Below are 57,671 nucleotides of genomic sequence, written 5' to 3'. Positions count from 1 at the left end.
CCCCTGGCCCAGGGCAGGATGCTGACGGGCTGGACAGGGGTGCCGGTCTTTTGCCACACCAGGTGCAGCAGGTCGATGGCAAAGCCGGTCGGGGCGCCATCCTCCCCGGTGAAGTTGTAGGGTTTGTACTCTTCGGTGAGGTAGTGCAGGCTGGCGAGCGCCGGGCTGGCCTGGGTCGCGGGAGTGCCCCAGACCATGGCCGCGAGGGCGGCGCAAGCGACCAGTCTGCGAAGGGGGACTGCAATGTCTATGTTCATCCTGACCGTCCTGCTGCCGAGTGCCCAGTTTCAAGTGTTGCCAAGTCACGGCGTTTCGCCACCCGGCGAATACGTTATCCGTCGGGGGTTGTCATCATTTCGCCACTCTCAACCGGATCGGCGCCCTCTTTTTATTACCAGGCCGGGCGGGTGTGACCCAGGGGGGTGAACGCCTCATCCCTCAGCCCCACCAGCAGGGTGCTGCCATCCTCTTGCAGACGAAACTCGCCGTAGCGGGCCGACTCATACTGATCTCCCGTGCCCTCTTCGAAGAAGAAGGCGTCAGGCCCGATAAACCACTGGCCGTCGCGCTGGCGCACCTTGAGCAGACGCTCCCCCGGGCCCGGGGCCTCGGGCTTGCCCCCTTCCACCCAGTGCACCACCTGATGTTCATCCAGGCGAACGACCAGGGTGTGGGGGCCGGCGGCGGCCTGGCGGCCCGCCAGCTGGCGGGCGAGGGCGTAGTTCAGGCGCATGTAGTCCCCCTGCATCAGGGAGCGGGGGTCGACCGGTGCCAGCTCGATCAGCACCACCTCCCCCTGGCTCATGGCGTGCTCGAAGCGCCAGACGGTGGCGTTGATGCCGGCGAGCAGGGCAAGACCGGTCAGCAAAAAGGCGAGGCGTCTCATGAGGGGCTCCCGTTGTGAAGGTGCTTGAGCCACTGACGGGTACCGAGCAGCAGGGCCCCCGAGGCGAGCAGCAGCCAGGACTTGGTCATCAGGGTCAGCCCCAGATCGTAGTAATAGAGGGAGCCAAAGCCGAGCAGCAGCAGGCCTGCCAGGGTCATCAGGGCCAGGCTGCCGGCGTAGAAGCCGAGCACCAGCACCAGGGCGCCAGCCCCCATGCCGGGAATGATGGCGCTGATCACCACCAGCGGCAGCCCGTAGCGCAGCGGCAGCCTGAGGCGAACCATGACCGCGAGCAGCAGGGCGGCGCTGAGCAGGGGATTGAGCCAGAGGGGCAGGCGGGAGCTGCCGAGCTCATTGAGCACGCTGGTGCCTCCCTCCCACAGGGGGTGGTGCAGCCGTCCCAGCACCAGCAGGGAGAGTGCCAGCCCCAGGGTGAGGGATTCATAGAGCAGATGGCGGGCGGGATCGCGCTCCGCCTGCAGCCAGCACAGGGCGACGGCGCCCATCACCAGCGGCAGAGCCAGCAGGTGCAGGCCGAGGCAGGCGAGGGCGAGGGTGAGCAGGATGGCGGCGGCGAAGCTGTGGAACAGCCTGATCAGCCAGTGCTCGAACAGGGCGGCCACCCCGAGGGAGAAGGCGGTCAGACCGAACCAGAGCCACGCGACGTTCAGATCCAGCCTGTCCAGCAGGCCGTAGAGCAGCCAGGCATCTGCCGCCAGCGCCAGCGCCAGCACGAACTGATCCCAGAGATCGCTGCGGGTCGCCATGCGGTTGAGACCGAGGGCGGCGGCCATCAGCACCATCCCCATGGCGAGGGCGTTGTTGGGGTCGCGGGTCAGCTGCTCGAAGGCCATGAAGAGGAAGAAGAGCAGGAAGAGGGCGGCTATCCAGCCCACCATACCGAGCAGAAAACGGCCCGACCAGTGGGGCTGTTCATCCCGGGGGGCATCCCCTTCCACAAGTTGGGCTGCACGCAGGCGTTCCCAGGGGGTGAGATCAGACATGCTGCCTCCGTTGTTGTTGCAGCCAGCGGCTGGCCATGACCGACAGGCCGATGGCGATGAGGGCCAGCAGCAAAAAGCCGTTCATGTCCGGCTCCATCCACTTGCCAAGGGCCGCGAGGATCACGGCGATAAGGCTCAGGCACCCCATGGCGAGCCCGGCGATGAACCTGTGGTGCCAGCGCAGGTAGGCGGCGCCGAGCCAGGCGAGCCAGGCAGGCCAGACCCAGGGAGAGGCGGCATCGAACAGGGCCAGCAGGGTGAGCAGGGTGATGCCGAGCCCCGCGGCCAGCCCCGCGAGCCAGGAGGGCATCAGGGCGTAGCGGGCGGGCACCAGGATGAGCAGACCCCAGAGGGCGGCGTTGAGCAGGGTCAGGCACCAGCCGAGGGCCTCCTCGTTGAAGGAGAAGAAGAGATCGAGAAGGCCGAGCCGCCAGTAGAGCACCAGGGCGAGCTGACCGAGCAGCCAGGCCAGGGTCCAGAGCAGCGGGCTTCTGCCAAGGGCCGCCAGCGGCAGCAGCATCAGGGCCCAGGTGGCGAAGAGCTGCCAGGGGTCGGCGCCGGTCTGGTAGGTCTGGCCCACCAGGGCGAGCAGGGCGCCGAGGTTGAGGGCCAGGGCCAGCAGCAGGGCCTGGCGCGGGGTGTCACTTATGGGTTTGCGCCAGAGCACCAGGAGCATGGCGAGCAACGGCAGCTCCAGCAGGGCGAGACGTGAGAGGCGCCCCAGGGCCTGCCAGTTGAAGGCGACGAAGAAGACGAGGCCGGCGCCAAGGCAGAGGCAGCCGAGCCAGAGCAGCAGCCTGTCGAACAGCCACTGCCAGCGGGCAGGGCCGGGGGGCAGCTCGCACAGGGCCAGGGCGGCAGGCAGCGAGGCCCGTGGCAGGCGGCCGCGCCTGACCCAGTCGAGCAGGGTCTGTCTTGAGGTGAGATGCATGGGGGCTCCTGAAGCCGTGATGCCTGAAAGATAAGGCATTATGGCACGGCGACGCGTCTCGGGGCAGGGGCGCCGTCGGCGCTGCGACACAGGTCGCGGCACGGGGCCATGTCTTTGCACTAAAAAGGCCCCCGCCGTGAGGAGGGGGCCTGAAGGACGTCCGGGGCGGCGGTGGCGATCAGTGCTCACGCTGATCCCCCGCCGGCTTCTATGGAGGTCAGGCGAAGATCAGGGTGGAGATGCCAAGCCCCGCAAAGAGGATGGCGCAGGCAATGCGGATCCCCTTGAGGGGGAGCTTGTCGGCCCCGAGCTTGCCGAGCAGCACCACGGGCACGTTGGCCAGCATCATGCCGAGGGTGGTACCGGTGATCACCTGGATCAGGGAGTCGTACTTGGCTGCCAGCAGCACGGTGGCTATCTGGGTCTTGTCACCGATCTCGGCGATGAAGAAGAGCACGAAGGTGGCCATGAAGGGGCCGTACTTGTCCAGGGAACTCTCTTCATCGTCCATCTTGTCCGGCACCAGGATCCAGGCGGCCATGGCGATGAAGGCGCCAGCGACCAGCCAGGTCATCACCTTGGGATCCATCCAGCGACTGATGAATTCCCCTATCCAGGCGGCCCCTGCGTGGTTGAGCAGGGTGGCAGCCAGCATGCCGGCGATGATGGGCCAGGGTTTGCGAAAACGACAGATGAGCAACAGGGCCAGCAGCTGTGTCTTGTCGCCGATCTCGGCGATGGCAACGCTGATGGTGGAGGTTAACAAGGCTTCCATAAAAATGACCGGGGGACGGAATTGTTATAAACCAGAGACAAGCCTGCGCCATCCGTCCCCGGTTTTGGCACTGGCCCGTCAAAGGTCTTGTCAAATCCGGCATTGCCCGGATCACCCTGACCATGGTGAGTTGGCACCAAGTATGTTGATCAGGATCGCGCACGGAACGGGTCCGTGGCGAGACTACTCCCCCTCGATGGGAGCGGGCATTCTAGGGAAAAACCCCCGGTGAGGCAAGGCGCGGGATGGGGAATTATCCCCCCACCAGCTTGACCTGAAAGCCGGCCTTCTCCAGTTCGGCCTTGATAAGGTCCCGTTTGTCCCCCTGGATCTCGATGATCCCCTCCTTGAGACCGCCGCCGGTACCGCACTTCTTCTTGAGCAGGGTGGCGAGGGCCTTCTGCTGGTCGACGGGAACGCCGTGGATGCTGATGACCCCGGCCCCCTTGCGTCCCTTGGTCTCGCGGCGGATGCGCACGACCCCGTCGGCGGGGAAGGGGGAGGCGTGCTGGGCGGGGGCGGATTCCTTGATCATGCCGCCGTCCGTGCTATAGACCAGGCGGCTGTTGTTGTCGTGACTCATGGCAATACTTTGTCGGTTAGCTAAGCGGAGTTTGATTTTACGCAAATAAATGTTGAGGGCACAGCTTATAATCCCCCCATTAAAAGCGAATTATTCTTGTTTAACTTCAGGAGCCCGTCATGGTACTCACAGAGCTGTCGCCGGGACAGAGCGCTCGCATCACGCACATGAACCACCTTGGCCGCGCCTTGCGGCGCAAGCTGATGGTGATGGGGCTGCTGCCCCAGACCGAGATCCTCTATCTGCGGGCCGCCCCCCTGGGGGACCCGCTCCAGATCCAGTGCCAGGGCATCTGCCTCTCCATGCAGCGGAGTCTGGCCCAGCAAATCGAGGTGGAGCCGGTATGAGCTACAACCTGGTCACAGTGGGCAATCCCAACAGCGGCAAGACCTCCCTGTTCAACGCCCTGACCGGCTCCCGCCAGCAGGTGGGGAACTGGAGCGGGGTCACCGTCGACAAGAAGATGGGGGCCTTTGCTGCCCGCGGGCAGGAATACACCCTGGTGGACCTGCCCGGCATCTATGCCCTGGCCAACCAGGAGGCGAGCCTGGACGAGCAGATCGCCAGTCGCTTCGTCCAGCGCCAGCAGCCGGATCTGCTGCTCAACGTCATCGATGCCGCCAACCTGGAGCGCTCCCTCTACCTCACCCTGCAACTGCGGGAGCTGGGGCTGCCCATGGTGGTGGTGCTCAACAAGATGGATCTGCTGCAAAAGCGGCGCATCACCATCGACGAGGCCTTGCTCGCCAAGGCGCTGGGGTGCCCCGTGGTGTCGCTCTCGGCCCACAATCGCCAGCAGGTAGCGGCCTTCAAAGAGGGGATCCACCAGTTTATCGGCCAGTCCCAGCCCGCCCTGATGCTCGACTACGGTCAGCCCCTCGAGGGGGACATCGCCGAGCTGGAGACCCTGCTTGCCCCCCATCATCTGCATCGCCGTGGCCGCGCCCTGCGCCTGCTGGAGGAAGACATCGCCATGCAGGAGACCCTGGCGGCGGGGCAGCAGGCGGCGGCCGACAACGTGGTGAGCCGCGCCCACCACGCCCAGGACATCGACCTGCAACTCGCTGATTTGCGCTACGGCCATATCCACCACTGGTGCCAGCAGGCGTGCCGTCATCAGGACAAGCTCACCGTCGCCCAGAGCGAACGGCTGGATAGGGTGCTGCTCAACCGCTGGGTGGGCATCCCCTTCTTCCTGCTGGTGATGTACCTGATGTTCATGTTCGCCATCAAGGTGGGCAGCGCCTTCATCGACTTTTTCGACATCCTCGGGGGGGCCCTGTTCGTGGACGGAGTGCACCACCTGCTGGGGCTGATGAGTGCCCCCGATTGGCTGGGAGCCGTGCTCGCGGACGGCGTGGGTGCCGGTTTGCAGACGGTGGCGACCTTCATCCCCGTGGTGGGCTGCCTCTTTCTCTTCCTCGCGGTGCTGGAGAGCTCCGGCTATCTGGCTCGTGCCGCCTTCGTGGTGGATGCCCTGATGCGTCGCCTCGGCCTGCCCGGCAAGGCCTTCGTCCCCATGCTGATGGGCTTTGGCTGCACCGTGCCCGCGGTGATGGCGACTCGCACCCTGGGGTCGGAGCGCGAGCGGCTGATGACCTCGGCCATGGCGCCCTTCATGTCCTGCGGCGCCCGTCTGCCGGTCTACGCCCTGTTCGCGGTGGCCTTCTTCCCCGAGTCGGGGCAGAACCTGGTGTTCGGTCTCTATCTGTTCGGCATCCTGGTGGCGGTGCTCACCGGCCTCTTCCTGCGCAGCACCCTGCTGCCGGGCAAGAGCGACTCCATGGTGATGGAGATGCCCGATTACGAGTGGCCCCGTCCGGTGGACGTGGGGCTGCGCACCTGGCAGAAACTCAAGGGCTTCATCTTCGGCGCGGGCAAGACCATCGTCCTGATGGTGGCGGTGCTGAGCGTGCTCAACTCCCTCGGCACCGACGGCAGCTTCGGCAACCAGGATCAGGAGAACTCGGTGCTGAGCAAGCTGAGCCAGTCCGTGACCCCGGTGCTGCATCCCATAGGCGTGCGGGACGACAACTGGCAGGCCACGGTGGGCATCCTCACCGGCATCTTTGCCAAGGAGGCGGTGGTCGCTACCCTCAACAGCCTCTACGCCGGCGGCGCCGGTGATGAGGAGGAGAGTGAATACTCCCTGCTGGGCAGCCTGAAAGCGGCGCTGGCCACCATTCCCGCCAACCTGGCGGACATCGACCCCGCCGATCCCATGGGGCTCAAGGTGGGGGATCTGGAGGACAAGCAGGCGGCCGCCGAGGCCCAGGAGGTGGACACCTCCACCTACGGCAACATGCAGACCCACTTCGACGGTGTGGCCGGGGCCTTTGCCTACCTGCTGTTCGTGCTGCTCTACATGCCCTGCGCCGCCGCCATGGGGGCTCTGGTGCGAGAGACCGGTCGTCAGTGGGCCCTGTTCACCGCCGCCTGGTGCAACTACGTCGCCTTCCTGTGCGCCACCCTCTTCTATCAACTGGCGACCTTCGCCGCCCACCCGGCGCAGAGCCTGGTCTGGAGCCTGAGCTATCTGTTCTCCCTGGTGCTGCTCTGGTGGCTGGGGCGTCGTCACGGCGACATCGTCGCCCGCAAGGTGGTGACCCTGTGAAGGGGCTCATGGTCAGGGGCGAGTGCGCCGAGAGGGAGGGTATTCTGTGATCCTGCGTGAACTGGGGGACTATCTGGCCCTTCACAAGAAGGTGAGCCGGCGGGCGCTGGCCCGCCACTTTCACACCTCCGAGGATGCGGTAGAGGCCATGCTCGGGGTCTGGATGCGCAAGGGGCGCGTCGCCAAGCGGGAGAGCCGCCTGTGTGGCGGCTCCTGCTGCGGCAAGCACGAAGAGGTGACGTTCGAGTGGTGCGAGCCCGGCCAGATAGGGCTGATCCAGAAGGGCTGATGCCTGCCCATATGCAAAAGGGAACCCGAGGGTTCCCTTTTTCGTGGCCGCCGGGCCCGTCTCAGAAGAGGTCGCCCTCGTCCTTGGTGGGCTCCAGGCTCCAGCCGCTCGCCGCCGCGCTGTTGCCAATCTGGCCCTTCTCCCGCCAGAGTTTGATCTTGAGGCGCAGGTTGTTCTGGGAGTCCGCGTTCTTCACCGCCTCCTCCTCGTCGATCACCCCCTCGACCACCAGATCGAACAGGGTGCTGTCGAAGGTCACCATGCCAAGGGCCCTGGATTTTTCCATGATCTCCTTGAGGCCGCCAAACTCGCCGCGCTTGATGAGATCGCGCACCGTGTGGGTTCCTAGCATTACCTCCACCGCCGCCCGGCGCCCGCCGTCCGTGGTCTTCACCAGCCGCTGGGAGACAAAGGCCTTGAGGTTGTTGCCAAGGTCGTTGAGCAGTTGGGGTCTGCGCTCTTCCGGGAAGAAGTTGATGATGCGATCCAGCGCCTGGTTGGCGTTGTTGGCGTGCAGGGTGGAGATGGCCAGATGCCCGGTTTCCGAGAAGGCGAGGGCATGCTCCATGGTCTCCCGATCGCGGATTTCACCGATGAGGATGACGTCCGGCGCCTGGCGCAGGGTGTTCTTCAGGGCCGCGTGGAAGCTGCGGGTATCCACCCCCACCTCCCGCTGGTTGATGATGCTCTTCTGGTGGCGATGGACGAACTCCACCGGATCCTCGATGGTGATGATGTGGCCGCCGCTGTTGCGGTTGCGATGATCGATGAGGGCCGCGAGCGATGTGGATTTGCCGGACCCCGTGCCGCCGACGAAGAGCACCAGACCCCGCTTCTCCATGATGGTGTCGAGGAGCACCGGAGGGAGTTTGAGATCCTCGAAGCGGGGGATCTCGGTCTTGATGTTGCGCGCCACCAGGGAGACTTCATTGCGCTGCTTGAAGATGTTGACCCGAAAACGGCCTATCTGGGGCAGGGAGATGGCGAGGTTCATCTCCAGCTCTTTCTCGAACTGCTGTTTCTGCTCGAGATCCATGATGTCGTAGGCGATGCGGGCCACCTCGCCCGGCCCCAGGGGCTCCTGGGTGAGGGGGCGCAAGGCGCCGTTGAACTTGGCGCAGGGGGGGGCGCCGGTGGAGAGATAGAGATCGGAACCGTCCTGTTTGGCCAGGATCTGCAGCATGTCTCTCAATTCCATGAGGGGCCTCGTCGCTCAAAGGGCTGGGGGATGATGAATGGCTTGAGTGTACAGCCTCAGGCGCCGGTCAGTTTTTCGCGGAACACAAAAAAGACCGCGCCCAGGATGCACAGACCCGCCCAGAGGTAGTCCCACTTCAGATCTTCTTTCAGATAGAAGATGGAGAAGGGAACGAACACGGTGAGGGTGATCACCTCCTGCAGGATCTTGAGCTGGCCGACGGAGAGCACGGTGTGGCCGATGCGGTTGGCGGGCACCTGCAACAGGTATTCGAACAGGGCTATCCCCCAGCTCACCAGGGCGGCGATGATCCAGGGTTTGTGATTCATGCTCTTGAGATGGGCGTACCAGGCAAACGTCATGAAGACGTTGCTGCAGATGAGCAGGCCGATACTGGTCATGATGGGGTTCATTAGGTTCTCCTTTTAAATCAATGCATTTTATCTCGACTCCATGGGTTTTCATAAGTGGTGCTTGAGGGTATTTTTAGCTCACAAGGATGTAACAAAAGAAGGCGAAAGCTGGATGGGCAAGACAAGCTGGGGTGCGCTTTGTCTGTTGTTTGCCTGCTGGGCGCAAGGTGCGCCGACCCTGACGGTGGCCACCGATGTCTGGCCGCCGTTTCGCATGCTGGCAGAGAACGACGACTTCCAGGGGCTGGATATCGACATTCTGCGCCAGTTGCAGGCACGCAGCGGCATTGTGCTCACCCTCAAACGGGTGCCCTGGGGACGGGCACTCAAACAGATGCAGACCGGTCAGGTGGATCTGATGATAGGGCTGGCTCACACCGAGGAGCGGGCCGCCTTCATCGACTACCTGCAGCCGTCCTATTACCAGTGCCGGCCTGCCTTCTATGGCAAGCCCGCCGCCGTGGCCGGCCTCAGGCGCTACGAGGATCTGCGGGGCCGCGAGATTGGCTATGTGCTCAACTCCGCCTACTTCCCCCCCTTCGATGGCGACGCCGGGCTCGACAAGCACGGGGTCCCCACCGAAGACCAGTTGCAGCGCATGGTGGAGCGGGGCCACCTGCCCCTGATGATAGGGACCGACTGCCAGGTGGATTACGCCCTGAGCCAGCACAACGACGCCGGCCTCGTCAAGGCGCCCTTCCAGCCCCCCAACCCGGTGGTGCTCTACCTCGGGATGAGCAAGCACTCACCCCACCACGAGCTGGGCCCCAAGCTGGCGCAGGCGTTGCAAGCCATGGTGGAGAGCGGCGAGATAGCGGCGCTGGCCAAGCCCTACCAGCCTTGACCTTGGGTGGTAACGCGCTGTTATCATGCAGCTTTCCTGCCTGCCCCCCGGCGGGCCTCGCTTCTTGGGGATCCCGTGTATCTCGCTCTCATCCGTCGCCAGCAGCGCTGGCAGCGCCGCTGGCTGCTCCTGCTGTCGCTGCTGACCCTGGCCCTGTTCCTGCTCTCCCTCGCCCTCGGGGAGTTCGTGCTGCTGCCCTGGCAGCCGCTGGGGGATCTGGAGCTGCGCATCCTGCTGGAGCTGCGCCTGCCGCGCGCCCTGCTGGCCCTGCTGGCGGGGGCCTCCCTTGCCTGCGGTGGTGCCGTGCTCCAGGTGATGCTGCACAACCCGGTGGCGGAACCCGGCCTGCTTGGCGTCTCGAGCGGCGCTGGGCTGGCCGCCATGGTGGCGATGGCGGTGGCCAAGGGGCTCGGGCTCTATCTGCCAGGTTGGGGGTTGTCGCTGGCGGCCTTTGGCGGCGCCCTGGTGGTGACCATGCTGCTCATCCGTCTCGCACGCCGGGCACGGCTCGGCCATGGGCGGCTGCTGCTGTTCGGGGTCGCCATCGGCATCCTTACCAATGCGGCCATGACCTGGCTGATGTATTTCGCCGACGACGGCTCCTTGCGGGAATTCATGTTCTGGATGATGGGCAGCCTCGCCTACGGCAGCCAGCAGCTTGCCTGGTGGTGGCTGGTGCTGCCCCTCACCCTCGGCTGGCTCTGCTGGCAGGGGCGGGCACTGCAACAACTGCTGCTGGGGGAGACCCAGGCCCGCCTTATGGGGTTGAACGTGGACAGCATGCGGGTACGCCTGGTGCTGGCGGTCTGCCTGCTGACCGGGGTGGCGGTCTCCCTGTGCGGCGTCATCGGTTTCGTCGGCCTGGTGGTGCCTCACCTGCTGCGCCTGTGCGGTGGCAGCGATCAGCGCTTCCTGCTGCCCGCCTCGGCGCTTGGGGGTGGCGCCCTGCTGCTCGGGGCCGATCTGGTGGCCCGCTCGGCGCTGCACGCCGGTGAGTTGCCCATCGGGGTCATCACCGCCTCGGTGGGCGCCCCGCTCTTTATCTATCTGCTGCTGAGGCAAGATGCCGATGTGTCCCGCTGATCCCGCCCCCTGGCGGCTGGAGGCCCGCGCCCTGGCCATCCCCCATCGCCTCGCTCCCCTGGATCTCACCTGGTCCGGCGGTCAGCTGGTGGCCCTGCTCGGCCCCAACGGCAGCGGCAAGTCCTCCCTGCTCGGGGCACTGGCGGGCCTGCTGCCCGCCGATGGCGCCGTCTTGCTGGGGGGAGAGGCCATCACGACCCTGAGCTGGCCCGAGCTTGCAACGCGGCGCGCCATGCTGCCCCAGCGCCAGCCCCAGCTGTTCCACATCCCGGTGTTCCAGGTGCTGAGCCTGGGGCTGGAGGAGGGGGGCCCCGATGCCCAGGCGCAGGCGGTGGCGGATGTGTGCGACGCCCTGGAACTGGCGCCTCTGCTGGCACGGGACTTCAGCCGATTGTCCGGGGGGGAGCAGCAGCGGGTGCTGATCGCCCGCACCCTGCTGCAACTGTGGCCAAGCCTCAATCCGACCGGGCGGGTGCTGCTGCTGGATGAACCCCTGGCGGGGCTGGATCTGCATCACCAGATGGCGCTGCTGCGGCTGCTCAAGCAACTGGCCGCGCAGGGATTGCTGGTGGTGGTGGCCATCCACGACATCAATCTGGCCATCGATTGGGCGGATCGCGTGCTCTGCCTGCAACAGGGCCGCGTGGTGGGGGAAGGGGACGTCGGGATCATCGACGAGGCGCTGCTGGAGCGGGTGTTCCAGATCCGCACCGATCGCATCGAGGCGGCCGGCCGCATCTGGTTTATGCCGAGTCTTTGAGGCGGTCTTCCCCCTCATCCCCAGCCCTTCTCCCATTCTTTTGAAACAAGTGGGAGAAGGGAGCCGTTCCGTCGACTACGGATACAGCATTGAAAACCTGCAGAGGCTGAGTGAAGCCAAGGGGGCGAGTGAATCACTGTGGAAATGAAAAGAGCCAGGCATCCGTGATGCCTGGCTCTTTGAATTGGTAGAGAGAGCGTTGAGCGGTTGCTCAGGCTTTCTGCTTGTCCAGCCGCACCTGGGCGGCTTCTGCCAGCATGGCCAGCAGGGTTTCGGTGTCACTCCACGACAGACAGGCATCGGTGATGCTCTGGCCGAAGGTGGCGGCACAGCCGTTCTCCACGTCCTGACGCCCTTCCACCAGGAAGCTCTCGGCCATGATGCCGGCGATGCCGGTGCGGCCGCGGCGCAGCTGATCGCAGATATCCTGGGCCACCAGCAGTTGGCGGCGATGATCCTTCATGCTGTTGCCGTGGCTGAAGTCCACCACCAGGCGCTCCGGCAGGCCCACCTGGGCCAGAGCCTCGCACGCCTCGTCGATGCTGGCGGTGTCGTAGTTGGGCCTGTGGCCGCCGCGCAGGATCACGTGGCCGTAGGGGTTGCCGGCGGTGCGGTAGATGGTCATCTTGCCGTCCTTGTCCGGGGAGTAGAAGATGTGGCTGTGACGGGCGGCGCGCACCGCATCGATGGCGATGCGGGTGTTGCCGTCGGTGCCGTTCTTGAACCCCACCGGGCAGGAGAGGGCGGAGGCCATCTCCCGGTGAACCTGGGACTCGGTGGTGCGCGCCCCGATGGCGCCCCAGGTGATGAGATCGCTGATGTACTGGCCGGTCACCATGTCGAGGAACTCGGTGGCGGTGGGCATGCCGGTCTCGTTGATGTCCACCAGCAGCTTGCGGGCCAGTTTCAGCCCTTCATTGACGTCGAAACTGCCGTCCAGGCGCGGATCATTGATGAGCCCCTTCCAGCCGACGATGGTGCGCGGCTTCTCGAAGTAGGTGCGCATCACGATGCACAGGCTCTCTTTGTACTCTTCACGCAGGGTGTTCAGACGCAGGGCGTATTCGTGGGCGGCGGCGGGATCGTGGATGGAGCAGGGGCCGACGATGACTAGCAGGCGCTGATCCTCACCGGACAGAATGGCTTCCACTTGGCGGCGGGCATCCAGCAGGTTCTGGGCGATGGTGTCGGTTAACGGGAAGGCGTGCGCCAGCTCGCTGGGGGTGATCAGGGCCTCCAGGCGACGGGTGCGCAATTCATCGGTGTGAATGGACATACGACTCAATTCTCGAGTGGATAAGGTGGGCGGGATGCCAAAATGCAAGGGAATAAAATAAAGCAAAAGTCACCCGATGGAAACCTTGGGCGGCTCTGATAGGATGTGAACCCAAAAGCCATTTCAAATGAGGTAGTTATCGTGGCAAAGCCAGGCGCGACCGGGATCACCCGCATCATCAACGCAACCGGTTACAGCATGAAAGGTCTCAAATCGGCCTGGATCAACGAGGCCGCCTTCCGTCAGGAGCTGCTGCTCATCCTGCTGCTGATGCCGCTGGCATTCTGGATAGGTGACTCCCTCAACGAGATCCTGCTGCTCGTCTGCATCAGCTGGCTGGTGGTGATCATCGAGGTGCTCAACTCCGCCGTGGAGGCGGTGGTGGATCGCATCGGCTCCGAGCATCACGAACTCTCGGGCCGCGCCAAGGATCTGGGCTCCGCCGCCGTCTTCATCGCTCTGGCCCTCAATGCCCTGGTGTGGGGCGCCCTGGTGGGCCGCAACCTGCTGGGCTGGTGGTAGGTTACGAGAGCAACCTTTCTCCTGACATAAAAAAGCCCGTCATCACGACGGGCTTTTTGCTGCGCAGATAAGGGCTTATCAGTGCAGGATCCGGGCACGGATGGTGCCATTGATTTCTTTGAGACGGGCCAAGGCCTTCTCGCTGTGCTCGGTTTCGACGTCGATGACCACGTAACCGATCTCGCTGCTGGTCTGCAGGTACTGACCGGCGATGTTGATCCCCTCGTCGGCGAAGATCTGGTTGATCTGGTTCATCACGCCGGGCTGGTTGCGGTGAATGTGCAGCAGGCGGCTGGAGCCCTTGTGGCCGGGCAGGGAGACTTCCGGGAAGTTGACCGCGGAGAGGGTGGAGCCGTTGTCGGAGTATTTGACCAGCTTGTTGGCCACTTCCAGACCGATGTTCTCCTGGGCTTCCTGGGTGGAGCCGCCGATGTGGGGGGTCAGGATCACGTTGTCCAGGCCGCGCAGCGGGGTGAGGAACTCCTCGTCGTTGGACTTGGGCTCCACCGGGAAGACGTCGATGGCGGCGCCGGAGAGGTGGCCGCTCTTGATGACGTCGGCCAGGGCGTCGATGTCCACCACGGTGCCGCGGGAGGCGTTGATGAAGATGGCGCCCGGTTTCATCATGCGAAGTTGCTCTGCACCGATGAGATCCTTGGTGGAGGCGGTTTCCGGTACGTGCAGGCTGATGACGTCAGACATGTTGAGCAGTTCCACCAGGTTCGGCACCTGGATGGCGTTGCCAAGGGAGAGCTTGTTCTCGATGTCGTAGTAATAGACCTTCATGCCGATCATCTCGGCGATGATGCCAAGCTGGGTGCCGATGTGGCCGTAGCCGATGATGCCGAGCTTCTTGCCGCGGGCTTCGACGCTGCGGTTGGCCAGCTTCTCCCAAACGCCGCGATGGCACTTGGCGTTCTTCTCGGGAATGCCGCGCAGCAGCAGCAGGATCTCCCCCAGTACCAGTTCGGCCACGGAGCGGGTGTTGGAGAAGGGGGCGTTGAAGACGGGGATGCCGCGCACGTGGGCGGCGTCGAGGGAGACCTGGTTGGTGCCGATGCAGAAGCAGCCGATGGCCACCAGCTTGGTGGCGGCATCCAGCACCTTGTCGGTGATCTGGGTGCGTGAACGCAGGCCCACGAAATGCACGTCACGAATGCGCTCGATCAACTCCTCTTCCGACAGGGACGTCTTCAGATATTCCACATTGGTGTAGCCGGCTGCCCGAAAGGTCTCCACCGTGTTGGGATGGACTCCCTCCAGCAGCAGTACCTTGATCTTATCCTTGTCCAGCGAAAACTTGGCTGTCATGACGTTCCCTCTATTGTTTTGAAAAATGCGTTCAGGCTTGCAGTGTGAAGAAAACCGTAAAGTAGCAAAAACGTTTGGGAGAGGGAATATTTGTGACGAAAGTCAAATTCTTTGAAGTTATCAACGATTGTTGCAGATGTGCTGCTACAACCCATTGAGGGATAACCAGAAACGGCGCCATGAGGCGCCGTTGTCCATTTGGGGCAGTCAGATTGACTGACCCGGGCGGGGGCTTGCCCGGAGGGAGAGGTCCGGGGAGCGGGCCTTAGTTGGTGATCACACCCTCGGGGGTGCCGATCAGCACAACGTCGGCGCCACGGTGGGCGAACAGGCCGTTGGTGACCACGCCCACGATGCTGTTGAGGCGGGTTTCCAGAGCCTTGGCATCGGTGATGACCATGCCCTTGACGTCCAGGATGATGTTGCCGTTGTCGGTCACCACCCCTTCACGCCACACCGGGTTGCCGCCAAGGGCGCGGATCTCGCGGGCCACGTATTCGCGGGCCATGGGGATCACTTCCACCGGCAGGGGGAAGGTGCCCAGCACGTCGACGGTCTTGGTGTTGTCGATGATGCAGATGAACTGGTCGGCCACGGCGGCGACGATCTTCTCGCGGGTCAGGGCGGCGCCGCCCCCCTTGATCATGTCGCGGCTGGCGTTGATCTCGTCGGCACCATCCACGTAGACGGAGAGGGCATCGATGTCGTTGAGGTCAAACACCGGGATGCCGAGACCCTTGAGGCGTTCGGTGGAGGCGATGGAGCTCGACACCGCGCCCTTGATCTGGTCTTTCATGGTCGCCAGTGCGTCGATGAAGTGATTGACGGTAGAGCCGGTGCCCACCCCGACGATGGTGCCGGGTACCACGTATTTGAGCGCAGCCCAACCGGCCGCCTTCTTCATTTCATCTTGAGTCATGATGGATCCTTATGGAAAAAGCGGGCGCATTATATCCAAGCATCCCCCCCAGAGCGACCATGGTGCTCACGTTCCGGCGCAAAAATCCCCAAGATGTAAATCGTTTGCCTGTTTATTGAACCGAAGGGGGCGCCCCCGCCTGATCAGGCAAAGTGCCAGCTGCGGCTGGGGGTGATGATCTGGGGGAGCGGCACGTCCCACTGCTCCCGGGGGACGGCATCCACCTGCTGGCAGTCGTGGGCGAGCCCCAGGGGTCTTGGGCCGAGCTGGTGCTCGTGCCAGCAGGCGAGGGTGCGATCGTAGTAGCCGCCCCCCATGCCGAGGCGGTTGCCAGCCTCATCGAAGGCCACCAGCGGGGTGCAGATGATGTCCAGCATGCTGTGGGGCAGCACCTGCTGCACGTCGAGCTCGGGCTCGGCGATGCCGTAGCGGTTGCGGGTCATGGGGGTGGTGGCGGTGTAGCGCAAGAAGAGCAGGTGACCCGGGGTGAAGGGGTGTAGCACCGGCAGGTAGACCTCCTTTTGCAGGGCCCACAGCCAGTGGATGGCGGGCAGGGGATCGAGCTCCCCGTCGTTGGCCAGATAGAGGGCGATGCGCCTGGCCGCGAGGATGCCGGGGTGTTCCTGGAAGCGTTCGACCAGCTGTTGGGCCGCCGCCTGCTGCTCGGCCTGGCTCAGGCTTTTTCTGCGCTGGCGAATGAGCTGGCGCAGGTTCTGGCGTTCGGGTTGGGTATCCGGCATGGGGACTCCTGGGCAAAGGTGGGCTGGCGCTACCTTAGCAAGGGGCCGACGGGATGAAAAGCCGATGGCGGGGCCGCCAGCCGGGCGGCCCCTGAGGTCGGGTGTCAGGAACGGTGGGGGGCGGGAGCCACTGCGCCCATCTGGTGCTTGAGGAAGACGGCCACGATGGCGGCCAGTGCCAGCGCCATGGGGTAGAAGCTCATGCTCACGACCAGGATCGGCGAGAGGGCGAAGATGGAACCCAGCAGCAGCGCCTGGGCGCCCCAGGGGATCAGCCCCTGTACCACGCAGGAGAAGATGTCCAGCATGGAGGCGGCGCGGCGCGGGGTGACACCGTGATGATCCGCCAGATCCCTGGCCACCTTGCTCGCGACTATGATGGCGACAGTGTTGTTGGCGGTGCACAGGTTGGTGAGGCTCACCACGCCGGCGATGCCGAGCTCGGCCGCCTTTTCGTTCTGCTCGCCATCGTGGTGGCGGGTGAAGCGGGCAATCAGGGCGGCGATGCGCTCACTTATCCATGCGAGCCCCCCTTGGCGTTCCATCAGGGCACCCAGACCGCCGATGAGCATGGAGAGCAGGAAGATCTCCTGCATGCTGGTAAAGCCCTGATAGATGTCCTTGCTGAACTGGCCGAGAGAGTAGCTGCCAAGCAGCCCCACGCCACCGGCCGCCAGGATGCCGAGCCCCAGTACCATGAAGACGTTCATGCCAGAGAGGGCAAGCACCAGGATCAGCAGATAGGGGGCGACCTTGAGCAAGTCCGCCCCGGCGGTGGGGGCCGGCGCTTCACCGGTGGAGCCCAGCACCAGATAGAGCAGGATCACCAGCACGGCGGCGGGGGCGGCAATCTTGATGTTCTCGCGAAACTTGTCCTTCATCTCGCAGCCCTGGCTGCGGGTGGCGGCGATGGTGGTGTCTGAGATGATGGAGAGGTTGTCCCCGAACATGGCGCCGGAGAGGATGGTCCCCGCCATCAGCATCGGATCGATGCCGGCGGCCTGGGCGACGCCCAGCGCCACCGGTGCCACGGCGCCGATGGTGCCCATGGAGGTACCCATGGCGGTGGCAATGAAGGCAGAGATGAGGAAGAGCCCCGGCAGCAGGCACCAGCCCGGAATGAGGGAGAGGCCGAGGGCGACCGTGGCATCCACCCCGCCGGTGGCCTTGGCCACGGTGGCGAAGGCGCCCGCCAGCAAATAGATGAGGCACATGGCCATGATGTTGCTCTCGCCCACCCCCTTGAAGAAGGTCTCGAGGTTCTTGTTGAACCCCTCGCGTCCCATCAGCAGGGCCAGCATGACGGCGGGCAGGGCGGCAACGGGGGCGGGGAGCTGGTAGAAGGCGAACTCGACCCCCTGCAGGGTCAGCCAGGTACCGGTACCGATGAAGAGGGCAAGAAAGACCAGAAGGGGCAGCAGGGCTCTGGCACGGGGTTGGGTCTGGATCATGTGTTCCTCGAAACTTGAACAATGACCTCCTGTCGTTGCCTGTGGCGCCTCCAGGGCGGGCACAGGGCGGGCATCCTGCCACCATGGGGGGCCAACAGTAGTGAGTCGGCCCGCCCGGGTCAAGATAGCCGTCCAGATGGATAGGGCTTTTTGCTTCGTGATTCTGACTTGTCTGGTTATTCCGTTATTTATTCTGTTTTTAATGAATTTATCGTTTAAATGTCGGGGTGGTTTGGCGGGCCAGATCGGGCTTTTCAAAGGGGGCGCGGGCTGGTAAAACGGTCTCTTTCCATAATAAAGAGATGAGAGGGTGGAGATGGACAATCCGATCCGTGTGGCCGTGATGGGCTGTAATGGTCGTATGGGCAAGGTGCTGCTGGAGGCTATCGCCAACGCCGAGGGCGTGGTGGTGGGAGCGGCGCTGGAACGACCGGGCTCTGCCGTGATCGGTCTGGATGCGGGTGAACTCAACGGCCTGGGGCGCCTTGGCGTCATCATCAGCGACAGTCTGGAGAAGGTGAAGGACGAATTCGATCTCATCATCGACTTCACCCGCCCCGAGGTGACCCTGGCGAACCTCGCCTTTGCACTGGCGCATGGCAAGCAGATGGTGATCGGCACCACCGGCTTTGACGAGGCGGGCAAGGCGGCCCTGCACGAGGCGGGCAAGCAGATCGGCATCGTCTTCGCCTCCAACTACTCGGTCGGGGTCAACCTGGTGTTCAAGCTGCTGGAGCAGGCGGCCAGGGTGATGGGGGAGTACACCGACATCGAGATCATCGAGGGGCACCACAGACACAAGGTGGATGCTCCGTCCGGCACTGCGCTCTCCATGGGAGAAGTGGTGGCGAAAACCCTGGGCCGGGATCTCAAAGAGTGCGCCGTCTATGGCCGTGAGGGGATCACCGGTGAACGGGATCGCAACACCATCGGCTTTGCCACCATCCGCGCCGGAGATCTGGTGGGGGAGCACACCGTCATGTTCGCCGACATCGGCGAGCGGGTCGAGATCAGCCACAAGGCTTCCAGCCGTCTGACCTTCGCCAACGGTGCAGTGCGGGCGGGCAAGTGGCTCGGCCAGCAAGGGGCCGGTCTCTATGACATGCAGGATGTGCTCGGTCTGAAATAAACCGTCTTCAGGGGGAGTGCAGACTCCCGTACTGGTTGCCAAACCCCGGTCCGCCGGGGTTTTTTGTCACTTTTTTGTAGAAATGAGCCTTAATCATCACTTTTTGAGTGAACCTCGCTAAATCCTGCCATTCTTACAAGCCTGCCACCCTCTTACGACAAAAATGTCATCAAGGGGTAACGGGTTTGGGTCTCAATATTCCCCTGCGGGGGGGCATTTCGCCTTGATGTGAAATAGACTAAAAATGCAATCCAAGAAAAACGTTTTCTATTCTTGGCGTTCACTTTTCTGGCTTCAAATGGTGTTTTTGCTGTTGTGTTGTTTATTTTTTAATTTTCTATCTTGCTGTTTATTAAGTGGTAAATTTGGTTTTTTGTACGTTGCGTGGCATCGGGCGCCGCTTTGTGGTCTGTGTTTGGCTTTTCTTTTTGAAGAGGGGGTTGCAAAGCGAGTGAGTGCATAGATAATGGGTAATGTTGCTTGTTTATTGAATTTAGATGCATTTCAAACGAGAAAAGACGTTGAAATGAGATCGTTTTTAAGTAGAATGCGCCCAATTTGCCAGAAATCTGCCGGGTTCGAGTCCTGTCAAAGACCGGAACCGAGCCCGCAACACCCAGGTAAATTGCTGAATTTAAAGCTAAATAACTGGAGGTTGTCTTGAATCACACTGCATTGCTAGTGCTGGAAGATGGAACTGTGTTCAAAGGCGTGTCGATAGGCGCCGAGGGATGTTCCGTTGGTGAAGTGGTTTTCAACACGTCGATGACGGGTTATCAGGAAATCCTCACAGATCCCTCCTATTCCCGTCAGATCGTTACCCTCACTTACCCCCATATAGGCAACACCGGCACCAACAGCGAAGATGAAGAGTCCAGTCAGGTCCATGCTCAGGGCCTCATCATCCGGGACCTTCCGATACTGGCCTCCAACTTCCGCAATCAGCAATCCCTCTCCGATTACCTCAAGTCCCACAACATCGTTGGCATCGCCGACATCGACACCCGCAAGCTGACCCGCATCCTGCGTGAAAAAGGCGCCCAGGCCGGTTGCATCCTGGCCGGCAAGCAGCTCGATGAAGCCCATGCCCTCGAACAGGCCCGCGCCTTCCCCGGTTTGAAGGGGATGGACCTGGCCAAGGAAGTGACCGTGAGCGAATCCTACAGCTGGACTGAAGGCAGCTGGCAGCTCGGCAAGGGTCACGTCACCCCGGCGGCCGATGAGCTGAAATACCACGTGGTGGCCTACGACTTCGGCGTGAAGCGCAACATCCTGCGCATGCTGGTGGACCGTGGCTGCCGCCTGACCGTGGTGCCGGCCAAGACCCCGGCCGCCGAGGTACTGGCGATGAACCCGGATGGCATCTTCCTCTCCAACGGCCCCGGCGACCCCGAGCCGTGCGACTACGCCATCGAAGCTATCAAGGCTTTCCTTGATACCAGCACCCCTGTGTTCGGTATCTGCCTGGGCCACCAGTTGCTGGGCCTGGCCTCCGGCGCCAAGACCATCAAGATGAAGTTCGGCCACCACGGTGCCAATCACCCGGTGAAGAGTCTGGACGACAACACCGTGATGATCACCGCCCAGAACCACGGCTTTGCGGTGGACGAGCAGACCCTGCCCGAGTGCCTGCGTGCCACCCACGTCTCCCTGTTCGATGGGTCGCTCCAGGGCATCCATCGCACCGACCGTCCGGCCTTCAGCTTCCAGGGTCACCCCGAAGCGAGCCCGGGCCCGCACGATTGTGCCGGTCTGTTCGACCACTTTATTGAATTGATTAAGCAGTATCGCGCCTAAGAGGATAAAGAGAGCCATGCCAAAACGTAACGACCTACAGAGCATCCTGATCCTCGGCGCCGGCCCCATCGTCATCGGCCAGGCCTGCGAATTCGACTACTCCGGCGCCCAGGCGTGCAAGGCCCTGAAAGAAGAGGGCTACCGCGTCATCCTGGTGAACTCCAACCCGGCCACCATCATGACCGACCCGGAGATGGCCGACGCCACCTACATCGAGCCCATCACCTGGGAAGTGGTGCGCGAGATCATCAAGAAAGAGCGCCCGGACGCCATCCTGCCCACCATGGGTGGTCAGACTGCGCTGAACTGCGCCCTGGCGCTGGAGCAGCATGGCGTGCTCAAGGAGTTCGGTGTCGAGATGATCGGCGCCACCGCCGACGCCATCGACAAGGCCGAGGATCGCTCCCGCTTTGACAAGGCGATGCGCAGCATTGGCCTGGAGTGCCCGCGCGCCGGCATCGCCCACAACATGGAAGAGGCCTGGGGCGTGCAGCAGATGGTCGGCTTCCCCTGCATCATCCGTCCTTCCTTTACCATGGGTGGCTCGGGCGGCGGCATCGCCTACAACACCGAAGAGTTCGTGGAGATCTGCGAGCGCGGTCTGGATCTCTCCCCGACCAAGGAGCTGCTCATCGACGAGTCGCTCATCGGCTGGAAAGAGTACGAGATGGAAGTGGTGCGGGATCGCAACGACAACTGCATCATCGTCTGCGCCATCGAGAACTTCGACCCCATGGGCATCCACACCGGTGACTCCATCACGGTCGCGCCAGCCCAGACGCTGACCGACAAGGAGTACCAGATCATGCGCAACGCCTCCATGGCGGTGCTGCGCGAGATCGGCGTCGAGACCGGCGGTTCCAACGTCCAGTTCGGCATCAACCCCAAAGACGGCCGCATGGTCATCATCGAGATGAACCCGCGGGTGTCGCGCTCCTCTGCGCTGGCCTCCAAGGCGACCGGCTTCCCCATCGCCAAGATCGCCGCCAAGCTCGCCATCGGTTACACCCTGGACGAGCTGATGAACGACATCACCGGTGGTCGCACTCCGGCCTCCTTCGAGCCGGCCATCGACTACGTGGTCACCAAGGTACCGCGCTTCAACTTCGAGAAGTTTGCCGGCGCCAACGACCGTCTGACCACCCAGATGAAGTCCGTGGGTGAAGTGATGGCCATCGGCCGCAACTTCCAGGAGTCCCTGCACAAGGCCCTGCGTGGTCTCGAGACCGGCAAGACCGGCTTCGACCCCATGGTTGACCTGAACGCCCCCGACTCCCTGACCCGCATCCGTCACGAGCTGCAGGATGCCGGTGCCGAGCGCATCTTCTACATCGCCGACGCCTTCCGCGCCGGCCTCTCCATGGACGGCGTGTTCAAGCTGACCAAGATTGACCCCTGGTTCCTGGTGCAGATTGAAGAGCTGGTCAAGCTCGAAGAGCAGGTGAAAGAGCGCGGCATGGCCGGTCTTGACGCCGACTTCCTGCGCGCCCTCAAGCGCAAAGGCTTTGCCGACGCCCGTCTGGCCAAGATCCTCGGCGTGGCCGAAGGTGAAGTGCGTAAATTGCGTGCCCGCCACAACATCTTCCCGGTCTACAAGCGGGTCGATACCTGCGCGGCCGAGTTCGCCACCAACACCGCCTACATGTACTCCAGCTATGACGAGGAGTGCGAGGCCAACCCCACCAACCGCGACAAGATCATGGTCATCGGTGGCGGCCCGAACCGTATCGGTCAGGGCATCGAGTTCGACTACTGCTGCGTACACGCGGCGCTGGCCCTGCGCGAAGACGGTTACGAGACCATCATGGTCAACTGCAACCCGGAAACCGTCTCCACCGACTACGACACTTCCGACCGTCTCTACTTCGAGCCAGTCACCCTGGAAGACGTGCTGGAAATCGTGCGGGTCGAGCAGCCCAAGGGCGTCATCGTCCAGTACGGCGGCCAGACTCCGCTGAAACTGGCGCGGGCATTGGAAGCCAACGGCGTGCCGGTCATCGGGACCAGCCCGGATGCCATCGACCGCGCGGAAGATCGCGAGCGCTTCCAGTCCGCCGTCGAGCGCCTGGGGCTCAAGCAGCCGGAAAACGGCACCGTCACCGCCCTGGAGCAGGCCGTGCAACTGGCCACGCGCATCACCTACCCGCTGGTGGTTCGTCCCTCCTACGTGCTGGGTGGCCGCGCCATGGAAATCGTCTATGACGAGCAGGACCTGCGCCGCTACTTCGCCGAGGCAGTGAGCGTCTCCAACGAGTCTCCGGTGCTGCTGGACCGCTTCCTGGACGACGCCACCGAGGTGGACGTGGACGCCATCTGCGACGGTGTTGACGTGGTCATCGGCGGCATCATGGAGCACATCGAACAGGCCGGTATCCACTCCGGTGACTCCGCCTGCTCCCTGCCGCCCTACACCCTGTCCAAGGCCATCCAGGACGAGATGCGCGAGCAGGTACGCAAGCTGGCGCTGGAACTCGGCGTGGTCGGTCTGATGAACGTGCAGTTCGCGGTGAAAGACAACGAGATTTACCTCATCGAGGTGAACCCCCGTGCCGCCCGTACCGTGCCGTTTGTCTCCAAGGCCACCGGTGCCCCGCTGGCGAAGATCGCCGCCCGCGTCATGGCCGGTCAGAGCCTGAAAGAACAGGGCTTCACCACCGAGATCATCCCGCCCTACTACTCGGTGAAGGAAGTGGTACTGCCGTTCGCCAAGTTCCCGGGTGTGGACCCGCTGCTGGGGCCGGAAATGCGCTCCACCGGTGAAGTCATGGGAGTGGGCAGCAGCTTCGCCGAGGCCTATGCCAAGGCGCAGCTGGGTGCCGGTCACCAGGTACCGAGCGAAGGTCGCGCCCTCTTGTCCGTGCGTCACGGCGACAAGGAGCGGGTGGTGAACCTGGCCGCCAAGCTGCTGGAACTGGGCTATGACCTCGACGCCACCCACGGCACCGCCGTGACCTTGGGCGAGGCGAGCATCAACCCGCGTCTGGTCAACAAGGTGCACGAGGGGCGTCCGCACATTCTGGATCGCATCAAGAATGGCGAGTACACCTACATCGTCAACACCGCCGAGGGTCGTCAGGCCATCGAGGACTCCAAGCAGCTGCGCCGTGGCGCCCTGCAGCACAAGGTGGCCTACACCACCACGCTGCACGCGGCCTTCGCCACCTGCATGGCCATCAGTGTCGATGCCACCGCCAATGTGAATTCGGTGCAGGAGCTGCACGAGAAGGTGAACAACCGCTAAGAGCTCCGGCAGCACGCTGCCCGCTCGATGCACGCAAACCCCGCCAGCAATGGCGGGGTTTTTTATTGCCTGCGCCCTGCCACTTCCGGGGAAACGCCTTCAAGGAAGATGGGTGAGATGGCGGATAATGCATCATGGGTGGTGATACTCACCCCATGAATGAACTTTCACTGCATCAATATTGCTGAATTGGCATGATGGGGTGCAATCTTCGCAATCTCTCGCCCCCACAACCTCCCTATACTGGGTGCTCATACAAACAAGGTCGTCTGCGCCGACACACCAAAAGGTGGCGTGCGAGAGGATCAGCGCCCGCAGCCCGATCCGGCTGCCGTGGCCGGCCCCGGTGACCGACGGGGGCCGCAGGAAAACCGGTCGCGGGGTTACCGCCGCGCGACTCGTCAGGGACGGTGTTACCGCACCAACCCGCTTCCCCTCCTTGCCCCACCCGCCTGTCGGCCCGGTCGTCCGGCGCCTCGCCCATCCGTCAAGGGAATCTGAATATGAGCTTCGATCATCGCAAATACCGCCGTGCCCCCGTGATCAACCTGGCGGATCGCCAGTGGCCCAACCGGGTACTGGAGCGGGCACCGCTCTGGTGCGCCGTGGACCTGCGCGATGGCAACCAGGCGCTGGTCGAGCCCATGACGGTGGCCCAGAAGCTGCAAATGTGGGCGCTGATGACCCACATCGGTTTCAAGCACATCGAGGTGGGCTTCCCGGCGGCCTCCCAGCCAGACTTCGACTTTGTGCGCGAGCTCATCGAGCGCAACCTCATCCCCGATGATGTCACCATCCAGGTGCTGGTGCAGGCGCGCGAAGATCTGATCGCCCGCACTTTCGAGGCCCTCAAGGGGGCGAAGCGGGCCATCGTCCACGTCTACAACTCGGTCAACCCGACCCAGCGCAACTATGTGTTCAACTCAGGCAAGGACGGGGTCAAGGCCATCGCCGTGCAGGGGGCGCGCTGGGTGCGGGAGTATGCGGCCCGCAATCCGGACACCGAGTGGAGTTTCCAGTATTCCCCGGAGAGTTTCAGCAGTACCGAGGTGGAGTTCGCCGTCGAGGTGTGTGACGCCGTCATCGACGAGTGGCGTGCCGCTGCCCGTCCCATGATCCTGAACCTCCCCGCCACGGTGGAGGTGAGCACCCCCAACGTGTTTGCGGATCAGGTGGAGTGGTTCTGCCGACACCTCAAGGCGCGATCCGAGGTGAGCATCTCCATCCACACCCACAACGACAGAGGCTGCGGGGTGGCCGCCGCCGAGCTGGCGGTGCTGGCGGGGGCGGATCGCATCGAGGGCACCCTGCTCGGCAACGGGGAGCGCACCGGCAACATGGACATCGTCACCATGGCCATGAACCTCTACAGCCAGGGGATTGACCCCGAGCTGGACCTGTCTGACATGGATGCCATCGTCGCCACCGTGGGGGCCTGCACCCAGATTGCCCTGCACCCGCGCCACCCCTATGCCGGCGAGCTGGTCTACACGGCGTTTTCCGGCAGCCACCAGGACGCCATCCGCAAGTCTCTCGCGGCAGAAAAACCGGATCACTACTGGGACGTGGCTTACCTGCCCATCGACCCTGCCGATCTTGGTCGCAGCTACGAGGCGGTGATCCGCATCAACAGCCAGTCCGGCAAGGGAGGGGTGACCTATCTGCTGGAGCGTGACCTCGGTCTGCAACTGCCGCGCTGGCTGCAAATCGACTTCAGCCGCCGGGTGCAGGCCGAGGCTGAGGCGAGCAGCAGCGAAATCAGCCCGGAGCAGATCCGCACCCTGTTCGAGCAGCACTATCTTGAGCCGGCCCACGGCTATCGCATCGGGCGCTTCCAGCTCGGTCATGACAGTCAGGAGAGCCTGCGCCTGGAGTTGCAGACCCCCCACGGCACCCTGCAATTGTGCGGTGAAGGGGAGGGTGCCATCACGGCCCTGGTCAACGGCTGGCAGCGTCAGACCGGCATGCACATCGATGTGCTGGATTACTCCGAGCATGCGCTCACCGCCGGCACCGAATCCCGCGCCGCCGCTTATGTGCTGCTGAGCGTCGAGGGCACCCGGATGTGTGGCGTCGCCGTCGGTCGCGACGTGGTCAACGCCTCCCTGCAGGCGGTGATCAACGGCGCCGCCCAGCATCAGGCCCTGCGCCAGAGCGCCTGAGGCTGCACGGCCCGCTTGCCGTGAGGGCGAGCAGGGAAGGGCCGCCCGCCCCGATGTCACGGCAGATCGCGCCGTCCCCGTTGCAACAATCCCCTGACCCATATGGTGAGGGGATTGTTTTTTATGGAAAAATCGGCCCACAATATCAGTGATTTGCCACCAGGAATGCCGTCGGGGTTCGCTGGCGATGGCAGCCAACGGCTGCCATTCGGGATAGAAGACATGCGCGCTTGGAGCCCAAAACATGATGAAGACTCCCCTCAGGTTATCCGTTCACCCCGCCCGGTTCTTCTCGCTTCCTCCCTGCCGTCGTCTCGCGCTGGTGAGCCTGCCCTGTCTGCTGCTGCTGACGGGGATCCTGGCCGGGGTCAGCTTTGATCCCCTGGCAGAGCACAACCTCTATACCGTCGGGGCTCTGGCCGAAGCGCTCAACGTGCTGACCCTGCTGTTCATGTTCTGGGTGGTGCAGTGTGCCCAGATCACCTTGAGAACCTATCTCTCCCTCACCGGCGGGCTGACCCTCTGGCTCGTCTCCGGCGTCATCGATCTGATGGATGAGGCCTATTTCCAGCCCTGGTGGCTCTCCACGGTGGAAGATAGCCTGCGCACGATCGGCATGCTGGCCTCGGCCTGGGGTGTGCTGCTGATGGTGCAGCAGATGTATGGCACCCAGATGCGGCTCTCCTCCCTCGCCATGTCAGACGAGCTGACCGGGCTCTCCAATCGCCGGGCGTTTCGCGCCGTGCTGGAGGCGCACGGAGAGGAGGGGACGCCGCTCCTGCTGCTGGATCTCGATCACTTCAAGCTGATCAACGATCGCTATGGCCACGCGATTGGCGACAATGTACTGCGTGAATTCAGCACCCTGCTGCGCCAGCTCTGCCCATTGGATGGGGTGGTGGCACGCCTTGGGGGAGAGGAGTTTGCCATCTGGCTGCCCGGCATGACGGGCGACAAGGCCCGTGCGCTGGCGGAGCAGATAAGGTGCGCGACCGAAGAGCTGGTCTCAGGTGACGGGGTAAGATTCACCGTGAGCCTTGCCCTGGGTATCAGCCAGAGCGGGGAGGGGGTGGATGCCCTGCTCCAGCGCACCGATCTCGCCCTCTATCAGGCCAAGCATCTGGGACGAAACCGGGTGGAGCTGGCGTGATGGCGCCAGGGAATGCCGCAGCCAGCGGGCCAGCAGGTTCATCCGCCTTCATCTTGTCAGACTTGTTCCCTACAATGTCCGCCTCCATGCATTCGAGCCCTCTCATTCGCGATGAGGGGCAGGTCCCGCTCTTCAGGAAGCCTTCATGATCCCCTCTCACTCCTTGTTTGATGCCCATTGGCGCTGGCTGTCACTGCTTTCCCTTGCCCTGCTGTCGGGTTGTGCCAGCGAGCCTCCCGCCCCGACCAGCCCGGCGACGCCGGCGGGGCGCCCCATTCCCAAGGCGATGCAGCCGCAAAAACCGGCCGACATGAAGAGCCGTATCGTGCGCTTCTTGCCGCGCAGCGTGGTGGACAAGCCGGGCTGGGCCAATGACGTGGTGACGGCGCTCACCACCCAGGGGCTGACGGTGAGCGATCACAACGTCTGCAGCGTGCTGGCGGTGGCGGAGCAGGAGGCGACCTATCAGGCGGACCCCGTGGTGCCCAACCTCAACAAGATTGCCTGGAAGGAGATCAATGCCCGGGCCGGCAAGCTGCTCATCCCCGAGTTCATGGTGCGCACAGCCCTCTCCATCCAATCCCCCACCGGCAAGAGCTATGCCGAGCGCATCGACAAACTTCGCACCGAGCGGGAGATGAGCGAGATCTTCGAAGACATGATAGGCAGCGTCCCCATGGGCAAGCAGCTCTTTGGCAACCTCAACCCGGTGCGCACCGGTGGCCCCATGCAGGTGAGCGTCGCCTTTGCCGAAGCCAACGCCCGTGGCTACCCCTATCCCGTGAAGGAGTCCATTCGCCACGAGGTGTTCACTCGTCGGGGAGGCATCTGGTTTGGCACCAAACACATCTTCGGCTATCCCGCCGACTACCCGGATACCCTCTATCGCTTTGCCGACTTCAATGCGGGCTGGTACGCGAGCCGCAATGCGGCCTTCCAGGCGGCGGTAAGCCGGGTGAGTGGCAAGCCCCTGGCCCTGGACGGGGATCTCATCCGTTACGACTCGGATTTGCCCGGCAAGACCGAACTCGCGGTCCACAGCATCGCCAGCCGCGTCAACATGAGCAAGCAGGCCATTCACCAGAGCCTGAAGCTCGGGGACACCAGCGACTTTGCCAAAAGCGATCTCTACCACAGGGTCTTCGCCCTGGCCGACAAACAGGCCGGGACACGGCAACCCCGCGCCATCCTGCCCGGCATCCAGCTAAAGAGCCCCAAGATCACCCGCAACCTCACCACCGCCTGGTTTGCCAAGCGGGTGGATGACAGGGAGCAGGCCTGCGTCAGGAAGATGGCGAGCATTCGCTGACAGCCAGAGACAACCAGGGCGGCCAATGGGCCGCCATATATTTCATCATTTATCTAAAACACTAAGGATATTAACGCCAAACAGGGACAGTCTTTGCATCAAACAAGTTCACTTTACACTTAAACTTCCCTTTTATACGCTCAATATGTTTTCTATCGTCCTCAGAGTAGACGCCGATGTAAATACTTAATAATCTGTCAGGCATTTTTCTACCTGGCTTTGCTGCGATATTTATTGCATTTATGATATGTTCATCATATTCGCCAAAGTTAAATCCAAAGGTTATCAATGAACCTTCAATAGCACACAATGCATCATAGCAATAAGTTAGATATCGATTGTGAAGGATGTGACTTAACTTTTCGTCGCCATTTCCTGATGCAACAAAGATGGGGTATTGTGAACTGTGAATTCGTTCTTTTATATTTTCAAGAATGTATTTTTTAGGTGTATATTGTTCTTTGGTTATGTGAATCCCCTGGTCAAATATTAGAAGAGAACCATGAAGGTAATGGATATTTTGTTTATCTCTATGCAATCCCCATCGCAGTTCAGAAAACTCAGGCTCATCAGCTGAGCTATCTTCGATATCTCTACCGAAACCATCTATATGGTGAATCGTACCTTTTCGCAATAATACCCAATATAACAATATATCATAGTTCGTGCTGAATATATTGCCATTGCTAGATATGAATGGAGATAGAAATCTAGCACACTTATTGATTTCATCGTCAGAAAGTTTAAATACATGCTCAGGATGTAATGCTTCAACAGCATCAATTAGGCTCTCTTTTAGTTGTTGACTGGTCTGTAATATGTCACTTTCTAAGTTTTTGTCACAACCAAAAACACGGGCTAGATCAATGAAATTATCTAGTTGTTGCATGACAAGTTCGAAGTTCTTGGTTTTGACTATGTCAAACAGAGATTTGATCTTTAAGTTATCTTGAGAACTTATAAAATTATGTAGTGCATTATATGAAAAAATCTCCGGGTTGTAGGCCATACTAAATCCATTACCCAGAAGTAAGTGGATTTGCCGTTGCTTGGCTTTCAGCTCGCTTGTTATTTGCTGATACGTTTTTAGGTTCTGGCTCATACAATTCTCCACCTGTGCTCTATAGTATTTAAAAATTATTTGGTATCAGGGTTGAATTTTTTGATACAACGCAATTAGGGTGTGTAATACGCATAAAATAATTTTCCCCATTTGACAATTACATGTGTTCGACTTGAGTGTTGGGGGCTGTGAGAGCTGCTTGTTGCCCCATGCATTCTTAACTTAATCAGGTTACTACTACGGCGTTTTGAACAGGATTGTGAGCAACAATAGTGGCAGTAGAAATCAACGCTGAGCTAGCAGCGGGTCTATAAGCATAGTGATATGCCTTTACAGACCCTGGTCAGGGATGCGTCTAGATGGGAATGATGCTGCGACACTTGGGATAGCTTGTGCACCCCCAGAAGCTATTGCCCTTGGTGTCCCCCCGCTTGCTGATACGCAATACCATGGTGGTACCGCATTTGGGGCAAGCTGGGGCTGGCCCAGCATTTACCACCGCAGCTTCGCTCTCGTCACTGCTGCTGGCGACCCTTTCCAGCGTGATGCGTACCTCTTCACTGACTCTGATGATCCGCTGCGCTTCGGCATAGGCATCGCGGTAGAGCTCTCCGTCGTCCGAGCGCAGAATCAAGACGCCCATCTCGTTGTTGTTCACCTGGCTGAATTCGTAGAGGTTCAGGCTGGTGACAATGCACATCTCCTCATTGAGGTAGCACTTGGCATGGAGATTTTTGCAAAAGCTGGTGCGGATATAGGTGAGCTCCTTGAGCCAGCTGATCTCTTCCGGTTGGAGTTCGCTCTTGCCATAGACGATCCGCACATCGATCTTGAGCCGGTTCTTGTCGGTCAGCAGCTCCTTGATCCTGTCATTGAGTTTGAGAAAGGGGCTGATCAGGATTAACCGCTCCTTGGCATCCTTTATCAGCTCTTCGAGGAAATAGTTGGTTGCGCTGGTATTCAGAAATTTGGCCATAACAAGCTCCCTGTCCCTGGAAATGTCATGTGTTCTCTGCTCAACAGTAGGTAGTCAGCCTGACCACAATCCCCGGCGTGGTTCTGCTTCACGTCTTCACCCACCGTCCGTATCCCCATGCTAGGAGATACAGGTGGGACCTCATAGCGGCAATGGAGTCAAATGTGCGTTCAGTCAGAGATTTGGTGATGGGGACGGTTCATGTCGCCTTGCTGCGCTAGAAACTCATCGCCAGTCCGATGGAGTAGCCGCTGGTACTGTTGCTGAACATATAGCGGGCCACCAGCCGGGTGCGGGTGATGAAGATGTCGTACTTGCTGCTGTCGAGTTCGAGGCCAAGTCCCAGGGAGTTGAGGCTGTTGAAACCGAGCTGCCCCCGTTGCTGCCCCAGGTATTCGGTTCTGGCCCCTTCCAGCACGTAGCGAAGGGGCCTGTCCAGCAGGGTCCAGTCCCAGAGGGGGGCGCGGCGGCGCAGGTAAAGCCCGAGGTTTTCCGCATCGGCCTGACCGCTGACGCTCTCGGCGGTGCCGGTGAAGCTTTGCAGATGCTGGTAGGAGTAGCGCAGCTCGGCATCGATGTCCTGGGCGGCGGAGAAGAGTTCATAGTCCAGCATCAATGAGCCGCCGAGGCCGTAGACATTGAGGGTGCCGCCGTCGAGGAAGTCCAGATTCTTGCCGCTTCTGTGCTCGAGCAGGGCGGCCCCGATGCGAAGGTCGCTGGCCACCGTGCCCAGGGTGACATTGGCGATGGGCCGCAGCACCAGATTGCCACCAAAGCGATCCCGGTGGACGCCGACATCCCAGCCAATGCCGCCGGTGGCGCTCAGGCTGTTCCATTTGGTGGGAATGGTGCGGGTCTCGTTGCCATCGGTGAACACGAACTGGGGATCGTAGCGGCTGTAGCCCAGGGTGCCCTCCAGATAGAGGGGAACATCCTCGCTCAGGGTGGCGCCACCCCCGAGCTGGGTGATGGTGAGGGCGGAGGTGTCGTTGGTGCCGCTGCCGATATTCAGATTGCTGGCGGTGATATCCGGCACCACGGCGTAGCTCATCAGGGAGACGACGGCGTTGGCGCGCTGTTGAACCAGGCTCTCGTCGCTGGCACGGGCCTTTGTCACAAGACCGGCAGAGACGCCGGCAATAACCGCCAGCAAGGAAAGTGTGTGAGAAGAGAGCTGTCTTGCCATACCTGGCTCCATGAGTACCCCGTCCATCGGGGCATGTTCACACTGTAACGGGTTTCATCTGGCTTGGCAGCCTGGCAAGGGCCGACCCGTCCTGTTTTGGGGCGTGCGCATTGGCCTGATGGGCCAAGCTGCCCTTGCTTTGGCGGGGGCAGGGGGGGGGGCGAGAAGGGTGAGCCGCTGGGCAGAAATCACAGACATTAATTTATTGTTCAGTTCCCCGGGTGTATAAGAGGCCTCCCATACGAACATTGGGGTGGTAGCAGGGATGGATTACCAGACGGGGCCTTCGGGTCATCATGACGAATGCGCATTACGTTGATGGGAGTCACACCAGATGCAGGACATGCTGCTTGCCATATGGCATCAGGATTTTGATCAGCTTATACAAATGCAGGCAATCGGTCTGCTCGTCACCTGTCTGGTGGTGATCCTCTTCCTTGAATCGAGCTTCGTCTTTCTGCCCCTGCCCGGTGACAGCCTGGTGCTGCTGGCGGGCGGTCTGGTGGGCATGGGGGTGCTGGGGCCCGAGGTGACCTTGCTCTATCTGCCGCTCGCGGCCGGGATAGGGAGCGTGCTCGCCTACTGGCAGGGGCAGGCACTGCATGGCACCCGTTTCATGGGCCATGTGGAGCGAATGATCCCGGAAGGGAGCCTGCCCAGGGCCTCCCGACTGCTGGATCGTTACGGCTTCTGGGCCATGTTCGTGTCCCGTTTCATCCCCTTTGTGAGAGTGTTGACCCCCATGTTGATGGGAGTCTCCCGCCTGCACCTGCTGCGGGTGGCCGTGGCGAGTTTTGCCAGCGCCTTCCTCTGGTCCCTGGTACTGAGCATGGTGGGCAAGATGGTGATGGCGACCCCGGTCTTTGCCCATCATCAGGAGCTGCTGACCAAGTGCCTGCTCGTCACCTCTTTCGGGCTGTTCGTCATCGCGGTGGCGGCCATCGGTATGCGGCTGCTCAAGCGTCCGAGCAAGCGGGTGCGCTGATCTCACTGCCCGGGCCGCGCCTGCTGCCGCATCTGGAGAGCGCAGCCGCCGGAAAAATACAGGCCATTTGAGGCGGCATTCCTGTCGCCTATCTGTTACACTTCGCGCCCGCCATTTTCCGGCTCATCTTCTGATCTGATGTCAGACCCAGCCGTCCTTGGCTCCACGCCTCGACGATGCCAGGCCACACGCCGGCCCAGGCCACCCACGCCAACTACAGCTCCGCTGGAACACAGGAACCCAACATGAGATTTGAATCGTTCGATTTTGCCCCCGAGATTTTGCGCGCCATCTCAGATTGCGGTTATCAGGAGATGACCCCTGTGCAGAGCCAGGCCATCCCGGCCATTCGCCGTGGCCGCGATGTGCTGGCCAGTGCCCAGACCGGTACCGGCAAGACAGCCGCCTTTGCGTTGCCCATCCTGCAACGCCTGGTAGACAACCCGGCGCCGGTGCAGCCTTCCAATGCCCGCGTGCTGATCCTGACCCCGACCCGCGAGCTGGCGGCCCAGGTGGCGAGCAATATCAACGATTTCGCCAAGTATCTTGATATCACTACCCTCACCATCGTGGGTGGCGGCAAACAGGATGTGCAGGCCAAGAAGCTCAAAGCGGGCGCACACATCATAGTGGCCACCCCTGGCCGTCTGCTCGAGCACCTCACCGCCTGCAACCTGAGCCTCTCCGGGGTCGAGACCCTGGTGCTGGACGAGGCGGATCGCATCCTCGACATGGGCTTTAGCGCCGATGTGCAGCAGATCCTGCAGGCGGTCAACAAGACCCGCCAGAACCTGCTCTTCTCCGCCACCTTCTCCGAGGCGGTGAAAAAGCTGGCCAACCTCATGCTGGACAAACCCCAGGTGGTGGCCGTCGACAAGCAGAACTCCACTGCCGACACCGTGAGCCACACCGTTTATCCGGTGGAACAGAAGCGCAAGCGCGAGCTGCTCTCCGAGCTTATCGGCAAGCAGAACTGGCAGCAGGTGCTGGTGTTTGCCAGCACCCGCGAGAGCTGCGATGAACTGGTGGAGGAGCTCAACCTCGACGGCATCAAGTCTGCCGTGGTGCACGGTGACAAGGCCCAGGGGAGCCGTCGCCGCGCCTTGCGTGAATTCACCGAAGGCAAGCTGCGGGTGCTGGTGGCCACCGAGGTGGCCGCCCGCGGCCTGGACATTCCGAGCCTGGAATACGTGGTCAACTATGATCTGCCGTTCCTCGCGGAAGATTACGTGCACCGTATCGGCCGAACCGGTCGCGCTGGCAAGAGCGGCATGGCCATCTCCTTCGTCAGTCGCGAGGAGGAGCGCACCCTGCTGGAGATCGAAGCCCTCATCGGCCAGAAGATCCGCCGCATCATGGTGCCGGGTTACGAGGTGAGCAGCCGTGACGACCTCATCAAGCAGTTGCAGGAGCGCCGCCGCTTCGGCAAACGCCCGCAGCGTGAAGACAATGCCGCCGCCCAGGCCATGGCCGAGGCGAAACTGCAAGGTCAGCGCCTCAAGCGTCTGGCGGCGGCCAAGAAGCCCCGTCAGCCGAAATAAGGCAACGTCGCACCCTCCCGGTCGGGGAGGGGCGTTTACTTTCCAAAGGCGCCACTGGCGCCTTTGTGCTGTCGATGACGCGGCCCCTTGGCCGCCCCGTTTCAGAGGATCCGAGATGACCCTTCCTGCTTACAATCAGGCCCTGCTCGAGATGGCCCGCCAGAGCCTGGCGGAGCTGGAGCGCACCGCCGCCCAGAAAATGAGCAAGCGCACCCCCGCCCAGGAGAGCCACTTTCTCTGTACCTGGATGGCGGATTCTCTCAAGGAGAAACGCTTCTCCCGGCTGGTGATGGAGGATCTCAAGACCTGGGTGCAACTGGGGCGGACGCTGGGGGCGGGGGCCGATCTCAAGGGGCTGCTTGAGCGGGTGCAGCGCCAGTATGAGCGTGCCATGCATGAGCCGGTACAGCTGGGGGCGCGCCTGGCCGATCTGCTTTTGGCGCTGGAGGGGGCGGGCTGGCTGGTGTTCACCGACAGCGAACTGAACACCCGGCAGCGGCTGCTGAGCCAGGGGCAATCCAGCCTGATCATCTCGGCCAGCGAGTATCAGGGCCATATCGAGGGGGGTGAGCTGGTCAAGCCCCTCACCCTCTATGTGCGCGGGGACGAGCAGGTACTGGCCGAGGCGGCATTTGCCCGGGGCCTGCTGCTGAGCCAGGGCAACAAGAAAACCACCCTGGTCAAGCACCACAAGGCCTATCGGCTGATGCCGGGCAACGCGCAGCCGGCCCTGGCGCTGCTGTCCTCCTGATCCCGCCTTCTCATCCCGTCACCCGGCCCTGCGCCGGGTTTTTTTATGGCAAATGCACCCCACGGGGTTGCCTGCACGCTCGGGCCGGGCGGGCAATCTTTGTCGTAGCCAAGGGACTCCCCCTCTGATGGGGGGCGTCCCCCATATGGAGGGATGGTGGGGTGGTGCTTCTGCTCTAGGGTGGATGGGCCCCAAAGAGGGCCTTAAAGGAAGCAGACCGCCTGACAAGGCGACACTCAATGAATGAGGAAACATGATGAAAGCGACTCCAATTGCCCTGTTGCTGGCCGGCGTGCTGGCGTCCCCGCTCTGCGCCGCCGGACTCGATGCCCGGCTCACCCTGGTGGAGGGCAGCACAGACGATGTGCGCGTCAACCTGACCCTGACCAACACCGGGGAGAAGCCGGTTCGTCTGCTCAAATGGCAACTGCCGGGCAGCGAGGATGCTCCCCTGTTCCAGGTGGAGCGTGACGGCCAGCCGGTGGATTACGAAGGGGCCCTGATCAAGCGGGCCGCCCCGAGTGACAAGGACTACCAACTGCTCAAGGCGGGCCAGAGCCTGACAGTGCAGGCGGAGGTCTCCGGTCTCTACGACATGAGCGCCCAGGGCCAGTACAGCATCCGTTACCTGCTGCCGACCGTGGCACAGGAGGGGAAAGCGGCCAAGGCCAAACAGGCCCAGGCGAGCGAGTCCAATGCCGTGACCCTCTGGGTGGACGGGGTGAGCGACGATCGGGTGCTGGCCAAGGCTGCGGTGGCCGAGCCCCAGGCGGTGAGCGCCTCGGTCAGCTTCAGCGGCCGTTGCACCAACACCCAGAAGAGCGACATCCTGGCGGCGCTCGATGCCGCGAGTGGCATCGCCAACAACTCCAGCAGCTACCTCGCGGTGGACAAGCCGAATGGGCAGCGCTACCGCAGCTGGTTTGGCGCCTATGACGCCACCCGCTGGAACCAGGCCGAGACCAACTTCAGCAAGATCAAGGATGCCATCGACAACAAGCCGCTCACCTTCGACTGCGGTTGCAAGCAGAGCTACTTTGCCTATGTCTATCCGGACCAGCCCTACAAGGTCTATCTGTGCAAGAGCTTCTGGACAGCGCCGGTCACCGGGACCGATTCCCGCGCCGGCACCATTGTCCACGAGCTGAGCCACTTCAACGTGGTGGCGGGCACCGACGATCTGGGATACGGTCAGGCCAATGCGCGCAATCTGGCGAGCACGGATCCCCAGAAGGCCCTGAACAATGCCGACAACCATGAATATTTCGCCGAGAATACCCCGAGCGAAAATTGAGTTGCAAACAGGGGCCGGATGGCCCCTTTTTTGACGGAGGCACCATGATGACACTCTTGCTTACCACCCTGGCACTGGCGCCCTTGCAGTGCGAGCTGTCGGTCAGCGCAGAGAGCGGGGTGAACGAACCCCTGCCCCTGGTGATGACCCTGACCAACCGGGGGGAGACGCCCCTCGAGGTATTGACCTGGTTCACCCCCTTCGAGGGGTGGTTTGCCGATGCCATCGACCTGACCCGCGATGGGCAGCCGCTGGACTATCGAGGGCCGCTTGCCAAGCGAGGTACCCCCGGGGACGGCGACTTCCTGCACCTGGGGGCGGGGGAGCAGAGCCAGGCCGATGCGGACCTGGCGCAGGCCTACGATCTGTCCCAACCGGGCCGCTACCGGCTCAGCTATCGTGCCCAGCCCCTGACGCTGACCAAGGGTGTGGCGCCCAGCTGCCCCGCCGTCGACTTTACCCGGGTGGCCCCCTAGGCGATCTGCGGCTTGCCCTTGGTATCCAGCAGCCCGACGGCGCGGGGGGCCACCGCCAGACCGCGTGACGATTGGCTTTCCCGCCAGCAGCAGTGCACCAGCGTGATCACATGGTGAGCCAGGGTGTTGTCTTTATCCGGATGACGCAGGGGATGGGCCACCGAGTGGGTCGATAGCAAAATGATGAACATGAGGGGCGGTCCAGCCATGCCATGCACCGGGCCGACTCGTTTACACCGTCAAGGAGGAGACATGGCACTGGAACAACTGAAACGGGAGCTGGAGCGCTTTGGCGAGCAGAATGACGGCGCGCAACACTCCCGTGGCAGCAAGATGCTCAACATTACCCGCGACACCGGCGAACTGCTGGCGGTGCTGGTGCAGACGAGGGGGGCGCAGGCTGTGCTGGAGATCGGCACCTCCAACGGTTACTCCACCCTCTGGCTGGCCGAGGCAGTGAAACGGCTGGGGGGCCGGGTCACCACCATCGAGCTGGACGAGGGCAAACGGACCATGGCGGCGACCAACTTTGAGCGGGCCGGGCTCACTCCCTGGATTGAGCAGTTGGCGGGGGAGGCCGGCAGCCTGTTGCCCTGCCTGCCGACGGCGGGCTATCAGCTCATCTTCCTCGACTCCGAGCGCCGCCACTACCAGGCCTGGTGGCCCGAGATCCAGCGCCTGCTTGCCCCTCGTGGCCTGCTGGTGGTGGACAATGCCATCTCCCATGAGGACGAGATGAGGGAGTGGATGGCACAGGTGCGGCGTGACCCCGATTTCCTGACTTCCCTGGTGCCGGTGGGCAAGGGGGAGTGGCTGGTGGTGCGGTTGTAGGAGGGCTGGATGGAAAACAGGACCATGGAACCAAAAACCGTGGTGCAGACCACTGGCAGGCCATGCAGAGCAACGGTTTCGTCAGGGCCCCCAGGTGGCTGAGCGATGACTTTCTCTGTGACTGGCCAACGTCGGGGGAGCGGCGCGAGGGGCGGGTCAACTTCGTCGAGAGCCATCGGCGCTACCCGGCGGCCGGGCCCTGGAATGTCGACATCGTTCGCCTGCTGGAGCAGGGCGGGAGGTGGTGACCGAAGTGGTGATCACTGACGGTGACGTCAAGGCGCGCGCCATCGCGCCATTACCTTCCACGTGGTGCGTGGCAATGCCATCAGACCGAATTTTGGCCCGATTGATACGTTGTGTCGTGATTGGGCCACTGCCATCCCGCGGGAGCTGCAACCCGCCTGATATGGTTTCCGCTGACGGAGCGCCGCCAGCGGGGCAACTCCTCGGCCAGCCCGGCCATTATTTATTCGTTATCCATTATTTCGCTAAATATCCCCGTATTTCATGGTTGGGTCATGCCATGAGCCACGTTATGTTTCATCCATGCCGCCAGCAAGCACTATGAAGGTTATCTCTGCCGATAATTAATTTAAATTAAACATGATAACCGGCTGGTTTTATTTTGTGGTGGTTGGCAAGCGCTCTGGATGTTCATAAATATAACGAGGTGAATAATGAAAAAACGGCACTCCCTGTTTTTAATGGCGGCACTTCCGCTGGCACTGATGACATCGGTACAGGCACAGTCAAGCCTGGCCGAGATCCAGCGGGCTGGAGTGATCAAGATCGGCACCGAAGGGACCTATCCTCCCTTCACCTACCACGACAAGAGCGGCAAGCTGGTGGGCTTTGACGTGGAGATAGGCGAGCTGATTGCAAGCGGTCTGGGCGTGAAGCCGCAGTTCGTCGAGGGCAAGTGGGACGGGCTCATCGCCGGGGTGGACGCCAAGCGCTACGACCTGGTGCTCAACGAAGTGGCCATCACCCCTGAGCGGCTGAAAAAATATGATTTTTCAGATCCCTACATCACCTCCAAGGCGGTGATCGTGGTGCACAGCGACAACCAAAGCATCAAGAGTTTTGCCGATCTGAAGGGCAAGAAATCCTCCCAGTCCCTGACCAGCAACTTTGCCCAGCTGGCGAAGTCATCGGGCGCCGAGGTGGTGGCCACCGAGGGATTCAACCAGTCCCTTGAACTGGTGCTGACCGGGCGGGTAGATGCCACCATCAACGACAGTCTCTCTTTCCTCGACTTCAAGAAACAGAAGCCGGACGCCAAGCTGAAGGTGGCTGCCACCGAGGCCAAGGGGGATCAATCTGCCGCCCTGCTCGCCAAGGGGCAACCCGAGTTGCTGGCCGCCATCAATCAGGCGCTGCGCAATGCCAAGCAGGATGGGGCATATCAGAAAATATCGCAGAAATATTTCGGCACCGACGTCTCGCAATAATATCGTGGCAACATAATAACAACTGAGGATATTAACGTGCCGGCCTGGTTGCAGTTAATGATCGACTCTTTTTGGCCCCTGCTCAGTGCGGGGCTTATTTTTACCGTGCCACTCACTCTGATTACCTTCGTGCTGGGAATCGTGCTCGGCTTGTCGGTGGCGCTGGCCAGATTATATGGTCCGGCTCCGCTGGTGATGCTGGTCCGCTTCTATGTCTGGCTTATTCGGGGCACGCCCCTGCTGGTGCAGCTGTTTCTGATCTTTTACGGTCTGCCGAGCGCCGGCATCGTGCTGGACGCCTTCACCGCCGCCGTCATCGGTTTCACCCTCAACATCGGTGCCTACAGCTCGGAGATCATTCGTGCCACCCTGGCGGCCATCCCCAAGGGGCAGTGGGAGGCGGCCTACTCCATCGGCATGAACTGGCCCCAGGTCATGTGGCGGGTGATCCTGCCGCAGGCGGCGCGTATCGCGGTGCCACCGCTCTCCAACACCTTCATCTCCCTGGTCAAAGACACGTCGCTGGCGGCGGCGGTGACCGTGCCCGAGCTGTTTCAGGCGGCCCAGCGGCTCGCCTCCGTCACCTATGAGCCGCTCATCCTCTATATCGAGACGGCCCTCATCTACCTGATGTTCAGCTCGGTACTCTCCACCCTGCAAGACAGGCTGGAGCAGCGACTGGCTCACAAAGAGACCCGGGAGGTCGCCCTATGATCCGCTTGAGTGGCATCGAGAAACAGTTTGCGGGGCAGCGCGTGTTGAAAGGGGTGGGGCTGGCGATGGCCGCGGGCAGCGTCACCGCCCTGATCGGTCCCTCCGGGAGCGGCAAGAGTACCTTGCTGCGCTGTGTGAACCTGCTGGAGCGACCCGATGCAGGCCAGTTGGTGCTGGGGGGCAGCGAGCTCGACTTTACCCGGCATCTGTCACGGCAAAGCGTGTTGGCCCTGCGCCAGCAGACCGGCATGGTGTTCCAGAATTTCCAGCTGTTCCCGCACATGACGGTGCTGGAGAACGTGATGGAAGGGTTGGTGACCGTGTTGAAGTGGCCCAGGGAGAGGGCAGTGGCGCGCGCCCTGCAACTGCTCGACAAGGTGGGGCTCAGGCACAAGGCCGAGGCGGTGCCTGCCACCCTCTCCGGCGGTCAGCAGCAGCGGGTCGCCATTGCCCGGGCGCTGGCGCCATCCCCCAAGGTGCTGCTCTGTGACGAGCCCACCTCGGCACTGGATCCCGAGCTTGCCCAGGAGGTGGTGGCCGTGCTGCGCCAGCTGGCCAGTGAGGGGACCACTATGCTGATCGCCACCCATGACTTGCGCCTGGCGGCCCAGATTGCGCAGCAGGTGATCTTCCTGGAGGCCGGGGAGGTGGTGGAGGCGGGCAGTGCGCGCCAGATGTTCACCACCCCCAAGCGGGCGCGTACCTTCGAATACATCTCCACCCTCACCGAACGGCTGCCGGAGAGCTGGAGCATCTAGCCGGTTCTGGCGGATTGAGAGCGAGATAAAAAACAGCCCCGCACGAGCGGGGCTGTTTGCATGACAGCGTGGTTGCGACGGCAGATCACACGGCCAGGTAGTCCATGATCCCTTCGGCCGCCTTGCGACCCTCATAGATGGCGGTCACCACCAGATCCGAGCCGCGCACCGCGTCACCACCGGCGAACACCTTGGGGTTGCTGGTCTGGAAGGCGTACTCGGCCTTCTCGGGCGCCTTGATGCGATCCCGGCCGTCGAGCTCGACGCCGTGCTCTGCCATCCAGGGTTGGGGGTTGGGCTGGAAGCCGAACGCCATCACCACTGCATCGGCGGGCAGCACCTGCTCGGAGCCTTCAATGACCACAGGATTGCGGCGGCCATTGGCATCGGGGGCGCCGAGCTCTGTGCTCACCACCTTGATGCCGCAGGTGCGGCCGTGAGCGTCCAGTTCGACCCCGACAGGTTGCAGGTTGAACATGAATTCCACCCCTTCCTCCTGGGCGTTTTTCACCTCCCGCTTGGAGCCCGGCATGTTCTCGGCATCCCGGCGGTAGGCGCAGATCACCCGATCGGCCCCCTGGCGGATGGCGGTGCGCACGCAGTCCATGGCGGTGTCGCCGCCCCCCAGCACCACTACCTGCTTGTCGGCGAAGTCGATGTAATCGGCTTGCGCCTTCTCAAAGCCCAGCAGCCGGTTGGCGTTGGAGATGAGGTAGGGCAGGGCGTCGTAGACCCCCGGCGCCTCTTCGTTGGCAAAGCCGCCCTTCATGTACTTGTAGGTGCCGACCCCGAGGAAGACCGCATCGAACTCGCCGAGCAGATCGGCGAAGGTGATGTCACGGCCCACTTCGGTCTCGAGACGAAACTCCACTCCCATCCCCTCGAAGATCTCGCGGCGGCGCTGCATCACCTCTTTCTCCAGCTTGAAGGAGGGGATACCGAAGGTGAGCAGGCCACCTATCTCCGGGTACTTGTCGAACACCACAGGGGTGACGCCATTGCGTGCCAGCACGTCGGCACAGGCAAGGCCCGCTGGGCCCGCGCCAATGACGGCGACCCGCTTGTCGGTCTTGACCACCTTGGAGAGATCCGGGCGCCAGCCCATCTCGAACGCCTTGTCGGTGATGTATTTTTCGATGTTGCCGATGGTCACGGCGCCGAATCTGTCGTTGAGGGTGCAGGCACCCTCACACAGTCTGTCTTGCGGGCAAACGCGGCCACATACCTCCGGCAGGCTGTTGGTCTGGTGGGAGAGCTCCACCGCCTCCAGAATGCGTCCCTCGTTGGCCAGCTTCAGCCAGTTGGGGATGTAGTTGTGTACCGGGCACTTCCACTCGCAATAGGGGTTGCCGCAGTCGAGGCAGCGATCCGCCTGCATGCCGACCTGGGCCTGGTTGAAGGGCTCGTAGATCTCCACGAACTGGATCTTGCGGATCTTGAGCGGCTTCTTGGGCGGGTCGACCCGCTGGACATCGATAAACTGGAATACGTTCTGGCTCATAGGGTTCCCTCCTTATTGCGCCTGGATTCTGAGTTCTGCACTGGAACGGCTGGTGTGGCCAAGCAGCGATTTGACGTCGCTGGACTTGGGTTTGATCAGCCTGAACTTGGGCACATAGGAGTCGAAGTTGGCCAGGATCTCCTCGGCACGCGAGCTGCCTGTCTCGTTGAGGTGCGCCGTGATGATACCGCGCAGGTGCTCCTGGTGGATGGCCAGATCCGCCACCTCCAGCAGTTCGACCAGCTCGGGGTTGGTGCGCTTGGCAAAGTTGCCGCACTCGTCGAGCACGTAGGCGAAACCGCCTGTCATGCCCGCCGCGAAGTTGACACCGGTCTTGCCGAGCACGGTGACGATGCCGCCTGTCATGTATTCACAGCCGTTGTCGCCAATCCCCTCGACCACCGCCAAGGCCCCTGAGTTGCGCACCGCGAACCGCTCGCCGGCGGTCCCTGCGGCATAGAGCTTGCCGCCGGTGGCGCCATAGAGGCAGGTGTTGCCGATGATGGCCGCCTCGTGGGATTTGAACGCCACGCCGACGTGGGGTTTGATCACCAGCTTGCCGCCGGTCATCCCCTTGCCCACGTAGTCGTTGGCATCCCCGGTGAGGATCATCTCAAGGCCACCGGCGTTCCAGACGCCGAAGCTCTGGCCGGCGGTGCCGTTGAAGTGCACCTTGACCGGATCGGCCGCCATGCCCTGGTTGCCGTGGCGTTTGACGATTTCGCCGGACAGACGCGCACCCACGGAGCGGTCGGTGTTGCGGATGTCGTAGCGGAACTCGCCGCCACTCATGTTTTCCACCGCATCCAGCAGGTCTTCCACCATCTTGAGGTTCAAGGGCCCCTTGTCGAAGGTGGGGTTGTGCTGCTGGCTGAACAGACTGGAGCCTGCCGGTGCAACCGGGGCCGCCAGGATGCCGGACAAGTCCAGCTTGGCCTGACGGGCGGTGAGGCCGGGCAGGGCTTCCAGCAGGTCGGTACGACCGATGAGGTCGGTGAGCTGGGTGACGCCAAGCTCGGCCATCAGCTCGCGCGTCTCCTCGGCGATGAACTTGAAGTAGTTCATCACCATCTCCGGCAGGCCGGTGAAGTGTTCGCGGCGCAGCTTCTCATCCTGGGTGGCGACGCCGGTGGCGCAGTTGTTCAGGTGGCAGATACGCAGGTATTTGCAACCGAGCGCCACCATGGGGCCGGTACCGAAGCCAAAGCTCTCAGCGCCGAGGATGGCCGCCTTGATGATGTCCAGACCCGTCTTGAGGCCGCCATCCACCTGCAGGCGCACCTTGTGGCGCAGGCCATTGGCCACCAGCGCCTGCTGGGTTTCGGCCAGGCCCAGCTCCCAGGGGGAGCCGGCGTATTTGACCGAGGTGAGCGGGCTTGCGCCGGTGCCGCCGTCGTAGCCAGAGACGGTGATGAAGTCCGCATAGGCCTTGGCCACGCCACAGGCGATGGTGCCGACGCCGGGCTCGGACACCAGTTTCACCGACACCAGGCAGTTCGGGTTGATCTGCTTGATGTCGAAGATGAGCTGGGCCAGATCCTCGATGGAGTAGATGTCGTGGTGCGGCGGCGGGGAGATAAGGGTCACGCCGGGCACGGAGTAGCGCAGCTGGGCGATTTGCGCGGTGACCTTGTCACCGGGCAGCTGGCCCCCTTCGCCGGGCTTGGCGCCCTGGGCGACTTTTATCTGCACCACGTCCGCGTTCATCAGGTAGTGCGGGGTGACGCCAAAGCGACCGGAAGCCACCTGTTTGATGCGAGAGTTCTTCTCGGTACCAAAACGCTTGGGATCTTCACCGCCTTCGCCGGAGTTGCTCTGACCGCCGAGGCGGTTCATGGCGATGGCCAGGGCCTCGTGGGCTTCAGGGCCGAGGGCGCCGATGGACATGGCCGCGGAGTCGAAGCGGGGGAACAGCCTGGCGGCTGGCTCCACCTGATCCAGCGCAACCGGGGTGGTGCCCTGTTTGAGCGACAGCAGATCCCGCAAGGTGGCGACCGGCCGCTCGTTCACGAGACGGGCGTACTCTTTGTAATCGGCGTAGTTGCCGGAGCGCACCGCCACTTGCAGGGTCTGCACCACGTCCGGGTTGTAGGTGTGGTACTCGCCACCGTGGACGAACTTCAAGAGGCCGCCCTGGGTCAGCGGCTTGCGGCCGAGCCAGGCCAGACGGGACAGATTGATCTGATCCTGCTGGATGTCGGCAAAGTCGGCACCCTGGATGCGGCTCGATACGCCGCGGAAGCAGAGTTCGACCACGGCCCTGGAGAGGCCGACGGCTTCGAACAGCTGGGAGCAGCGGTAGCTTGCCACCGTGCTGATGCCCATCTTGGACATCACCTTGTAGAGGCCCTTGTTGATGCCGTTGCGGTAGTTGAGCATGGCCTGGCGCAGGCTCATCTTGAGCACGCCTTCCTCTACCTGCTTGGCGAGGGTCTCGTAGGCGAGATAGGGGTAGATGGCGGTGGCGCCAAAGCCAAGCAGCACGGCGAAGTGGTGCGGGTCGCGCACGCTCGCGGTCTCCACCAGGATATTGGCGTCGCAGCGCAGGTTGTTGTCCACCAGGGTACGCTGCACCGCACCCACCGCCATGGCGGCCGGGATGGGCAGGGTATCCGGGCTGATGTCCCGGTCTGACAGTACCAGCAGCACGGCGCCGCTGCGGGCCGCTTCAGCTGCCTCGTGGCAGAGACGCTCGAGGGCGGCTTGCAGCCCCTCTTCGGGCAGGTAGTTGAGGCTCAGCACCGCATGGCGGTAGTGCTCCCCCTCCAGGGCCAGCAATTGATGGAAGTCGGAGTAGAGCAGGATCGGCGACTGGAACAGCACCCGGTGGGCGTGGCCGAAGGTCTCGTTGAACACGTTCTGTTCGCGGCCGATACAGGTGGCCAGGGACATGACGTGATTTTCCCGCAGGGGATCGATGGGCGGGTTGGTCACCTGGGCGAACATCTGGCGGAAGTAGTCGTACAGGGTTCGCTGGCTGGAGGAGAGCACCGCCATCGGGGTGTCATCCCCCATGGAGCCCACCGCCTCCTGGCCATTCTCGCCGAGCACGCGGATCACCTGATCCAGCTCTTCAAAGGAGTAGCCGAACAGCTTCTGGTAAGTCTTGAGCCGGTCATCCGGGAATTCCCGCGATCCCGTGCTGGCATCGTCCATCTGCTCGAAGGGCACCAGGCGCTTGCAGTGCTTGTCCATCCACTGCTTGTAGGTGTGACGGCTCTTGAGATCGTCGTCAATTTCGAAGCTGGTCCAGATCTTGCCGTTGCTGGTATCGACCACGAACAGCTCCCCCGGGCCGACACGGCCCTTCTCCAGCACTTCGTCCGGGGTGTAGTCCCAGGTGCCCACTTCGGAGGCCAGCGTGATGAACTTGTCCTTGGTGATGACGTAACGTGCCGGACGCAGACCGTTTCTGTCGAGTGCGCAGGTAGCGTAGCGACCGTCGGTCATGACGATGCCGGCCGGGCCGTCCCAGGGCTCCATGTGCATGGAGTTGAAGTCGTAGAAGGCGCGCAGGTCGTCATCCATGTTCGGGTGCTTCTGCCACGCAGGCGGGATCAGCAGGCGCATGGCACGGAACAGGTCCATGCCGCCGGCCAGGAAGAGATCCAGCATGTTGTCGAGGCTGGAGGAGTCCGATCCCGTGGTGTTGACGAAGGGGGCGGCCTCTTGCAGATCCGGGATCAGCGGGGTGGCGAACTTGTAGCTGCGCGCCTTGGCCCACTGGCGGTTGCCGGCAATGGTGTTGATCTCGCCGTTGTGGGCGAGGTAGCGGAACGGCTGCGCCAGCGGCCAGCGCGGGCTGGTGTTGGTGGAGAAACGTTGGTGGAACACGCAGATGGCGGCCTGCATGCGGATGTCGGCCAGATCCAGATAGAAGCGCGGCAAATCCACCGGCATGCACAGCCCTTTGTAGACGGTGACCAGGTTGGAGAGGCTGACCACATAGAAGTAGTCGTCGCTGATGCGCTTCTCGATGCGGCGACGCACGATATAGAGGCGGCGCTCGAGATCCTTGTCGACCCAGCCCGGGGGCGCGTTGACAAAGACCTGTTCAATGCTGGGCAGGGACGCCTTGGCGATGGAACCGAGTACGTTGGTATCGATGGGCACCTTGCGCCAGCCGACCAGACTCAGGGTCTCTCTTTCCAGCTCCTCGTCGATGATGTCGCGAGTGGCCTGGGCCAGGATGGGATCGGGGTTGAGGAACAGCATGCCGACCGCGTAGTTGCGGCCCAGGTGCCATCCCTTCTCTTCGGCGACCGCTCTAAAGAAGCTGTCGGGTTTTTGCAGCAACAGGCCGCAGCCGTCGCCGGTCTTGCCATCGGCGGAGATACCGCCGCGGTGCTGCATGCGAGCCAAGGCTGACATCGCGAGACGGACAAGCTTGTGGCTGGCTTCCCCTTCCATGTGGGCCAACAGGCCGAAGCCACAGTTATCCCTCTCCAGCTTTGGATCATATAGTGACATTGCATTTCTCCCTTGCTCGGCCTTCCATCGCACTGTCATCAACAGACTGCATAAATTGCGATTGGCTCTTGTGGTTCCGTCCGCCTGAGGTGGCGAATCTCCAAACTAATGGGATTTTCGGGCAAGGTCAATTGGACATCCCGCTTGTTTGCAATGTTACATCGCCATAACAAAATGTGGGTTTTTGAGACTCAATCAGCATTTTTGTGTATTTATAACTGCTTTTTATTTATTTGTTGGATTTATATTCTGGTTATGGACGGTTTAGTGGTTGACTGCATGGTGGCGGGAAACTGTAGTAATTTTACAAAGTCATCTCTGGTGTGCTTGGCGGGGATCACATTTCAGGATCCTGCGTCTTGCATTTGTCCATAAGCAGACTAAACAGGATTTTTTCAGTAGTTACAGCCGGTTATGGGCGAGAGGTTATGACACTTTTCTCCAGGTTGCAGGAGTGACAGGTTGTCAAAAGTGACCGTGAATGCCGACTGTTGGGTATTTATCACATCTAACGTGAATATTTATATGATTTTTGGGTAGAGAGCGGGATTGATCCAGCGCAGCCTGCCCGCCGGGCTGCGTCGCTAGAATGACACCTCATTTCGGAGGTGTCATGCAGTTACACGAACTCATCAATACATTTGGCCAGGATCTCAAGCAGCGCCACGGCCAGAAGATCCACAAGCTCTCCATCCATGGGGCCTTTACCTGCCCCAACCGGGACGGCACCCTGGGCCGGGGTGGCTGCACTTTCTGCAATGTCTCCTCCTTTGCCGACGAGTCGGCCCAGCAACTCTCCGTGGTGCAGCAACTGCTGGCACGCCGGGACGAGGTGACCCGGGCCAGGCGCTATCTGGCCTACTTTCAGGCCTATACCAGCACCTATGCCGAAGTGGAGTACCTTCAGCGCATGTATGAAGAAGCCTTGTCGGTGAGCGACATGGTGGGGCTCTGCGTCGGAACTCGCCCTGATTGTGTACCCGATGCGGTGCTGGATCTGCTGGCAGGTTATCAGGCCAGAGGTTACGAGGTGTGGCTGGAGCTTGGGCTGCAAAGTGCCAACGACAAGACGTTGCAACGCATCAATCGGGGTCACGGCTATGCCGCTTATGCCGATGCCGTTGCCCGAGCCCATCTGCGAGGCATCAAGGTGTGTGCCCATCTCATCGTCGGCCTGCCCGGCGAGGTGCCGATGAACAGCCTGGAAACCCTCCACCGTGTCGTGGAGACCGGCGTCGAGGGGATCAAGCTTCACCCACTGCATGTGGTGGAGGGGAGCACCCTTGGCAAGGCGTGGCAGGCGGGACGGCTGGATGTGTTGACGATAGAGCAGTATGTGGCGGCGGCGGTCGCCATGATCCAGCACACGCCGCCCGAGGTGGTTTATCACAGGGTCTCGGCGTCGGCGCGCCGCCCGACCCTGCTGGCTCCCGCCTGGTGCGAGAATCGCTGGAGCGCCATGACCGCCATTGCCGCGGCGCTGGCACGCTCAGGCCCTCAGGGGCACTGCCTGGGACGTCCTTTTTCTCTCCCTTCCACGGGCGAGTGCCAACTCTAATTTCGTCAAAAAAACAGTGGGTTATTAGATGAAATTCAGTCTTTGGAGTATAGTTTCGTTCAAGTCACCTTGATAAGATGGTCGGCTTGAAAAAAGATATAGTTATCAATAACTCTTTGCAGTTTGTATACCGGGCGGGCTTTCTTCGTACCGGGTGGCATATTTCTTGGCAACATCAGGTGCCCGGCATGTCCCCTCCGTTTCCAGCATGAAAATCTGTGAGGGAGGCGAGACATGCAGTGTCCCGGCTCTGTGCGCTAATCGGGTTGTGGGTCTGGGTGGCGAGGTCTGTTCTGTTTTTCCGGATCGCCGCCGGGCTTTGGATATTCGGCCCCGAGACAACCTTCTGAATCATGTTTGATGGGATGCTATGCAAGCAGAAACCAGCCATATAGATGAACTGTTGGAGTGCCTGGTCTTTTTGACCCGCTTTTACGGGGTGCCCAACAGTCAGGATGCTCTCACCACCGGCTTGCCACTGGTCTCCGGGCGTCTCAGCACGGCGCTCTTCAGTCGTGCCGCCGAGCGGGGCGGTCTCTCTGCCCGCGAAGTGATCCAGCCCCTTGAACAGATCTCCTCCCTGCTGCTGCCCTGCGTCTTGCAGACGCGCAATGGCGGCGCCTGCATCTTGCTTGAATGGAATGAAGAACGGACCCAGGCGAGGGTCATCTTTCCCCAGGCCGGAGACGCGGCCCAATGGGTCAGTCTTGCCCAGCTGGGTGACGAGTACAATGGTCGTCTGTTCTACGTCAAGCGGCAGTTCAAGTTTGATGAGCGCTCGCCCAAAGTGCTGGAGACCCGTGATGGTCACTGGTTCTGGAGCACCTTGTTCGAGTCCCGTGGTATCTATCGGGATGTGCTGGTGGCCTCGATCCTCATCAACCTGTTTGCCATCGCCAGCCCCCTGTTCACCATGAACGTCTATGACAAGATTGTGCCCAACCTGGCATTCGACTCCCTCTGGGTGCTGGCGGTTGGAGCCATGGTGGTGTTCACCTTCGACTTCGTGATGCGCCAGCTGCGCAGCTACTTCATCGATATTGCAGGCAAGAAATCCGACGTGCTGTTGTCGGCCAAAATCTTTGCCAAGGTGATGGGCATGAAGATGGAGTCCAGGCCTGCGTCGACCGGTGCCTTTGCCAAGCACTTGCAGGAGTTTGAATCGGTGCGCGAGTTTTTCACGTCGGCCACCGTCTCCACCCTGATCGATCTGCCGTTTGCCATCTTCTTCCTCTTCATCATCTGGATTTTCGCCGGTGTCATGGTGGTGGTGCCCATCATCGCCATCCTGATCCTGGTGGCCTACAGCTTCTACATTCAGGCACCGCTGAAGCAATCCATCGAGGAGGGCTCCCGGCTCGCCTCCCAGAAGAACGCCAATCTGATCGAAAGCATCTCGGGCCTTGAGACCGTGAAGATTTTCGGGGCCGAGAGCATGTTCCAGCACCGCTGGGAGCAGGCGGTGTCCCACATCTCGACCTGGGGCGTGCAGACCCGGCGCATCACCAACTCCATGTCTTCTCTGGCGAGCTACATCCAGCAGGTGGTGACAGTGGGACTGGTGATCGTCGGTGTTTACCAGATCTCGGAAGGGTTGGTGACCATGGGGGGCATGATAGCGGCCGTGATGCTGTCGAGCCGGGCCATCGCCCCCATGGTGCAGCTCTCGGTACTCTCCACTCGCTACAACCAGGCCAAGTCGGCGCTCGAAATCCTGGAGAAGATCATGATGACGCCGGGGGAGCAGGAGGAGGGCAGGCAGTACATCCACCATCCGGTCATCCAGGGGCGCATCGAGTTTGAAAATGTCTCCTTCAAGTATCCGGGCATGGAGAGCAGCACCCTGCACAACATCAACCTGCGCATCGAGCCGGGTGAGAAGGTGGCCATCATCGGGCGGATCGGTGCGGGTAAAACCACGCTGGAGAAATTGCTGATGGGTCTCTACCGTCCGACTGACGGTCTGGTGCGTCTGGACGGCTTTGAGCTGGACCAACTGCCGCCGACCATCATTCGCCGCAACATCGGCTGCGTGCCGCAAGATGTGACCCTCTTCTTTGGTTCCGTGCGGGACAATATCATGCTGGGTAATCCCCTGGTGGACGATGCCCGTGTCTTGCGCGCCGCCAAGCGGGCCGGGGTCACCAACTTTACCAACCGGGATCCCAACGGCCTCGACAGACAGATAGGCGAAGGGGGACGTCAGCTCTCCGGTGGCCAGCGTCAGTCCATCCTGCTGGCTCGCGCCCTGCTCAACGATCCCCCCATTCTGGTGATGGACGAGCCGACCTCAAACATGGACAACCAGTCAGAGATGCACGTGAAGCAGGAGCTGGCGCGGCTCGGCCCCGAAACCACCCTTATCCTCATCACCCACAAAACCTCCATGCTGGATGTCGCTTCCCGGGTCATCGTCGTGGAGCAGGGGAAGATAGTGGCGGACGGTCCCAAAGAGGTGGTGTTGCAGCAATTGAAGGAAGGCAAGGTGCGGGTGCAGGAGACGGCGAATGGCTAACCACTGGTTCAAGAAAACGCCCTCAGATACGGTCTTGCCTGCACCCGAGCATCTCGAGTACGTGGATGACGGCGCCGCCGCCGTGCTGCTGACGACACCCACCCGTGCCAGAGTCCTGCTGTGGGCCTGCTTCCTGTTTTTTGTCAGCGCCATCGTCTGGGCAGCCTGGGCAGAGCTGGATGAAGTGACCGTCGGCCAGGGCAAGGTGATACCGTCGCGCCAGTTGCAGGTGATCCAGAACCTGGAAGGGGGGATCGTCAAGGAGATCTTCGTCAAGGAGGGGGACATCGTCGAGAAGGGACAGCCACTGCTGCGCATCGACGATACCCGCTTCAAGTCGGATTTTCGCGAACGGGAGCAGGAGCTGGTCACCCTCAAGGGGGATATTGCCCGCCTGCGCGCCGAAATTCGCAGCGTGGTGGTCAAGAACGAGCCCAATCTGGGGTGGCGTGAACAGGTAGCCATCGACAAACAGGCCATCGAGTTCCCCGAAGGGTACGAGAATGTATTTGCCGAATATGCCGCCCGTGAAAGATCGGTGCAGGAGGCGCGGTTAAACAACCTCAAGAACCAGCTCTACATCCTGGGACAGCAGATCGAGCAGAAAGAGCAGGAGACCATAGAGCTCAATGCCAAGATCCGGACCGTGGGCCGCAGCGTTGATCTGGCTCGTCAGGAGCTGAACATCAGCCGTCCTCTCGCAAAAGAGGGTATAGTTCCTCAAGTGGAGCTAATTAAACTGGAGCGGCAGGTCAACGAAATGCAAGGGGAGCTGGAGGCGAACCGCCTGCTGGTGCCCAAGCTCAACTCGGTACTGCGGGAGACCATCTCGAAGCGAAATGATATCGCCCTGAAATTCCGGGCGGACTCCCAGACCGAGCTGAACGAACGTCAAGGCAAGTTGAGCCAGTTGTCAGAGGGTCAGGTCGGCCTCAGGGACAGAGTCGATCGTACCAGTGTGATTGCGCCTCTCAAGGGGACCATCAAAAAGCTCAAGATTAATACGCTGGGTGGGGTCGTTCAGCCGGGCATGGACCTGATGGAGATAGTGCCGCTGGAAGACACCCTGCTGGTTGAAGCCAAGGTGTCGCCCAAGGACATCGCGTTCCTCAGACCCGGACTGGAGGCCGTGGTCAAGATAACTGCCTATGATTTCACTATTTATGGAGGTTTACATGGCAAGGTTGAACAGATAAGTGCCGACTCAATCCAGGATGAGGAGGGCAATTCCTTCTATCTGGTGCGAGTACGAACCGAGAAGAGTTATCTGGGCGATGAGCTTAACGCACTTCCCATCATCCCCGGTATGTTAGCCAGTGCAGATATTATTACTGGTAAAAAAAGTGTCCTAGACTACTTGCTGAAACCCATCTTGAGGGCTAAGCAGTCGGCACTGAGAGAACGATAAGCCAACAATCTAAAAACAACATGACTGGAGATACCATGAAGAAGACGATTGTTGCCATGCTGGTTAGTGGCACCATACTGTTCCCGGGCCTGAGCCAGGCACAGACGCTGGAACAGTCAGTGGCGCAGTCACTGGCTACCCATCCGAAAATCAAGGAAGCTTTTGATCTCTATCAGGCACGACTGTATCAGCATGATGGAGCCAAGGGCGGCTATTACCCCACCATTGATCTGCGTGGTGGCGTCGGTTACGAGAAGACTGACAGTCCCTCGACCCGTGCCGCAGGTCCGAATTCACAGACGATCGATGACTCCATGACGCGCAAGGAGGCCGGGATCAGCCTTCGCCAGATGCTGTTTGACGGCTTTGATGTCAGCAGCAACGTGGCACGGACCGATGCCGCCGCCCAGGCCCAGCGCCTGGCGATGATCTCCGAGGCGGAGAACACGGCCCTGCGCGTGGCCGAGGTCTATCTCAACATGCTGCGTCAGCAGGAGATCCTGGAGCTGTCCAAGCAGAACCTTGAAACCCACGAGCAGATCCGCAGTGACATCCAGAAACGGACCGACTCCGGTCTGGGGTCGACCGCTGACCAGACCCAGATCGACGGTCGTGTGGCTCGGGCTTACTCCAATCAGGCGGCGGCGGAGAACAACTATCGGGATGCCGAGAGCGAGTTCATCCGTGTCGTCAATGAAGTGCCCAAGGATCTCGTTCAGCCCGTACCGAATACCCAACTCCTGCCCGCAACACTGGAAGATGCGCTGAAGACGGCAACAGAGGTTCACCCGACCCTGCTGTCATCCCTGCAGGACATCGAAGAGGCGAAGTACCAGCATGAAGGCTCCAAGTCCGGGTTCTACCCGAACGTAGCCTTTGAAGTGGATCAGAACTGGAACGAGGACATCGATGCGGTCAAAGGCCGTAACGACGATCTCACCGCCATGGTCCGGATGCGTTACAACCTGTTCCGCGGTGGGTCCGATCTGGCAGAAAGCAAGGCAACCTCAGCGCTCTATTCCCAGGCCAAAGACATTCACATGAATGCCTTCCGTCAGGTGGAAGAGGGGACCCGCCTCGCCTGGAACGCCAAAGAGTCGCTGGCCAAGCAAAAAGTCTTCCTCAAAGAGCACGTGGACGCCAGCTATGACACCGTACAGGCCTACAAGAAGCAATTCGGCCTGGGCCAACGGACCTTGCTGGACGTGCTGAACACGGAGAACGAACTGTTCGAGGCTCGCCGCAGCTACATCACGGCCGAGTACGACTCCCTGTTGGCAGATTATCGTATCCTCAATGCCACCGGTGGTCTGCTCAATGCCCTGAATGTGCAGCAACCGGCTGAATGGCAGGCCAACAACAACTGATGGCCCTGCCACTGATGTCATATCAGGCAAGGGGAATGGCTGCAGCGTGCTGCAGTCATTCTTTTATGCGTCCGGCGGTCAGGGGATGATGGCGGCGTCATGACCCAGAAAGAAGTGGCATCGACAGGCTGCAGCCGACGTGATGGGTATCGAGCTGTCGCAGGTGCACGTGCGCCCTGGCGGGTTCGCCTGCTGTGGCTGGCCCTGCTGGCGATCCCCCTGCTGCTCAGCGCCAGCCAGCCTCTCTCACCGGAGGATATGAAACTGGTCAAGCGCGCGGAGGAGACCTATGGCCCCAGGGCCGGCAAACGGGTCACCAGCTGGCGCACTTTGGCAATGCAGAACAAGGCGGCGGGGCTGACGGATCGGCAGAAGCTGGAGAAGGTGAACCAGTTCTTCAACCAGATGCGTTTCATCGATGACATCAAGTTGTGGCACAAGAAGGATTATTGGGCGACACCGCTGGAATTTCTGGGCGCAGCGGGGGGAGATTGTGAAGACTTCAGCATTTCCAAGTATTTTACCTTGCTGGAACTTGGCATCCCTGATGAAAAAATGCGAATGGTATATGTCAAGGCATTGGATTATAACCAGTTTCATATGGTCGTTGCCTACTATGAGACGCCTGCGGCAGTACCCTTGATTCTGGACAATCTTGTCGGCTCAATTCGCCCGGCGACCCAACGGGCGGATTTGTTGCCAATTTACAGTTTTAACGGTAGTCACTTGTGGCTGATGAAGGCGCGTGGTCAAGGGGAACTGGCCGGGCAATCATCCCGCTTGGGATTATGGACAGACTTACGCAATCGCATGACATCGGGGCGATTGGCTCGGCCTGCGGTCAATTTGGATGATTAACCTATGACGCTCTACAGACAACTATTGGCAACCATGCTGCTGCTGTTCGGATTGCTGTTTGCCGCCACCTATTGGGTGCAATTCAATTCGACCCGCAACTACCTGGCGCAGCAGCAGGAGACCACCGTCATCAATACGTCCACCGCACTGGGTCTGGCGCTGACCCCCTATCTGGAGAACGGCGACAAGGTCAGTGCCGAATCCGTGATCAAGGCGGTGTTCGACGGGGGTTACTACAAGCTGGTCCGTCTCGATCTGCTGGCCTCCAAGGATGTCATCGAGCTGGAGAACAGCAGCCATATCGAAGGGGTCCCACAGTGGTTCATTGGGCTGGATCTGTTCCCTGAAGTGGCCAATGAATCGATTTTGACGTCGGGTTGGCTGCAACTGGGCAAGCTGAAGGTCGTCGGCCACCCTGGACAAGCCTACTACGAGCTTTGGAAAGGAATGAGCGAACTGGCCACCTGGTTCCTGGTCGGCTTTCTCGTCACCACTCTCTTGCTGATGCGGGCGCTCAATTATCTGCTCAAACCGCTCAAGCTGATTTGCGATCAGGCGGTTGAAATCGAGCTGCACCATTTCGGCCACGCCATTCCCGAGCCCAAGACCCGCGAGCTGCGGCAAGTGGTACAGGCCATCAATACCCTTTCCAGCAAGCTTGCCGTGCAGTTCAAAGAGCAGGCCGACGAGGCCGAGAACCTGCGAGCCCGCGTCTATGTGGATGCCGTCTCCGGGCTTGGCAACCGCTCTTACTTCGTCGGGCAGGTCAATGCCTGGATTGCGGAGGCCGGGCAGGGCGGGGTCATGCTGGTGGCCGTCGACATGCTGGACGATCTCTATCGGGAAGAGGGCTTTGCTGCAAGGGACAACATGGTCAAGTCCATTGCACAGGTGCTCAGGGAACTGCTGGATGGCTGGGATGGCGCGGCGCTGGCCCGGATCTCGGCGACCGAGTATGCCTTGCTCTGCCCCACCGATGATCTCTCTCAGCTCAAGGAGCTGGCGGAGCTCATCAACAGCCGTATTGCCGATCTGGTTGTCAATCCCATGGGAGAAAGCGGTGCGCTGTCCGTCGTCGGCATCGCCGGCCGTGATGGCAATGACGATCTCTCGGCCCTGCTGACGAAGGCGGATAACGCCCTTGGCAAAGCGCGCAATGAGCGGCGCGGTGCCGTCGTGATGGAAGGCGGCAATGAGCAGGGACTGATGGGACGCCTTGCCTGGCGAGACCTGGTGCAGGATGCCATTGCCAGACATCTCTGGCGCTTCAAGGCACAGCCTGCATGTCGCTTCGATGATGGTACCCGCCTGCATGCCGAGTTGTTCGCGGCCATCTCGCGAGATGGAACGGATTACTTCGCAGGGCAGTTCTTGCCTGCGATCGAGCAGTTCAAGATGGGGGCAGAGTTTGACAAGGCGGTGCTGGAAGCCTGCGTCCCCTTGTTCAAGCAGCAACCGGAATTGGTGTTGGCAGTCAATATCACGGCGGGTTCTCTCTGTTCGGATGAGTTCCTGACATGGCTCAGAGGCTATCTGTCGCTGAACGTGGAGCTGAAGGAGCGACTGCTGTTCGAGATCCCGGAAGCGGCCATCATGAAACACAAAGAGTATGTGACTCATCTGGTTGAGCTGTTGCGAGAGCACGGCTTCTTGTGGGGGGTCGATCACTATGGCCGGCACTTCCAGTCCCTCGGCTATCTGGAAGAGCTGACCCCCGCTTATGTCAAGGTGGACCACGGGTATACCAGCCAGATCATGGAACCAGGCGCCGATACCTCCTTCCTGGCGGCTGTCTGTCGGGCTGCCCACAACGCGGGTGTCACGACCATCGCCACCCGGGTGGAAGATAAGCGGCAGGTTGAATTGTTGTCCAGTTTGCATATCGATGGTTATCAGGGGTTCGTTCACCCTGCATTTCCACTGGCATAAGCGGTACAACTCGATAGAAAGGGGCCCATTAAGGGCCCTTTTTTATATCTGTTTAGAATATGTACATCATTTTTACGCGACATATAGGTAATATCACTAAAACTCGCGCTGTTACTTAATTGATTTTTATATGTAAAAAATATTCGTTCGATTCGCTGCATCGGATGAAGTCAAAGAGACTCAACCCTGTACATTTTTGCAACGGAAGCAGGACGGGGGCGTATCTAGAGTGTAGGCATCAAGATCTGTCACCCTGGAGCAATGGATATGCGCACCCAAATCATCGACAAAACCGTGGTCGTCTCTTCCGTAGAAGGCAACGTTCAGATCCTGCTTGCCGATGGCAGCAGTCGCCCTCTCCAGCCTGGCGAGATACTGCAGCCTGGCGCCAGACTCAATATCGCTGATGATGCCAAATTGATGCTGGCGCCCTACGATGACAAACCTGCAGAGGGCAATGGTGTCCCGGCAGGGACAGAGATGCCTCCAGAGGGGCAATCTTCCTCATCGGTTGCCAATCATCAGCAAGGCTCGCCTGAAGTGTCGCCAGAAATTGCGGCGTTGCAACAATCCATCCTGCAAGGGGTTGACCCGACCAAGAACTTCGAAGCCTCTGCTGCCGGTGGGGCACCTGCCGCCGGTGGTGGTGGCGGTATCGGCGGGGTCGCTGGGGCCAGTGGCAATGGTGGTTTTGTTGTCATAGATCGCATCGGAGATGCGACCATAGCCGAGGCCGGATTCGATACCGGCTATGACACGTTGATCGATCAGAATGTGCTGCAGGAAGACGATCTTCTGCCCGAGAATCAGCTCGATGATCAGGATGAGTCTGCTGTTACCCAGGAAGATCAGGCCATCAGTGGCAATGTGCTCGACAACAGCAACAATCCGGATGGTCCCCTTGATACGTCTGTCATTTCCTATAGCTGGGGCAGCAATCAGGGAATTGCTGCCGGCGTTGAGAGCACGCTGGATGGGATTGGTACGCTGATCATCAATGCCGACGGCTCCTATACCTTTACCCCTGCGCTGAACTACACAGGCCCTGTACCTGCGGTCAATTACACCGTAACGGATGGGGATGATACCAACGACTCCACTCTGACCATCACCATCACCCCTGTAGATGAGCCTGTCTCGCTGAATGGATTGCAGGTCGAGGGTGGTGAGCTTGTCCTTGATGAAGCCGCATTGCCGGATGGCTCAGCCTCCGATGGCGCAGCCTTGACCAAGAGCAGTACCTTTACATTCAATGCGGCAGATGGAGTACAAAGCCTGACGCTGGGAGGTGTGACGCTGATCAGCAATGGCCAGGTCTTGACCACCTTCCCCCAGGGGATCCCCAGTCCTTTGGGAAATCAACTGCTGGTGACCGGCGTCAGCTACAACCCGGTGACAGGGGTTGGCAGCGTGACCTACAGCTACACCCTGAACGATAACGAAACACATAACAAACCTGCAAATGATGGGGCTCTGACGGAGAGCTTCAACGTCGTGTTGACGGACCTTGATGGCGACACGACCAGTGCAGGGCTGGATGTCGTGGTGCTGGATGACGTGCCGACGGCGGTGAGCGACGTCAACCTGACGGCGGCGAGCGAGAACAACCTGGTCCTCAATGGCAACGTCATCACCAACGACGTGCAGGG

General features: G+C 61.2%; 49 protein-coding genes (1 of these 49 running past the window's edge). 30 read left to right on the top strand and 19 right to left on the bottom strand.

The window, feature by feature from the left end; all coding sequences use genetic code 11:
* From AB5Y70_RS17010 to AB5Y70_RS16985, 6 genes are all read right to left on the bottom strand, one after another.
* Positions 1-197 carry the start of an ABC transporter substrate-binding protein gene (locus tag AB5Y70_RS17010; protein WP_029314741.1) on the bottom strand. 526 nt of this gene lie to the left of the window's left edge, so only the first 197 of its 723 coding nucleotides appear in the window; its start codon is at positions 195-197; its stop codon lies beyond the left edge, outside the window.
* A gap of 194 nt (positions 198-391) precedes the next feature.
* Complete coding sequence (locus tag AB5Y70_RS17005) at positions 392-886, bottom strand: GDYXXLXY domain-containing protein (protein WP_010675209.1); 495 nt, start codon at positions 884-886, stop codon at positions 392-394.
* Complete coding sequence (locus AB5Y70_RS17000; protein WP_010675208.1) at positions 883-1,890, bottom strand: DUF4401 domain-containing protein; 1,008 nt, start codon at positions 1,888-1,890, stop codon at positions 883-885. Before AB5Y70_RS17000 ends, AB5Y70_RS17005 begins: the two co-directional genes overlap by 4 nt.
* Positions 1,883-2,821, bottom strand: a complete 939-nt coding sequence (locus AB5Y70_RS16995) for a DUF2157 domain-containing protein (protein WP_010675207.1) — start codon at positions 2,819-2,821, stop codon at positions 1,883-1,885. Before AB5Y70_RS16995 ends, AB5Y70_RS17000 begins: the two co-directional genes overlap by 8 nt.
* 217 nt (positions 2,822-3,038) lie before the next feature.
* A complete protein-coding gene (locus AB5Y70_RS16990) occupies positions 3,039-3,596 on the bottom strand; it encodes a TMEM165/GDT1 family protein (RefSeq protein WP_010675206.1) in 558 nt (185 codons plus the stop codon).
* A gap of 253 nt (positions 3,597-3,849) precedes the next feature.
* On the bottom strand, positions 3,850-4,179 hold the full coding sequence (locus AB5Y70_RS16985; protein ID WP_010675205.1) for a translation initiation factor: 330 nt from the start codon (positions 4,177-4,179) through the stop codon (positions 3,850-3,852).
* Between the two features lie 119 nt (positions 4,180-4,298).
* Here AB5Y70_RS16985 and AB5Y70_RS16980 point away from each other — a divergent pair, with 119 nt between their 5' ends.
* The 3 genes from AB5Y70_RS16980 to AB5Y70_RS16970 are packed head-to-tail and all read left to right on the top strand — an operon-like array spanning position 4,299 to position 7,082.
* Positions 4,299-4,526 (top strand): FeoA family protein, encoded by a 228-nt coding sequence (locus AB5Y70_RS16980; RefSeq protein WP_010675204.1) that lies wholly within the window; start codon positions 4,299-4,301, stop codon positions 4,524-4,526.
* The gene (gene feoB / locus AB5Y70_RS16975; RefSeq protein ID WP_010675203.1) at positions 4,523-6,793 is read left to right on the top strand and encodes a Fe(2+) transporter permease subunit FeoB; all 2,271 of its coding nucleotides are present in this window, start codon (positions 4,523-4,525) and stop codon (positions 6,791-6,793) included. The genes AB5Y70_RS16980 and feoB overlap by 4 nt, the downstream gene beginning before the upstream one ends.
* Before the next feature lie 46 nt (positions 6,794-6,839).
* Complete coding sequence (locus tag AB5Y70_RS16970; protein WP_010675202.1) at positions 6,840-7,082, top strand: FeoC-like transcriptional regulator; 243 nt, start codon at positions 6,840-6,842, stop codon at positions 7,080-7,082.
* Positions 7,083-7,143: 61 nt separating this feature from the next.
* Here the strand turns inward: AB5Y70_RS16970 and tapW are convergent, their stop codons facing one another.
* Both tapW and AB5Y70_RS16960 read right to left on the bottom strand, forming a co-directional pair.
* Positions 7,144-8,280 carry a type IVa pilus ATPase TapW gene (gene tapW, locus AB5Y70_RS16965; protein ID WP_029314740.1) on the bottom strand — a complete coding sequence of 379 codons (1,137 nt, stop codon included), beginning with the start codon at positions 8,278-8,280 and terminating at the stop codon, positions 7,144-7,146.
* Between the two features lie 56 nt (positions 8,281-8,336).
* Positions 8,337-8,693, bottom strand: a complete 357-nt coding sequence (locus tag AB5Y70_RS16960; RefSeq protein ID WP_010675200.1) for a DMT family protein — start codon at positions 8,691-8,693, stop codon at positions 8,337-8,339.
* A gap of 112 nt (positions 8,694-8,805) precedes the next feature.
* Here AB5Y70_RS16960 and AB5Y70_RS16955 point away from each other — a divergent pair, with 112 nt between their 5' ends.
* The 3 genes from AB5Y70_RS16955 (at position 8,806) to AB5Y70_RS16945 (ending at position 11,380) form a co-directional block, all read left to right on the top strand.
* Positions 8,806-9,537, top strand: a complete 732-nt coding sequence (locus AB5Y70_RS16955) for an ABC transporter substrate-binding protein (RefSeq protein WP_010675199.1) — start codon at positions 8,806-8,808, stop codon at positions 9,535-9,537.
* A 75-nt stretch (positions 9,538-9,612) separates the two neighbouring features.
* Positions 9,613-10,620: a vitamin B12 ABC transporter permease BtuC gene (gene btuC, locus AB5Y70_RS16950; RefSeq protein ID WP_010675198.1), complete on the top strand. Its 1,008-nt coding sequence runs from the start codon at positions 9,613-9,615 to the stop codon at positions 10,618-10,620.
* Positions 10,607-11,380: an ATP-binding cassette domain-containing protein gene (locus AB5Y70_RS16945; RefSeq protein WP_010675197.1), complete on the top strand. Its 774-nt coding sequence runs from the start codon at positions 10,607-10,609 to the stop codon at positions 11,378-11,380. Before btuC ends, AB5Y70_RS16945 begins: the two co-directional genes overlap by 14 nt.
* A 211-nt stretch (positions 11,381-11,591) precedes the next feature.
* On the opposite strand, the gene AB5Y70_RS16940 is transcribed toward AB5Y70_RS16945, so the two are convergent.
* On the bottom strand, positions 11,592-12,656 hold the full coding sequence (locus AB5Y70_RS16940) for a 3-deoxy-7-phosphoheptulonate synthase (RefSeq protein ID WP_010675196.1): 1,065 nt from the start codon (positions 12,654-12,656) through the stop codon (positions 11,592-11,594).
* A gap of 141 nt (positions 12,657-12,797) precedes the next feature.
* On the opposite strand from AB5Y70_RS16940, the gene AB5Y70_RS16935 reads away from it, so the two are divergent.
* A complete protein-coding gene (locus AB5Y70_RS16935) occupies positions 12,798-13,178 on the top strand; it encodes a diacylglycerol kinase (protein ID WP_010675195.1) in 381 nt (126 codons plus the stop codon).
* 78 nt (positions 13,179-13,256) lie between these two features.
* Here the strand turns inward: AB5Y70_RS16935 and serA are convergent, their stop codons facing one another.
* The 4 genes from serA to AB5Y70_RS16915 form a co-directional block, all read right to left on the bottom strand.
* Positions 13,257-14,489, bottom strand: a complete 1,233-nt coding sequence (gene serA / locus AB5Y70_RS16930; RefSeq protein ID WP_010675194.1) for a phosphoglycerate dehydrogenase — start codon at positions 14,487-14,489, stop codon at positions 13,257-13,259.
* A 265-nt stretch (positions 14,490-14,754) separates the two neighbouring features.
* The gene (rpiA, locus tag AB5Y70_RS16925; RefSeq protein ID WP_010675193.1) at positions 14,755-15,408 is read right to left on the bottom strand and encodes a ribose-5-phosphate isomerase RpiA; all 654 of its coding nucleotides are present in this window, start codon (positions 15,406-15,408) and stop codon (positions 14,755-14,757) included.
* Positions 15,409-15,551: 143 nt separating this feature from the next.
* Positions 15,552-16,148 (bottom strand): 5-formyltetrahydrofolate cyclo-ligase, encoded by a 597-nt coding sequence (locus tag AB5Y70_RS16920; protein ID WP_010675192.1) that lies wholly within the window; start codon positions 16,146-16,148, stop codon positions 15,552-15,554.
* A gap of 104 nt (positions 16,149-16,252) precedes the next feature.
* A complete protein-coding gene (locus AB5Y70_RS16915) occupies positions 16,253-17,599 on the bottom strand; it encodes a Na+/H+ antiporter NhaC family protein (protein WP_010675191.1) in 1,347 nt (448 codons plus the stop codon).
* 316 nt (positions 17,600-17,915) lie between these two features.
* On the opposite strand from AB5Y70_RS16915, the gene dapB reads away from it, so the two are divergent.
* From dapB to AB5Y70_RS16885, 6 genes are all read left to right on the top strand, one after another.
* Entirely contained in the window at positions 17,916-18,728 is an 813-nt protein-coding gene (gene dapB / locus AB5Y70_RS16910; protein WP_010675190.1) for a 4-hydroxy-tetrahydrodipicolinate reductase, read from the top strand.
* A gap of 660 nt (positions 18,729-19,388) precedes the next feature.
* Positions 19,389-20,525: a glutamine-hydrolyzing carbamoyl-phosphate synthase small subunit gene (gene carA, locus AB5Y70_RS16905; protein WP_010675189.1), complete on the top strand. Its 1,137-nt coding sequence runs from the start codon at positions 19,389-19,391 to the stop codon at positions 20,523-20,525.
* Between the two features lie 16 nt (positions 20,526-20,541).
* Complete coding sequence (gene carB / locus AB5Y70_RS16900) at positions 20,542-23,766, top strand: carbamoyl-phosphate synthase large subunit (protein ID WP_010675188.1); 3,225 nt, start codon at positions 20,542-20,544, stop codon at positions 23,764-23,766.
* A gap of 503 nt (positions 23,767-24,269) precedes the next feature.
* Positions 24,270-25,928, top strand: coding sequence for a 2-isopropylmalate synthase (gene leuA, locus AB5Y70_RS16895; protein ID WP_010675187.1), 1,659 nt, complete (start codon positions 24,270-24,272; stop codon positions 25,926-25,928).
* 244 nt (positions 25,929-26,172) lie between these two features.
* The gene (locus AB5Y70_RS16890) at positions 26,173-27,078 is read left to right on the top strand and encodes a GGDEF domain-containing protein (RefSeq protein ID WP_010675186.1); all 906 of its coding nucleotides are present in this window, start codon (positions 26,173-26,175) and stop codon (positions 27,076-27,078) included.
* Positions 27,079-27,223: 145 nt separating this feature from the next.
* The gene (locus AB5Y70_RS16885) at positions 27,224-28,387 is read left to right on the top strand and encodes a DUF1615 domain-containing protein (RefSeq protein WP_010675185.1); all 1,164 of its coding nucleotides are present in this window, start codon (positions 27,224-27,226) and stop codon (positions 28,385-28,387) included.
* A gap of 70 nt (positions 28,388-28,457) precedes the next feature.
* Here the strand turns inward: AB5Y70_RS16885 and AB5Y70_RS16880 are convergent, their stop codons facing one another.
* The 3 genes from AB5Y70_RS16880 to AB5Y70_RS16870 form a co-directional block, all read right to left on the bottom strand.
* The gene (locus AB5Y70_RS16880) at positions 28,458-29,489 is read right to left on the bottom strand and encodes a DUF4917 family protein (protein WP_081000922.1); all 1,032 of its coding nucleotides are present in this window, start codon (positions 29,487-29,489) and stop codon (positions 28,458-28,460) included.
* Between the two features lie 316 nt (positions 29,490-29,805).
* Complete coding sequence (locus tag AB5Y70_RS16875) at positions 29,806-30,426, bottom strand: topoisomerase DNA-binding C4 zinc finger domain-containing protein (RefSeq protein WP_010675182.1); 621 nt, start codon at positions 30,424-30,426, stop codon at positions 29,806-29,808.
* A 217-nt stretch (positions 30,427-30,643) separates the two neighbouring features.
* Positions 30,644-31,612, bottom strand: coding sequence for an autotransporter domain-containing protein (locus AB5Y70_RS16870; protein WP_010675181.1), 969 nt, complete (start codon positions 31,610-31,612; stop codon positions 30,644-30,646).
* 334 nt (positions 31,613-31,946) lie between these two features.
* Between AB5Y70_RS16870 and AB5Y70_RS16865 the strand changes: the two genes are divergently transcribed.
* The 5 genes from AB5Y70_RS16865 to AB5Y70_RS16845 all read left to right on the top strand — a co-directional run bounded on the left by AB5Y70_RS16865 (position 31,947) and on the right by AB5Y70_RS16845 (position 36,659).
* Positions 31,947-32,597, top strand: coding sequence for a DedA family protein (locus AB5Y70_RS16865; RefSeq protein ID WP_010675180.1), 651 nt, complete (start codon positions 31,947-31,949; stop codon positions 32,595-32,597).
* A gap of 245 nt (positions 32,598-32,842) precedes the next feature.
* Positions 32,843-34,138: a DEAD/DEAH box helicase gene (locus tag AB5Y70_RS16860; RefSeq protein WP_010675179.1), complete on the top strand. Its 1,296-nt coding sequence runs from the start codon at positions 32,843-32,845 to the stop codon at positions 34,136-34,138.
* A gap of 115 nt (positions 34,139-34,253) precedes the next feature.
* Entirely contained in the window at positions 34,254-34,889 is a 636-nt protein-coding gene (locus AB5Y70_RS16855; protein WP_010675178.1) for a DUF2913 family protein, read from the top strand.
* Positions 34,890-35,142: 253 nt separating this feature from the next.
* Entirely contained in the window at positions 35,143-36,183 is a 1,041-nt protein-coding gene (locus AB5Y70_RS16850) for a M35 family metallo-endopeptidase (RefSeq protein WP_029314738.1), read from the top strand.
* Positions 36,184-36,227: 44 nt separating this feature from the next.
* On the top strand, positions 36,228-36,659 hold the full coding sequence (locus tag AB5Y70_RS16845; RefSeq protein WP_029314737.1) for a hypothetical protein: 432 nt from the start codon (positions 36,228-36,230) through the stop codon (positions 36,657-36,659).
* On the opposite strand, the gene AB5Y70_RS16840 is transcribed toward AB5Y70_RS16845, so the two are convergent.
* Positions 36,656-36,850, bottom strand: a complete 195-nt coding sequence (locus AB5Y70_RS16840) for a hypothetical protein (RefSeq protein WP_010675175.1) — start codon at positions 36,848-36,850, stop codon at positions 36,656-36,658. The two genes, AB5Y70_RS16845 and AB5Y70_RS16840, sit on opposite strands and share 4 nt — an antisense overlap.
* 61 nt (positions 36,851-36,911) lie before the next feature.
* Here AB5Y70_RS16840 and AB5Y70_RS16835 point away from each other — a divergent pair, with 61 nt between their 5' ends.
* From AB5Y70_RS16835 to AB5Y70_RS16815, 5 genes are all read left to right on the top strand, one after another.
* Entirely contained in the window at positions 36,912-37,490 is a 579-nt protein-coding gene (locus AB5Y70_RS16835) for an O-methyltransferase (RefSeq protein ID WP_010675174.1), read from the top strand.
* Positions 37,491-37,552: 62 nt separating this feature from the next.
* Positions 37,553-37,738 (top strand): hypothetical protein, encoded by a 186-nt coding sequence (locus AB5Y70_RS16830; RefSeq protein ID WP_010675173.1) that lies wholly within the window; start codon positions 37,553-37,555, stop codon positions 37,736-37,738.
* A gap of 432 nt (positions 37,739-38,170) precedes the next feature.
* Positions 38,171-38,944, top strand: coding sequence for an amino acid ABC transporter substrate-binding protein (locus AB5Y70_RS16825; RefSeq protein WP_029314736.1), 774 nt, complete (start codon positions 38,171-38,173; stop codon positions 38,942-38,944).
* Positions 38,945-39,001: 57 nt separating this feature from the next.
* Complete coding sequence (locus AB5Y70_RS16820) at positions 39,002-39,658, top strand: amino acid ABC transporter permease (RefSeq protein ID WP_174217478.1); 657 nt, start codon at positions 39,002-39,004, stop codon at positions 39,656-39,658.
* Positions 39,655-40,416 carry an amino acid ABC transporter ATP-binding protein gene (locus AB5Y70_RS16815; protein WP_010675170.1) on the top strand — a complete coding sequence of 254 codons (762 nt, stop codon included), beginning with the start codon at positions 39,655-39,657 and terminating at the stop codon, positions 40,414-40,416. Before AB5Y70_RS16820 ends, AB5Y70_RS16815 begins: the two co-directional genes overlap by 4 nt.
* 85 nt (positions 40,417-40,501) lie before the next feature.
* Here AB5Y70_RS16815 and AB5Y70_RS16810 read toward each other — a convergent pair whose 3' ends face one another.
* Positions 40,502-41,917, bottom strand: a complete 1,416-nt coding sequence (locus AB5Y70_RS16810; protein WP_010675169.1) for an FAD-dependent oxidoreductase — start codon at positions 41,915-41,917, stop codon at positions 40,502-40,504.
* 12 nt (positions 41,918-41,929) lie between these two features.
* Positions 41,930-46,387, bottom strand: coding sequence for a glutamate synthase large subunit (gene gltB / locus AB5Y70_RS16805; RefSeq protein WP_010675168.1), 4,458 nt, complete (start codon positions 46,385-46,387; stop codon positions 41,930-41,932).
* 613 nt (positions 46,388-47,000) lie between these two features.
* On the opposite strand from gltB, the gene AB5Y70_RS16800 reads away from it, so the two are divergent.
* The 7 genes from AB5Y70_RS16800 to AB5Y70_RS16770 all read left to right on the top strand — a co-directional run.
* Positions 47,001-47,945, top strand: a complete 945-nt coding sequence (locus AB5Y70_RS16800) for a TIGR01212 family radical SAM protein (protein WP_244060563.1) — start codon at positions 47,001-47,003, stop codon at positions 47,943-47,945.
* A 370-nt stretch (positions 47,946-48,315) separates the two neighbouring features.
* The gene (locus AB5Y70_RS16795; RefSeq protein ID WP_039040368.1) at positions 48,316-50,460 is read left to right on the top strand and encodes a type I secretion system permease/ATPase; all 2,145 of its coding nucleotides are present in this window, start codon (positions 48,316-48,318) and stop codon (positions 50,458-50,460) included.
* The gene (locus tag AB5Y70_RS16790) at positions 50,453-51,868 is read left to right on the top strand and encodes an HlyD family type I secretion periplasmic adaptor subunit (RefSeq protein ID WP_010675165.1); all 1,416 of its coding nucleotides are present in this window, start codon (positions 50,453-50,455) and stop codon (positions 51,866-51,868) included. Before AB5Y70_RS16795 ends, AB5Y70_RS16790 begins: the two co-directional genes overlap by 8 nt.
* Positions 51,869-51,903: 35 nt before the next feature.
* The gene (locus tag AB5Y70_RS16785) at positions 51,904-53,235 is read left to right on the top strand and encodes a TolC family outer membrane protein (RefSeq protein ID WP_010675164.1); all 1,332 of its coding nucleotides are present in this window, start codon (positions 51,904-51,906) and stop codon (positions 53,233-53,235) included.
* Between the two features lie 99 nt (positions 53,236-53,334).
* Entirely contained in the window at positions 53,335-54,093 is a 759-nt protein-coding gene (locus AB5Y70_RS16780; RefSeq protein ID WP_223952717.1) for a transglutaminase-like cysteine peptidase, read from the top strand.
* 3 nt (positions 54,094-54,096) lie between these two features.
* A complete protein-coding gene (locus tag AB5Y70_RS16775) occupies positions 54,097-56,022 on the top strand; it encodes an EAL domain-containing protein (RefSeq protein ID WP_029314733.1) in 1,926 nt (641 codons plus the stop codon).
* Positions 56,023-56,289: 267 nt separating this feature from the next.
* The coding region (locus tag AB5Y70_RS16770) for a retention module-containing protein (RefSeq protein ID WP_280094206.1) at positions 56,290-57,671 on the top strand (1,382 nt) is incomplete at its 3' end.

This window comes from Aeromonas sp. s1(2024) (assembly GCF_040908005.1).
GTDB classification, from domain to species: Bacteria; Pseudomonadota; Gammaproteobacteria; order Enterobacterales; family Aeromonadaceae; genus Aeromonas; species Aeromonas caviae.
Note: the sequence above shows the minus strand (reverse complement) of the source record. Positions and strands in the feature narration are given on the sequence as shown.

Coding starts and splice junctions, on each gene's coding strand:
- AB5Y70_RS17005 (WP_010675209.1), bottom strand. CDS start 886: ATGAGACGCCTCGCCTTTTTGCTGACCGGTCTTGCCCTGCTCGCCGGC.
- AB5Y70_RS17000 (WP_010675208.1), bottom strand. CDS start 1,890: ATGTCTGATCTCACCCCCTGGGAACGCCTGCGTGCAGCCCAACTTGTG.
- AB5Y70_RS16995 (WP_010675207.1), bottom strand. CDS start 2,821: ATGCATCTCACCTCAAGACAGACCCTGCTCGACTGGGTCAGGCGCGGC.
- AB5Y70_RS16990 (WP_010675206.1), bottom strand. CDS start 3,596: ATGGAAGCCTTGTTAACCTCCACCATCAGCGTTGCCATCGCCGAGATC.
- AB5Y70_RS16985 (WP_010675205.1), bottom strand. CDS start 4,179: ATGAGTCACGACAACAACAGCCGCCTGGTCTATAGCACGGACGGCGGC.
- AB5Y70_RS16980 (WP_010675204.1), top strand. CDS start 4,299: ATGGTACTCACAGAGCTGTCGCCGGGACAGAGCGCTCGCATCACGCAC.
- feoB (WP_010675203.1), top strand. CDS start 4,523: ATGAGCTACAACCTGGTCACAGTGGGCAATCCCAACAGCGGCAAGACC.
- tapW (WP_029314740.1), bottom strand. CDS start 8,280: ATGGAATTGAGAGACATGCTGCAGATCCTGGCCAAACAGGACGGTTCC.
- AB5Y70_RS16960 (WP_010675200.1), bottom strand. CDS start 8,693: ATGAACCCCATCATGACCAGTATCGGCCTGCTCATCTGCAGCAACGTC.
- AB5Y70_RS16955 (WP_010675199.1), top strand. CDS start 8,806: ATGGGCAAGACAAGCTGGGGTGCGCTTTGTCTGTTGTTTGCCTGCTGG.
- AB5Y70_RS16945 (WP_010675197.1), top strand. CDS start 10,607: ATGTGTCCCGCTGATCCCGCCCCCTGGCGGCTGGAGGCCCGCGCCCTG.
- AB5Y70_RS16940 (WP_010675196.1), bottom strand. CDS start 12,656: ATGTCCATTCACACCGATGAATTGCGCACCCGTCGCCTGGAGGCCCTG.
- serA (WP_010675194.1), bottom strand. CDS start 14,489: ATGACAGCCAAGTTTTCGCTGGACAAGGATAAGATCAAGGTACTGCTG.
- rpiA (WP_010675193.1), bottom strand. CDS start 15,408: ATGACTCAAGATGAAATGAAGAAGGCGGCCGGTTGGGCTGCGCTCAAA.
- AB5Y70_RS16920 (WP_010675192.1), bottom strand. CDS start 16,148: ATGCCGGATACCCAACCCGAACGCCAGAACCTGCGCCAGCTCATTCGC.
- AB5Y70_RS16915 (WP_010675191.1), bottom strand. CDS start 17,599: ATGATCCAGACCCAACCCCGTGCCAGAGCCCTGCTGCCCCTTCTGGTC.
- dapB (WP_010675190.1), top strand. CDS start 17,916: ATGGACAATCCGATCCGTGTGGCCGTGATGGGCTGTAATGGTCGTATG.
- carB (WP_010675188.1), top strand. CDS start 20,542: ATGCCAAAACGTAACGACCTACAGAGCATCCTGATCCTCGGCGCCGGC.
- leuA (WP_010675187.1), top strand. CDS start 24,270: ATGAGCTTCGATCATCGCAAATACCGCCGTGCCCCCGTGATCAACCTG.
- AB5Y70_RS16890 (WP_010675186.1), top strand. CDS start 26,173: ATGATGAAGACTCCCCTCAGGTTATCCGTTCACCCCGCCCGGTTCTTC.
- AB5Y70_RS16885 (WP_010675185.1), top strand. CDS start 27,224: ATGATCCCCTCTCACTCCTTGTTTGATGCCCATTGGCGCTGGCTGTCA.
- AB5Y70_RS16880 (WP_081000922.1), bottom strand. CDS start 29,489: ATGAGCCAGAACCTAAAAACGTATCAGCAAATAACAAGCGAGCTGAAA.
- AB5Y70_RS16875 (WP_010675182.1), bottom strand. CDS start 30,426: ATGGCCAAATTTCTGAATACCAGCGCAACCAACTATTTCCTCGAAGAG.
- AB5Y70_RS16870 (WP_010675181.1), bottom strand. CDS start 31,612: ATGGCAAGACAGCTCTCTTCTCACACACTTTCCTTGCTGGCGGTTATT.
- AB5Y70_RS16865 (WP_010675180.1), top strand. CDS start 31,947: ATGCAGGACATGCTGCTTGCCATATGGCATCAGGATTTTGATCAGCTT.
- AB5Y70_RS16860 (WP_010675179.1), top strand. CDS start 32,843: ATGAGATTTGAATCGTTCGATTTTGCCCCCGAGATTTTGCGCGCCATC.
- AB5Y70_RS16855 (WP_010675178.1), top strand. CDS start 34,254: ATGACCCTTCCTGCTTACAATCAGGCCCTGCTCGAGATGGCCCGCCAG.
- AB5Y70_RS16850 (WP_029314738.1), top strand. CDS start 35,143: ATGATGAAAGCGACTCCAATTGCCCTGTTGCTGGCCGGCGTGCTGGCG.
- AB5Y70_RS16845 (WP_029314737.1), top strand. CDS start 36,228: ATGATGACACTCTTGCTTACCACCCTGGCACTGGCGCCCTTGCAGTGC.
- AB5Y70_RS16840 (WP_010675175.1), bottom strand. CDS start 36,850: ATGTTCATCATTTTGCTATCGACCCACTCGGTGGCCCATCCCCTGCGT.
- AB5Y70_RS16835 (WP_010675174.1), top strand. CDS start 36,912: ATGGCACTGGAACAACTGAAACGGGAGCTGGAGCGCTTTGGCGAGCAG.
- AB5Y70_RS16830 (WP_010675173.1), top strand. CDS start 37,553: ATGCAGAGCAACGGTTTCGTCAGGGCCCCCAGGTGGCTGAGCGATGAC.
- AB5Y70_RS16825 (WP_029314736.1), top strand. CDS start 38,171: ATGAAAAAACGGCACTCCCTGTTTTTAATGGCGGCACTTCCGCTGGCA.
- AB5Y70_RS16820 (WP_174217478.1), top strand. CDS start 39,002: ATGATCGACTCTTTTTGGCCCCTGCTCAGTGCGGGGCTTATTTTTACC.
- AB5Y70_RS16815 (WP_010675170.1), top strand. CDS start 39,655: ATGATCCGCTTGAGTGGCATCGAGAAACAGTTTGCGGGGCAGCGCGTG.
- AB5Y70_RS16810 (WP_010675169.1), bottom strand. CDS start 41,917: ATGAGCCAGAACGTATTCCAGTTTATCGATGTCCAGCGGGTCGACCCG.
- gltB (WP_010675168.1), bottom strand. CDS start 46,387: ATGTCACTATATGATCCAAAGCTGGAGAGGGATAACTGTGGCTTCGGC.
- AB5Y70_RS16800 (WP_244060563.1), top strand. CDS start 47,001: ATGCAGTTACACGAACTCATCAATACATTTGGCCAGGATCTCAAGCAG.
- AB5Y70_RS16795 (WP_039040368.1), top strand. CDS start 48,316: ATGCAAGCAGAAACCAGCCATATAGATGAACTGTTGGAGTGCCTGGTC.
- AB5Y70_RS16790 (WP_010675165.1), top strand. CDS start 50,453: ATGGCTAACCACTGGTTCAAGAAAACGCCCTCAGATACGGTCTTGCCT.
- AB5Y70_RS16785 (WP_010675164.1), top strand. CDS start 51,904: ATGAAGAAGACGATTGTTGCCATGCTGGTTAGTGGCACCATACTGTTC.
- AB5Y70_RS16780 (WP_223952717.1), top strand. CDS start 53,335: ATGACCCAGAAAGAAGTGGCATCGACAGGCTGCAGCCGACGTGATGGG.
- AB5Y70_RS16775 (WP_029314733.1), top strand. CDS start 54,097: ATGACGCTCTACAGACAACTATTGGCAACCATGCTGCTGCTGTTCGGA.